Origin of the sequence: Streptomyces sp. NRRL F-2664 (assembly GCF_000719345.1) — a bacterium.
Lineage (GTDB): Bacteria > Actinomycetota > Actinomycetes > Streptomycetales > Streptomycetaceae > Streptomyces.
The window spans coordinates 1-55507 of record NZ_JOFX01000026.1 but is presented as its reverse complement, the minus strand read 5'-3'; the positions used below and the strand labels follow the sequence as shown (position 1 = coordinate 55507).

General features: G+C 72.5%; 54 protein-coding genes, 1 pseudogene and 1 riboswitch (1 of these 56 cut by a window edge). Of the genes and pseudogenes, 18 read left to right on the top strand and 37 right to left on the bottom strand.

The genetic code is table 11. The annotated features are described in order from the left end of the window. The 3 genes from IF89_RS0122615 to IF89_RS0122605 form a co-directional block, all read right to left on the bottom strand. Positions 1–1780, bottom strand: the 5' portion of a protein-coding gene (locus IF89_RS0122615; RefSeq protein ID WP_030771030.1) for a glycoside hydrolase family 3 C-terminal domain-containing protein. Its footprint begins 752 nt before the window's first position; the window shows 1780 of its 2532 coding nt (coding positions 1–1780); the start codon lies at positions 1778–1780; its stop codon lies beyond the left edge, outside the window. 115 nt (positions 1781–1895) lie between these two features. Beyond that, a complete protein-coding gene (locus tag IF89_RS0122610) occupies positions 1896–2096 on the bottom strand; it encodes a type II toxin-antitoxin system VapB family antitoxin (RefSeq protein ID WP_030771029.1) in 201 nt (66 codons plus the stop codon). A 156-nt stretch (positions 2097–2252) separates the two neighbouring features. Continuing rightward, positions 2253–2705, bottom strand: coding sequence for a DUF4442 domain-containing protein (locus IF89_RS0122605; protein WP_199820543.1), 453 nt, complete (start codon positions 2703–2705; stop codon positions 2253–2255). A gap of 96 nt (positions 2706–2801) precedes the next feature. On the opposite strand from IF89_RS0122605, the gene IF89_RS0122600 reads away from it, so the two are divergent. Further along, positions 2802–3809, top strand: coding sequence for a hypothetical protein (locus tag IF89_RS0122600; RefSeq protein ID WP_030771025.1), 1008 nt, complete (start codon positions 2802–2804; stop codon positions 3807–3809). A 77-nt stretch (positions 3810–3886) separates the two neighbouring features. Beyond that, positions 3887–5242: an MFS transporter gene (locus tag IF89_RS0122595; RefSeq protein WP_030771022.1), complete on the top strand. Its 1356-nt coding sequence runs from the start codon at positions 3887–3889 to the stop codon at positions 5240–5242. On the opposite strand, the gene IF89_RS0122590 is transcribed toward IF89_RS0122595, so the two are convergent. The 3 genes from IF89_RS0122590 to tuf form a co-directional block, all read right to left on the bottom strand. Beyond that, on the bottom strand, positions 5229–6020 hold the full coding sequence (locus IF89_RS0122590; RefSeq protein ID WP_234327842.1) for a spermidine synthase: 792 nt from the start codon (positions 6018–6020) through the stop codon (positions 5229–5231). The genes IF89_RS0122595 and IF89_RS0122590 overlap by 14 nt on opposite strands. Before the next feature lie 118 nt (positions 6021–6138). After that, entirely contained in the window at positions 6139–6996 is an 858-nt protein-coding gene (locus IF89_RS0122585) for a patatin-like phospholipase family protein (protein WP_030771019.1), read from the bottom strand. A gap of 88 nt (positions 6997–7084) precedes the next feature. Then, on the bottom strand, positions 7085–8266 hold the full coding sequence (gene tuf, locus IF89_RS0122580; RefSeq protein ID WP_030771016.1) for an elongation factor Tu: 1182 nt from the start codon (positions 8264–8266) through the stop codon (positions 7085–7087). A 556-nt stretch (positions 8267–8822) separates the two neighbouring features. Here tuf and IF89_RS0122575 point away from each other — a divergent pair. The 5 genes from IF89_RS0122575 (at position 8823) to lnt (ending at position 13029) form a co-directional block, all read left to right on the top strand. After that, complete coding sequence (locus IF89_RS0122575) at positions 8823–9551, top strand: TVP38/TMEM64 family protein (protein ID WP_030771014.1); 729 nt, start codon at positions 8823–8825, stop codon at positions 9549–9551. Between the two features lie 48 nt (positions 9552–9599). Then, positions 9600–10478, top strand: coding sequence for an undecaprenyl-diphosphate phosphatase (locus tag IF89_RS0122570; protein ID WP_030771009.1), 879 nt, complete (start codon positions 9600–9602; stop codon positions 10476–10478). A gap of 113 nt (positions 10479–10591) precedes the next feature. Further along, positions 10592–10768, top strand: coding sequence for a hypothetical protein (locus IF89_RS44685; RefSeq protein ID WP_106967693.1), 177 nt, complete (start codon positions 10592–10594; stop codon positions 10766–10768). Positions 10769–10837: 69 nt separating this feature from the next. Next, positions 10838–11317, top strand: coding sequence for a nuclear transport factor 2 family protein (locus IF89_RS0122560; RefSeq protein WP_043194278.1), 480 nt, complete (start codon positions 10838–10840; stop codon positions 11315–11317). A 125-nt stretch (positions 11318–11442) separates the two neighbouring features. Continuing rightward, positions 11443–13029, top strand: coding sequence for an apolipoprotein N-acyltransferase (gene lnt / locus IF89_RS0122555; protein ID WP_107047337.1), 1587 nt, complete (start codon positions 11443–11445; stop codon positions 13027–13029). On the opposite strand, the gene IF89_RS0122550 is transcribed toward lnt, so the two are convergent. Continuing rightward, the gene (locus IF89_RS0122550; RefSeq protein ID WP_030770999.1) at positions 12953–13858 is read right to left on the bottom strand and encodes a Gfo/Idh/MocA family protein; all 906 of its coding nucleotides are present in this window, start codon (positions 13856–13858) and stop codon (positions 12953–12955) included. The genes lnt and IF89_RS0122550 overlap by 77 nt on opposite strands. An 82-nt stretch (positions 13859–13940) precedes the next feature. On the opposite strand from IF89_RS0122550, the gene IF89_RS0122545 reads away from it, so the two are divergent. Both IF89_RS0122545 and IF89_RS0122540 read left to right on the top strand, forming a co-directional pair. After that, on the top strand, positions 13941–14465 hold the full coding sequence (locus tag IF89_RS0122545) for a DinB family protein (protein ID WP_030770996.1): 525 nt from the start codon (positions 13941–13943) through the stop codon (positions 14463–14465). Between the two features lie 120 nt (positions 14466–14585). Continuing rightward, positions 14586–15125 carry a hypothetical protein gene (locus IF89_RS0122540; RefSeq protein ID WP_043194277.1) on the top strand — a complete coding sequence of 180 codons (540 nt, stop codon included), beginning with the start codon at positions 14586–14588 and terminating at the stop codon, positions 15123–15125. A 95-nt stretch (positions 15126–15220) separates the two neighbouring features. On the opposite strand, the gene IF89_RS0122535 is transcribed toward IF89_RS0122540, so the two are convergent. The 9 genes from IF89_RS0122535 to IF89_RS0122495 form a co-directional block, all read right to left on the bottom strand. Beyond that, the gene (locus IF89_RS0122535; protein ID WP_051807459.1) at positions 15221–15802 is read right to left on the bottom strand and encodes a hypothetical protein; all 582 of its coding nucleotides are present in this window, start codon (positions 15800–15802) and stop codon (positions 15221–15223) included. 94 nt (positions 15803–15896) lie between these two features. Then, entirely contained in the window at positions 15897–16565 is a 669-nt protein-coding gene (locus tag IF89_RS0122530) for a uracil-DNA glycosylase (protein ID WP_030770987.1), read from the bottom strand. A gap of 111 nt (positions 16566–16676) precedes the next feature. Continuing rightward, positions 16677–18260: an ABC transporter substrate-binding protein gene (locus IF89_RS0122525; protein ID WP_030770985.1), complete on the bottom strand. Its 1584-nt coding sequence runs from the start codon at positions 18258–18260 to the stop codon at positions 16677–16679. 152 nt (positions 18261–18412) lie between these two features. Then, positions 18413–19174, bottom strand: a complete 762-nt coding sequence (locus tag IF89_RS0122520; RefSeq protein ID WP_030770982.1) for an SDR family oxidoreductase — start codon at positions 19172–19174, stop codon at positions 18413–18415. A gap of 28 nt (positions 19175–19202) precedes the next feature. After that, positions 19203–19964 carry a 3-oxoacyl-ACP reductase FabG gene (gene fabG, locus IF89_RS0122515; RefSeq protein WP_030770978.1) on the bottom strand — a complete coding sequence of 254 codons (762 nt, stop codon included), beginning with the start codon at positions 19962–19964 and terminating at the stop codon, positions 19203–19205. A 131-nt stretch (positions 19965–20095) separates the two neighbouring features. Next, positions 20096–20479 carry a DUF3037 domain-containing protein gene (locus tag IF89_RS0122510; RefSeq protein ID WP_030770975.1) on the bottom strand — a complete coding sequence of 128 codons (384 nt, stop codon included), beginning with the start codon at positions 20477–20479 and terminating at the stop codon, positions 20096–20098. Then, positions 20476–21324 carry a HipA family kinase gene (locus IF89_RS0122505; protein WP_030770973.1) on the bottom strand — a complete coding sequence of 283 codons (849 nt, stop codon included), beginning with the start codon at positions 21322–21324 and terminating at the stop codon, positions 20476–20478. The genes IF89_RS0122510 and IF89_RS0122505 overlap by 4 nt, the downstream gene beginning before the upstream one ends. A gap of 33 nt (positions 21325–21357) precedes the next feature. Further along, on the bottom strand, positions 21358–22977 hold the full coding sequence (locus IF89_RS0122500; protein ID WP_030770971.1) for an MFS transporter: 1620 nt from the start codon (positions 22975–22977) through the stop codon (positions 21358–21360). Between the two features lie 105 nt (positions 22978–23082). Then, the gene (locus IF89_RS0122495; protein ID WP_030770968.1) at positions 23083–24132 is read right to left on the bottom strand and encodes a hypothetical protein; all 1050 of its coding nucleotides are present in this window, start codon (positions 24130–24132) and stop codon (positions 23083–23085) included. A 494-nt stretch (positions 24133–24626) separates the two neighbouring features. Here IF89_RS0122495 and IF89_RS0122485 point away from each other — a divergent pair, with 494 nt between their 5' ends. After that, positions 24627–26057 (top strand): DUF2252 domain-containing protein, encoded by a 1431-nt coding sequence (locus IF89_RS0122485; RefSeq protein ID WP_030770966.1) that lies wholly within the window; start codon positions 24627–24629, stop codon positions 26055–26057. A gap of 56 nt (positions 26058–26113) precedes the next feature. Here the strand turns inward: IF89_RS0122485 and IF89_RS0122480 are convergent, their stop codons facing one another. Further along, entirely contained in the window at positions 26114–26542 is a 429-nt protein-coding gene (locus IF89_RS0122480) for a subtilase-type protease inhibitor (protein WP_030770964.1), read from the bottom strand. Positions 26543–26850: 308 nt separating this feature from the next. Further along, entirely contained in the window at positions 26851–27465 is a 615-nt protein-coding gene (locus IF89_RS0122475) for a cysteine hydrolase (protein ID WP_030770961.1), read from the bottom strand. A 76-nt stretch (positions 27466–27541) separates the two neighbouring features. On the opposite strand from IF89_RS0122475, the gene IF89_RS0122470 reads away from it, so the two are divergent. Beyond that, entirely contained in the window at positions 27542–28000 is a 459-nt protein-coding gene (locus tag IF89_RS0122470) for a pyridoxamine 5'-phosphate oxidase family protein (RefSeq protein WP_030770958.1), read from the top strand. A 43-nt stretch (positions 28001–28043) separates the two neighbouring features. Here the strand turns inward: IF89_RS0122470 and IF89_RS0122465 are convergent, their stop codons facing one another. Further along, on the bottom strand, positions 28044–28952 hold the full coding sequence (locus IF89_RS0122465; RefSeq protein ID WP_030770955.1) for a LysR family transcriptional regulator: 909 nt from the start codon (positions 28950–28952) through the stop codon (positions 28044–28046). Between the two features lie 74 nt (positions 28953–29026). On the opposite strand from IF89_RS0122465, the gene IF89_RS0122460 reads away from it, so the two are divergent. Then, the gene (locus IF89_RS0122460; RefSeq protein WP_199820541.1) at positions 29027–30028 is read left to right on the top strand and encodes a DMT family transporter; all 1002 of its coding nucleotides are present in this window, start codon (positions 29027–29029) and stop codon (positions 30026–30028) included. Positions 30029–30185: 157 nt separating this feature from the next. On the opposite strand, the gene IF89_RS0122455 is transcribed toward IF89_RS0122460, so the two are convergent. Then, entirely contained in the window at positions 30186–31520 is a 1335-nt protein-coding gene (locus tag IF89_RS0122455; protein ID WP_078628445.1) for an aminotransferase class I/II-fold pyridoxal phosphate-dependent enzyme, read from the bottom strand. Positions 31521–31557: 37 nt separating this feature from the next. Between IF89_RS0122455 and IF89_RS38195 the strand changes: the two are divergent. After that, positions 31558–32256: pseudogene (locus IF89_RS38195) on the top strand (pyridoxamine 5'-phosphate oxidase family protein). Here IF89_RS38195 and IF89_RS0122445 read toward each other — a convergent pair. Together IF89_RS0122445 and IF89_RS0122440 are read right to left on the bottom strand one after the other, a co-directional pair. Beyond that, positions 32238–33245 carry a DMT family transporter gene (locus IF89_RS0122445; protein WP_078628444.1) on the bottom strand — a complete coding sequence of 336 codons (1008 nt, stop codon included), beginning with the start codon at positions 33243–33245 and terminating at the stop codon, positions 32238–32240. The pseudogene IF89_RS38195 and the gene IF89_RS0122445 sit on opposite strands and share 19 nt — an antisense overlap. Positions 33246–33402: 157 nt before the next feature. After that, on the bottom strand, positions 33403–34359 hold the full coding sequence (locus IF89_RS0122440) for an EamA family transporter (protein ID WP_043194273.1): 957 nt from the start codon (positions 34357–34359) through the stop codon (positions 33403–33405). Between the two features lie 168 nt (positions 34360–34527). On the opposite strand from IF89_RS0122440, the gene IF89_RS0122435 reads away from it, so the two are divergent. Then, positions 34528–34956, top strand: coding sequence for an SRPBCC family protein (locus IF89_RS0122435; protein ID WP_030770940.1), 429 nt, complete (start codon positions 34528–34530; stop codon positions 34954–34956). A 107-nt stretch (positions 34957–35063) separates the two neighbouring features. On the opposite strand, the gene IF89_RS42285 is transcribed toward IF89_RS0122435, so the two are convergent. Further along, positions 35064–35687 carry a PadR family transcriptional regulator gene (locus IF89_RS42285; protein WP_078628443.1) on the bottom strand — a complete coding sequence of 208 codons (624 nt, stop codon included), beginning with the start codon at positions 35685–35687 and terminating at the stop codon, positions 35064–35066. 185 nt (positions 35688–35872) lie between these two features. Between IF89_RS42285 and IF89_RS0122425 the strand changes: the two genes are divergently transcribed. Then, positions 35873–36697 carry a PhzF family phenazine biosynthesis protein gene (locus IF89_RS0122425; protein ID WP_030770933.1) on the top strand — a complete coding sequence of 275 codons (825 nt, stop codon included), beginning with the start codon at positions 35873–35875 and terminating at the stop codon, positions 36695–36697. Positions 36698–36744: 47 nt separating this feature from the next. On the opposite strand, the gene IF89_RS0122420 is transcribed toward IF89_RS0122425, so the two are convergent. The 3 genes from IF89_RS0122420 to IF89_RS0122410 all read right to left on the bottom strand — a co-directional run bounded on the left by IF89_RS0122420 (position 36745) and on the right by IF89_RS0122410 (position 39966). After that, positions 36745–37461 carry a hypothetical protein gene (locus IF89_RS0122420; protein WP_158717909.1) on the bottom strand — a complete coding sequence of 239 codons (717 nt, stop codon included), beginning with the start codon at positions 37459–37461 and terminating at the stop codon, positions 36745–36747. 82 nt (positions 37462–37543) lie between these two features. Then, complete coding sequence (locus IF89_RS0122415) at positions 37544–38365, bottom strand: CPBP family intramembrane glutamic endopeptidase (RefSeq protein ID WP_420706955.1); 822 nt, start codon at positions 38363–38365, stop codon at positions 37544–37546. A 68-nt stretch (positions 38366–38433) separates the two neighbouring features. Beyond that, positions 38434–39966, bottom strand: a complete 1533-nt coding sequence (locus tag IF89_RS0122410) for a glutamate-cysteine ligase family protein (RefSeq protein WP_030770923.1) — start codon at positions 39964–39966, stop codon at positions 38434–38436. A gap of 491 nt (positions 39967–40457) precedes the next feature. Between IF89_RS0122410 and IF89_RS0122405 the strand changes: the two genes are divergently transcribed. After that, the gene (locus IF89_RS0122405) at positions 40458–41078 is read left to right on the top strand and encodes a hypothetical protein (RefSeq protein ID WP_030770918.1); all 621 of its coding nucleotides are present in this window, start codon (positions 40458–40460) and stop codon (positions 41076–41078) included. A gap of 261 nt (positions 41079–41339) precedes the next feature. Then, positions 41340–41528: a DUF5999 family protein gene (locus IF89_RS0122400; protein ID WP_030009772.1), complete on the top strand. Its 189-nt coding sequence runs from the start codon at positions 41340–41342 to the stop codon at positions 41526–41528. A gap of 96 nt (positions 41529–41624) precedes the next feature. On the opposite strand, the gene gcvP is transcribed toward IF89_RS0122400, so the two are convergent. Continuing rightward, positions 41625–44510, bottom strand: a complete 2886-nt coding sequence (gene gcvP / locus IF89_RS0122395; protein ID WP_030770915.1) for an aminomethyl-transferring glycine dehydrogenase — start codon at positions 44508–44510, stop codon at positions 41625–41627. A gap of 195 nt (positions 44511–44705) precedes the next feature. Beyond that, positions 44706–44804, bottom strand: a riboswitch (glycine riboswitch). A 112-nt stretch (positions 44805–44916) separates the two neighbouring features. Here gcvP and IF89_RS0122390 point away from each other — a divergent pair. Next, a complete protein-coding gene (locus tag IF89_RS0122390; protein ID WP_030770911.1) occupies positions 44917–45282 on the top strand; it encodes a PRC-barrel domain-containing protein in 366 nt (121 codons plus the stop codon). A gap of 18 nt (positions 45283–45300) precedes the next feature. Here IF89_RS0122390 and IF89_RS0122385 read toward each other — a convergent pair whose 3' ends face one another. The 10 genes from IF89_RS0122385 to IF89_RS0122340 all read right to left on the bottom strand — a co-directional run bounded on the left by IF89_RS0122385 (position 45301) and on the right by IF89_RS0122340 (position 55325). Then, positions 45301–46734 carry a DNA polymerase IV gene (locus IF89_RS0122385; protein WP_078628441.1) on the bottom strand — a complete coding sequence of 478 codons (1434 nt, stop codon included), beginning with the start codon at positions 46732–46734 and terminating at the stop codon, positions 45301–45303. 52 nt (positions 46735–46786) lie between these two features. Then, the gene (locus IF89_RS0122380) at positions 46787–47428 is read right to left on the bottom strand and encodes a MerR family transcriptional regulator (protein WP_030770899.1); all 642 of its coding nucleotides are present in this window, start codon (positions 47426–47428) and stop codon (positions 46787–46789) included. Between the two features lie 181 nt (positions 47429–47609). Then, a complete protein-coding gene (locus IF89_RS0122375) occupies positions 47610–48083 on the bottom strand; it encodes a bifunctional nuclease family protein (protein WP_030770895.1) in 474 nt (157 codons plus the stop codon). 63 nt (positions 48084–48146) lie between these two features. Then, complete coding sequence (locus IF89_RS0122370; protein WP_030770891.1) at positions 48147–48911, bottom strand: MerR family transcriptional regulator; 765 nt, start codon at positions 48909–48911, stop codon at positions 48147–48149. Between the two features lie 43 nt (positions 48912–48954). Next, on the bottom strand, positions 48955–49893 hold the full coding sequence (locus tag IF89_RS47790) for an FHA domain-containing protein (RefSeq protein WP_234327841.1): 939 nt from the start codon (positions 49891–49893) through the stop codon (positions 48955–48957). Positions 49894–49975: 82 nt separating this feature from the next. Further along, complete coding sequence (locus IF89_RS0122360; RefSeq protein WP_030770889.1) at positions 49976–50785, bottom strand: DUF881 domain-containing protein; 810 nt, start codon at positions 50783–50785, stop codon at positions 49976–49978. 5 nt (positions 50786–50790) lie between these two features. Beyond that, the gene (locus IF89_RS0122355) at positions 50791–51123 is read right to left on the bottom strand and encodes a small basic family protein (RefSeq protein WP_007262894.1); all 333 of its coding nucleotides are present in this window, start codon (positions 51121–51123) and stop codon (positions 50791–50793) included. Beyond that, complete coding sequence (locus tag IF89_RS0122350) at positions 51120–52028, bottom strand: DUF881 domain-containing protein (protein WP_078628440.1); 909 nt, start codon at positions 52026–52028, stop codon at positions 51120–51122. Before IF89_RS0122350 ends, IF89_RS0122355 begins: the two co-directional genes overlap by 4 nt. 109 nt (positions 52029–52137) lie before the next feature. Next, on the bottom strand, positions 52138–54633 hold the full coding sequence (locus IF89_RS0122345; RefSeq protein ID WP_030770885.1) for a mannose-1-phosphate guanyltransferase: 2496 nt from the start codon (positions 54631–54633) through the stop codon (positions 52138–52140). A gap of 80 nt (positions 54634–54713) precedes the next feature. Then, positions 54714–55325, bottom strand: coding sequence for a CDP-alcohol phosphatidyltransferase family protein (locus tag IF89_RS0122340; RefSeq protein ID WP_030770883.1), 612 nt, complete (start codon positions 55323–55325; stop codon positions 54714–54716). Positions 55326–55507 lie beyond the last annotated feature (182 nt).

Genomic DNA, 55507 nt, shown 5'->3' with positions numbered 1-55507 from the left:
CGCCCTCCGTGGCGTCCTCGTAGGCGAACAGGACCACGCTGTGGGCCCCCTTCGCTGTCCGGACCGCCTCGGCGAGGTCAGCGGCCCGGATCGCCCCCGTGATGTGGCGCAGGCGGATCCGCTGGCCCCTGTCTCCGCCGGCTGCGGTCACGGCGAGCCGGTGGGTGCCGGCCTTGAGCGGGAGGGTCCGGCGGCGCACGGCCATGCCGTCGGGCGCGGTGCCGAGGAGGCCGCCCGCGTAGTGCTCTGCAACGCCCTGCCGGACGGGGAAGAGCTCCTCCCCGTCGAGGCGTACGCCGGGCCGCTTCCCGGTGTAGTGGACCAGCAGGGTCCATTCGTCGTCCGCCGCCAGGTGGAAGGCGCCCTCGTGGGTCCAGACGCGTCCGGGGCCGACCTCGCGGTGCTCCAGGTCGGCGGCCGGAGTGAGCAGCTTCGCCGGGAGCGGCCGTCCGAAGAGGTCCTCGCCGAGGGCGTGGCGCACGGTCGATCCGCTCCCGGCGCGCCGCCTGATGGCGGTGAGCGGCGCGTCCGCGCCGTCGGGCACTACGTGCGAGCTGCCCCCGCCGCCGGTGAACGGCACCCGGGCGGTCGGGCCGATCACCGCGATCGAGCGTGCCGCGGCCCCGGTCAGCGGCAGGGTCTCGTGCTCGTTGCGCAGCAGCACCGCTCCGGCGGCGGCCACCTTGCGGGCGACCCGGGCCCCCGCCGCCGCGTCGTGCGCGGGCCGGGCGGGGCGGCGCGCGGCCAGCAGGCCGAAGCGGTCCATGGTGGCCAGGATCCGGTGCACGGCCTGGTCGACGGCGGCCTCCGGAACGGAGCCGCCGCGTACAGCCTCCCGCAGCGGTCCGCCGAAGTGGGTGCCGCCGGGCATCTCCATGTCCAGGCCGGCCCGGACGGCGGCGACGGTGCTGTGGGCGGCGCCCCAGTCGGAGACCACCCAGCCGTCGAACCCCCAGCGCTGGCGCAGCAGTTCGTCGAGCAGCGGCCTGCTCTCACAGGCGTGGACCCCGTTGACCTTGTTGTAGGCACCCATCACGGCGCCGACGCCGGCCGCCACGGCCGCCTCGAAGCCCCGCAGCTCGGTCTCGTGCAGGGTCTGCTCGCCGACGGACACGTCGACGGTGTCGCGGCCCTGCTCCTGGTTGTTGAGGGCGAAGTGCTTGACGGTGGCGATGAGTCCCTCCTCCTGGATGCCGCGGACCAGCTCGCCGACCAGGTCGGCGGTGAGCTGCGGGTCCTCGGAGAGGGTCTCGAAGTTCCGTCCGGCATACGGGGTGCGGATGAGGTTGGCCATGGGGGCCAGGACGACGTCCTGGCCGAGGGCCCGGCCTTCGCGGCCGATGACGCGTCCGTACTCGCGGGCCAGCGCCGGGTCGAAGGCGGAGGCGAGCAGCACCGGCGCGGGCAGTGCGGTGGCGGGCCGGGAGACCCGTACTCCGGCGGGCCCGTCGGCGAGCCGCAGGGCCGGGATGCCGAGCCGCGGTACGCCGGGCAGGTAGCCGGCCTGGCCCTCGGGGGCGGGGTCGGGGGCGCCGTGCAGCAGGGCGGTCTTCTCGTCGAGGGTGAGTTGCTCCACCAGCGCGTCGATACGGGCGGCACCTCCCGTCCCGGTCCCGCTGCCGGCTGCGGGGGCGGCCTCGGCGCCGGTCCCGGAGCCGGTGGGACGGGCGTCGGGCGGTGGCAGGGTGGCGGTGCAGCCGCCGGTGGAGAGCGTCGCGCCCGCCGCGCCGGCCGCCGCGAGCAGCCGCATCGCCGAACGTCTGGACACGTCCTCGCTCATGGTGCTCCCTGCGGCGCCTGTGGGCGGGAGCGGCCCTCGCCGGACCGCCCCCCGGGCCACTGTGCGCCGTACGGGCACGCACGGGACCGGGACGCGCCACCGCGGGCGCGCAGGTTCAGCCCTCCGGCCGGGGCGGCAGGCCGTCGGCGACGCGCCGGGGCTCATCCTGGCTCTGGATGCGCGCCTCGGTGCGGTGTCCGCGGGCGATGTAGTCCCGGACGACGGCCTCGACCGCGTCCTGCGGTGAGCCGACCCCGGCGAGCACCATCACCTCCACCACCAGTTCGGCGTCGAGGCTGATATTGACCTTGGCCACGCGTGCCCCCTCCATCGTCGTGCGAGGACTCTAGACCGTCCGGTGGGGCCCCGCCCGTACGACGGCACGGCCGGTGCACCCGGTTGCGCCCCGGCGTGCCGGAAAGCAGTACGCGCCCGCTGCTCGCAGGAGCGGCGGGCACGTACGCGACCGGTGTCAGGCGTTGGGGCGCAGGGTCCAGACGACCGTCATCTCGCCCGTCACGGCCTCGTCCTCGCGCTGGATGGCGACGGTGACCGGGAACTCGGGGCGGCCGCCGGCGTCGAGTTCGGCGACGACCTCCGCGGCCGGGCGGCCGAGGGTGGCGGTGGCGGTGACGACGCCCTTGGCGAGCTTCTTGTAGCCGATCTCGGCCTTGACGGCGAGGGGCACGGCCCGGGAGAGCTGCTCACCGAAGGCGGCCAGGACGATGGCGCCGCTCGCGGACTCGGCGAGGGTGAACATGGCGCCGGCGTGCGGGCCGCCGACGTGGTTGTGGAAGTCGGGCTGGTCCGGGAGCCGGACGACGGCGCGCTCGGGGGTGGTCTCCAGGAACTCGAGGTTCAGGGTTCGGGCCATCGGCACGGTGGCGGCGAGCAGTTCGCCCACGTTCATCTGGTCTGCGCTCATGGGACGCGATGTTACCCGCGAGTAGACAGGATTGACCAGAGGTCACCGGGGGGCGGCCGTGGCTCCCACCGACCGCTCCCACTATCGTTACCGGCCATGTGGCCAGGACAGCAGCAGCCGCCCGGGGGCGAGCAGAACCCCCAGGACGCGCATCAGAACCCGTACGCGCAGCCGCCGGGACAGCCGGCGCAGCCGAACCCGTACCAGCAGCAGCCCGGTTACGGATACCCGCAGCAGCCCGGCTACCAGCAGCCGTCGGGCCAGCACTGGGGCCAGCCCCAGCCGCCCCAGCAGCCGCAGGCCTCCGGCGGGAGCCCCTACTCGACGAAGACCGTGGCCATCGTCGCGGCCTCCGCGGTCGTCGTGGCCGCCGCCGCGACCGGCGCGTACGTCCTGACCCGGGACGACAAGACCACCGAGGCCAACGACAAGCCGCCCGCCGCGAGCGCCCCCGTCGAGGCGCCGGCCCCGGCCGGCAGCAGCCCCAACCCGCGGGCCGGCGGCGCCATGCAGCCCGTCGTCCCGGGCTGGAAGGTCGTCACCAACACGAAGTACAACGTCGCCTACGACGTCCCGCAGGAGTGGAACGTCAACGACCCCGGCGTCTCGCTCTTCTACGACGACGAGGTCAAGAACGACGGCAAGCCCGTCATCACGATGTCCGGTACCGCCACCCTCAAGCGCGAGTGGTGCACGGTCGACAAGGACGCCGACGGCAACCTGGAGAAGTTCTCGATCGCCGACAGCGGCGTCAAGGGAGCCCAGGGCGCCAAGGACACCGCCCAGGCGGCCACGGACAACACCGGCACCTGGGTGTGGGCGGGCTTCGCGCAGAAGGAGCCCAAGGGGACGGTCAAGGTGACCGAGCCCAAGGAGTTCACGACCTCCTCCGGCATCAAGGGCCACATGGTGGTCGCGACCGCGCCGAACGTGAAGAAGGAGCACAAGTGCTCCACCGACGGCAAGGCGGTCGGCTTCGCCTTCAAGAACGCCGCGGGCGACTTCGCCAGCTTCGCTCTGGTCACCGCGGCCGGCGTGAAGGAAGAGGTCCCCACGGAGATCTCCGACAAGATCCTCAGCTCCATCCGGCTCACCACGGGATGATCTCCGGCTGAGCCCGTCCCCGCCCCGGCGCCCGGAGTCCGTTTGGATTCCGGGCCCGGGGCGGCGATAGTCCGGGGGTGAGTTCTCCCCCCGCCGCACCGCACCGTACGCCCGCGCCCCGCCCCCGCCGCAGCCGCCCGGAGTGGGCCGGCCGCAACTACACCCTGCTCACGGGCGCCGCGGTGGTCACCAACCTCGGCAGTCACGGAGCGCTCATCGCCTCCGCCTTCGCCGTCCTGGAAGCCGGCGGATCGAGCGGCGACGTGGGCCTCGTCGCGGCCGCCCGCACACTCCCGCTCGTCCTCTTCCTGCTCGTCGGCGGCGCCGTGGCCGACCGGCTGCCGCGCCACCGGGTGATGGTCGCGGCCAATGCCCTCAACTGCCTCTCCCAGGCCGTCTTCGCGCTGCTCGTCCTCACCGGCGACCCGCAGCTGTGGCAGATGATGCTGCTGACCGCCCTGTGCGGCACCGGTACGGCCTTCTTCAACCCGGCGGCCGAGGGCATGCTGCTGTCCACGGTCTCCGGTGAACACGCCAACCGCGCCTTCGCCCTCTTCCGCATGGCCATGAACGGCGCGGGCATCGGCGGAGCGGCCCTCGGCGGAGCCATGATCGCCGCGATGGGCCCGGGCTGGGTGCTCGCCGTGGACGCGGCGGCGTTCGCGGTCGCCGGGGCGATGCGCGCCTTCCTCGACGTCAGCGGTACGCCCGACCGGGCCGCCGGCGGCGGGCTGCTGGCCGATCTGCGGGAGGGCTGGGTGGAGTTCCACACCCGGCCCTGGCTGTGGAGCATCGTCCTGCAGTTCTCCGTCGTCGTGGCCGTCGTCGGCGCCGCGGAGGCGGTCTACGGTCCGCTGGTCGCCCGGGACCGGCTGGGCGGGTCGGCGCCCTGGGGGCTGGCCCTGGCCCTGTTCGGGGTCGGCACCATCGCCGGGGCCGTCCTGATGATGGTGTGGAAGCCCCGGCGGCTGCTGCTGGTCGGCACGCTGTGCGTGTTCCCGCTGGCGCTGCCGTCCGCGGGCCTGGCCGTACCGCTGCCGGTGTGGGGGCTGTGCGCGGTGATGTTCGTCAGCGGAGCCGCGATCGAGGTCTTCGGCGTGAACTGGATGACGACGATGCACCAGGAGATCCCCGAGGAGAAGTTCTCCCGGGTCTCCGCCTACGACTGGTTCGGGTCGGTCTCGATGCTCCCGCTGGCCACGGCCCTGGCGGGCCCGGTCGAATCGGCCTTCGGGCGGACCGAGGCCCTGTGGGGCTGCGCCGGCCTGGTCGTCCTCGTCACGGCCCTGGTCCTGCTCGTCCCGGACGTGCGCCGCATGACGCGCAGGCCGTCCGGCCGCACGAGCGTCGGTCCCGTCGCGGCCGACGCCGCACCCGGGTCCGCGGCCGCGTCCGCCTCCGCGTCGCCCTCGTCCCGTCTCACCCCAGGCTGAAGGCGCCCTCCGGCGGCGCGGGCGAGGGGCCGGCGTCGGCGTCGGCGACGGGGGCCGCGCCCCGGAGGAAGCGGGCGAGGCCGTCGCCGTACTCGACCCGGGCGGGGAAGGCGTCGGACGCGCACCGGCGGGCCAGCGCCGCCACGTCCAGCGGGGTGTCGCAGGCCAGCAGCACGGCGTTCCCGAAGCGCCGGCCCCTGAGCACGGACGGCTCGGCGAGGAGGGCGAGCTCCGCGAAGGCGGTCGCGAAGTTGGCCAGCTGGCTCCGCAGGAAGTCGAAGGGCGCCCCGTCCGCCAGGTTCGCCGCGTACAGCCCGCCGGGCCGCAGTACGCGGGCGGCTTCCCGCGCGTACTCCAGGGAGGTCAGCTGCGCCGGCACCCGCGAGCCGCCGAACACGTCGGCCACCACCATGTCCGCGCTCCGCGCGGGCGCGCCCCCCAGCCAGGCCCGGGCGTCCGCGGTGTGCACCGTGATCCCGGAATCCGCCGGCAGCGGCAGGTGCTCGGTGACCAGCTCGACCAGGCCCGCGTCCAACTCCACCACCTCCTGCCGGGAGCCGGGCCGGGTGGCGGCGGCGTAGCGGGGCAGGGTGAGCGCACCGCCGCCCAGGTGCAGTAGGTCCAGCGGGCGTCCCGGCTCCGCCGCGCAGTCGAGGACGTGCGCGAGGCGGCGTACGTACTCGAATTCCAGGTGCAGCGGATCGTCCAGGTCCACATAGGACTGCGGGGCCCCGTCGACGGTCAGCAGCCAGGCCCGTTCCCCGTCGACGTCCGGCATCAGCTTGGCGGTGCCCTGGCCCACGTCCCGTACCACCGGGATCCGTTCGTCGCTCACCGCTCCATTGTCCGGCACCCCTCCACGGCCCCGGACGGCGGACCGCGGGCGGCGCCGGGCGTCAGGCCGCCGGGTCCGACCAGACGGCGGCCGCCTCCGCGACATACTCCGCGGCCTGCACCAGGCCGGCTCGGGCGGCCGGATCGCGACGGCCGGGGTCGAGTACGTTGCGCCCGAAGGCCTTGCGGGCCGCGGCCGACGGGGTGATGAGCAGGACCCGGGCCCCCGCAGCCCGCAGCCGGGCCGCCTGTACAGCCGGTGCGGGGACGAGCCCGGAGCCGAGGGCGATCGGAGCGATGATCACCACGCGTGCCGAGCCGGCGGCGAGGTCGGCGTTGGTGGCGGAGCGGATGCCTCCGTCGATGAAGCGGCGCCCGCCGACCGTGACCGGCGGCCACACGCCGGGCACGGCGCAGCTCGCGGCGACCGCGTCGACGAGCCCGCTGCCGCTGTCCCGGTCGAAGGCCTTCAGGTCGCCGGTGAGCGCGTCGACGGCGGTGATCACGAGCCGCCGCTCGGGCCACTCGTGGGAGACCAGCCGGGCGGCCAGCACCTTGCGGCGTTCGGCCTCGGGGCCGGTGTCCGCGGCCAGGGCCATGGCTCCGACCCGTCGGCGGTAGCCGGCCGCATCCCCGCGTGAACGGGCCATCGCCAGCGCGTACCGGGCGATGACGCCCGCGCCCAGCTTCGCGACGGTCTCCCCGGAGGCGTCGCCCAGCTGGCGTTCGTACAGCTCCTGCGGGTCCAGCCGGCCGGCGGTGAGCTGGGCGCCGACCACCGAGCCGGCGGACGTGCCGACGACCAGGTCGGCGGTGGTGAGGTCCACTCCCGCGCGGGCGAGCCCGTAGAGGATCCCGCACTCCCAGCCGATGCCGGTCAGTCCGCCACCGCCGAGCACCAGTGCCGTGCCGCCGCCCATCTCCGCCCGCCCTCCGTGCATGCCTGTGGTGACGGCAGTCTGGCGCAGCCGTCCTGCCGTCACCACGGGGGGGTCCCTCTCGGGCGGGTCAGCCCAGGACGGCCGTCACCGTCCCCGCACCGACGGTCCGTCCGCCCTCGCGGATCGCGAACCCGAGGCCCGCCTCCAGCGGGACGTCCCGTCCGAGCTCGACGGTCATCGTGACCGTCTCGCCGGGCCGGGCGACGCCCGCGGTCCCCAGGTCCACGTCCCCCACCACGTCGGCGGTGCGGATGTAGAACTGCGGCCGGTAGCCGCTGGCGACCGGGGTGGTCCGGCCGCCCTCGCGCCCGGACAGCACGTAGACCTGCGCGCTGAAGCGGCGCTGCGGCGTCACGCTGCCGGGCGCGGCCACCACGTGCCCGCGGCGCACGCCGTCGCGGGGCACGCCGCGCAGCAGCAGGGCCACGTTGTCCCCGGCCTCGGCGGACTCCATGGGCCTGCCGAAGGTCTCCAGGCCGGTGACGACCGTCTCGACCGGCTCGCCGTCACCGCCCAGGACGGCGACGGGGTCGCCGAGGCGCACGCTGCCGCGCTCGACCGCGCCGGTGACGACCGTGCCGCGGCCGGTGATGGTGAGCACGTTCTCCACCGGGAGCAGGAAGGGCGCCTGCGTGTACCGCACCGGCGTCGGCACGTAGGTGTCGACGGCGTCCAGCAGGGCCTCGATCGCCCCGGTCCACCGTGGCTCGCCCTCCAGCGCCCGGAGCCCGGAGACCCGGACGACGGGCGCGCCGTCGCCGCCGTACCCGTGCGCGGTGAGCAGCTCGCGCACCTCCAGCTCGACCAGGTCGGTCAGCTCGGGGTCCCCGGCGTCGGCCTTGTTGAGCGCGACCACGATGTGGTCGACGCCGACCTGGCGGGCGAGGAGCACGTGCTCGGCGGTCTGCGGCATGACCCCGTCGAGCGCGGAGACGACGAGGATCGCGCCGTCGAGCTGCGCGGCCCCGGTCACCATGTTCTTGATGTAGTCCGCGTGGCCGGGCATGTCGACGTGGGCGTAGTGGCGGGTGTCGGTCTCGTACTCGACGTGCGTGAGGTTGATGGTGATGCCCCTGCGGGCCTCCTCGGGGGCCCGGTCGATGCGGTCGAAGGGCACGAAGGAGGCGCCCCCGCGCTCGGCGAGGACCTTGGTGATGGCGGCGGTGAGGGTGGTCTTGCCGTGGTCGACGTGACCCATGGTGCCGATGTTGAGGTGCGGCTTGGTCCGCACGAAGGCCGTCTTGGCCATGTCTCTTTCCCGTTGTTCGAAGCGTGGACGGGACCCCTGAGCCGGGCCGACCCTCCCCCTGCGGGGTCCGCCGGACGATCCGGGAAGGGTCAGCTTCGTGCGCCGTCGCATGCGGCGAGGGCGGGTGCGCCCGCGAACGCGGCAGCCTTCGGCGCATCCGCGACTGCGGACGGCGCTGCGGGGAAGGCGTACCGGGACATGTCCCCGATCCTGCCGGACCGCGCCGCGTCCGTCGAACGGTTTACCGGTGGACCGGCGGGTGAACGGGGGTCCGGGCAGGTGTCCTTGAGGGCCTCGCGCGCGGGCGGCGGCCGGCGGGAGGCGCGTCAGGGAAGCCGCCGGCGGGTCCGGCGCGACCGCCGTGCAGTCGGTCTGCGCGGGCGGCGGAGCGTGTTCTTGGTCACTGCCCTCGACGGGGTGCGGCGCAGCGGTGCGGGGAAGCCGGGGAAGGCCGCGGGGTGGTGGCTGGGAGGGAGCCCCGGAAGGCCGTCCGGCGTTCGACCGCATGAGGCCCGCATTACGGCGCGATGCCGCATCCCTCGGCTACCCTCCCGGGATGCCCCTCCTCCTCACGCCCCGGACCCGGCTGGCGCTGCTCGTCGTGCTGCTCGCGGCGGCCGGCGGGTGCGTGCTGGTCTACGAGCCCCAGCGGATCCTGTCCGAGGGCTGGCCCCCCGGTCTTCCGGTGGGCGCGGCCGTCCTGTCGTTCGCAGCCGTGTACGGGGTGTGCTCCGCGGCCTTCGTGCCGCGTCCCCTGCTCAACCTGGCCGCGGGGGCGGTCTTCGGCACGCAGTTCGGCCTCGTCGCCGCGGTCGGGGGCACCGTGCTGGGCGCCGGCATCGCCTTCGGGCTCGGGCGGATGATGGGGCAGGAGGCTTTGCGTCCGTTCCTGCGCGGGCGCCTGCTCGAAGCGGCCGACGGCCAGCTCAGCCGGCACGGCTTCCGCTCGATGCTGGCGGTGCGGCTCTTCCCCGGGGTGCCCTTCGTGGTGGCCAACTACGCCGCTGCGGTGTCCCGCTGCGGCTGGACGCCCTTCCTGCTCGCGACGGCGCTCGGCGTCGTCCCGAACACGACGGCGTACGTGATCGCGGGGGCGAGCGCCTCCTCCCCCGGATCCCCGGCGTTCCTGGTCTCGTTCGGTTTCATCGTGGTCTCCGTGGTGGCCGCGGGAGTCGTCGGCTGGCGCAAGAGGCACCGTCTGGCACCCCCTCGGACCGGGGGTGCGGCGTACGAACTGACGCCCCAGCACCCCCCTGTGGTCAGCGGCGCTTCGCACGGGCCCTAGCATCGGGGGCGAACTGCCCGACGATCACAAGGACGAGCGCACCCCGACATGAGCTGGTTCGAATCCCTAATCCTCGGTCTCGTCCAGGGGCTTACGGAGTTCCTCCCGATCTCCTCCAGCGCCCACCTGCGGCTGACCGCGGCATTCGCCGGCTGGCACGACCCAGGTGCGGCCTTCACGGCCATCACGCAGATCGGCACCGAGGCGGCCGTTCTGATCTACTTCCGCAAGGACATCGCGCGGATCGTCTCCACCTGGTTCCGTTCCCTCTACACGAAGGCCCTGCGGTCCGAACAGGACGCGAAGATGGGGTGGCTGGTGATCGTCGGCTCGCTGCCGATCGGTGTCCTCGGCCTCGTCTTCAAGGACGCGATCGTGGGTCCGGCACGCGACCTGCGGCTGACGGCCACCACCCTCATCGTGATGGGCATCGTGCTGGGCGTCGCCGACCGGCTCGCCGCCCGCGACGAGGAGGGCGGCCGGCACCGGGCGATCCGCGAGCGCAAGACGCTCCAGCAGCTGGGCGTCAAGGACGGCCTGATCTTCGGCTTCTGCCAGGCGATGGCCCTGATCCCGGGCGTATCGCGCTCCGGTGCGACGATCTCCGGCGGCCTGCTCCTGGGCTTCACGCGCGAGGCGGCTGCCCGGTACTCCTTCCTCCTGGCCATCCCGGCCGTGCTGGCCTCCGGCGCCTTCGAGATCAAGGACGTGGTCGAGGAGCCGGGCCACATCTCGTGGGGCCCGACGGTCTTCGCCACGGTCATCGCCTTCTTCGTCGGCTACGCCGTGATCGCGTGGTTCATGAAGTTCATCACCACCAAGAGCTTCATGCCGTTCGTGATCTACCGGATCGTCCTCGGCATCGTGCTGTTCGTGCTGATCGGCACGGATGTGCTGAGCCCGCACGCCGGCGAGTCCGGCTCGTAGCGGCGGGGAATCCACCACTTCGCGTGAATCGGAGGCCGCCCGGGAACGTTCCCGGGCGGCCTCCGCGTCGTTGTCCAGAAGAAGGCACTGGTGCAAGCAGCAGGGGGTGTCCCATGGGTCGAGTGGTGCTGGAGCGTTTTCCGGCCGGAAGTCCGAGGGGGAGCTGGCCCGCCGAGGAGTATGCGGCGCAGCGGATGCGGGAGGGCGTGCCGGCCGAGGTGGTCATGGATCTGGCCAGTGACGCGTTCCTCGTCGTGGTCCGGCAGCGGGAGGCTCGTTCCGGTCACTGACGCGCCGCGGCGGGGTCCGGTGGGCGCACGCCTCTTGGCCTGACGCCCGCGCAGCCCCACACTGTCCCGATGACTCAGCGTGTGGATCTCGCGACGGTGATGGACCGGCTGGCGATAGACGACGTGGTCACGGGCTACGCGGTGGCCGTCGACGACGGCGACTGGACCGCCTACCGGGCCCTCTTCGCCACCGGCGGGCGGGCCGACTACCGCTCGGCCGGCGGGATCGAGGGGCCGGTGGCGCAGGTCGCGCAGTGGCTCGCGCAGACCATGGAGCTCTTTCCCGTGCGCCAGCACCTGATCGTCAACCGGCTGATCCGGCTGGAGGACGTGGGCGGCTCCCCCGGTGACAGCGCCGAGGTCCGGGCGGACTTCCTCAATCCGATGCGGCTGGCAGGACCCGAGGGCGAAGGCCCGGTCGTCACCTCCCCGAACTTCGTGGCCGCCGGGCGCTACACCTTCGCGCTGGCCCGCACCCCGGACGGCTGGCGGTTCACCCGTGTGACCGTGCACGAGACATGGCGTCACACGGCCGTCCCGGCCCGCTGAGCCCGCTGCTCCCCTCCGTGGTCCCGGCGGGGCACCACTGCGCCCGAGCGACGCGAAAGGGCCCGCGCCCGCCCTTCCGGAGGGCGGGCGCACCCGGCACTGCCCACACTGGAAGCGGAGGCGCCATGGTCCCGATGCACAGCGGGGGGTTGCGCCGGTGGCGTGCGCCCGCGGCGCTGGCGGCCGGCGCCCTGCCCGCGCTGTCCCTGCCCGCGCCGGCCCTGTGGTGGTTCGCCTACGTCGCCCTCGTGCCCTGGATGCTGCTGCTGAGGACGGCTCGGACCGGTCGGCGGGCGGCCCTGGAGGGCTGGCTCGGCGGCGCCGGCTACATCCTGGCCGTGCACCACTGGCTCCTGCCGAGCCTGCACGTCTTCCTGCTGCCGGTGGCGGCGCTGGTGGGGCTGCTGTGGATCCCCTGGGCCCTGCTGGTGCGGCGGCTGCTCGGCGGGCGGCCCTCCGCGGGCCGGGCCGCCTGCGCACTGGCGGTCGTACCGGCGGGGTGGCTGCTGTCCGAGGTGGTCCGGTCGTGGCAGGGGCTGGGCGGGCCGTGGGGGCTGCTGGGGGCCGGCCAGTGGCAGGTGCCGGCGGCGCTGCGACTGGCGTCGGTGGGCGGGGTGTGGCTGGTCAGTCTGCTGCTGGTGGCGGTCAACTGCGCCCTGGTGCTGCTGCTCGCGGTGCCGTCGGCGCGGGTCCCGGCGGTGGCCGGGCTCACGGGCTGCGCGGTGCTGACGGGCGCGGTGTGGGCGTGGGCGGCCCGGCCCGCGGAGTCGGGCGGGCTGCGCGTGGCCGTCGTACAGCCGGGGCCGGTGCCGGACGGCCCGGACAGCGCGGAGCGGCGGTTCGCGGCCGGGGAGCGGCTGACGCGGCCGCTGGCCGGGCAGGGCGTGGACCTCGTGGTGTGGGGCGAGAGCAGCGTCGGCGAGGACCTGTCGGCCAGGCCGGAACTGGCCCGCCGGCTGGCGGCGCTGTCCGCTGAGGTCGGAGCGCCGCTGCTGGTGAACGTGGACGCGCGGCGGGCCGACCGCCCGGGCATCTACAAGAGCGCGGTCCTGGTCGGTCCCGCGGGCCCCACGGGTGACCGGTACGACAAGATGCGGCTGGTGCCGTTCGGCGAGTACGTCCCGGCGCGGTCGCTGTTCGGCTGGGCCACCTCGGTCGGCCGGGCGGCCGGCGAGGACCGTATGCGCGGCGAGGCCCCCGTGGTCATGGACCTGCCCGCGCGGCCCGACGGGCGCGCCGGTGTCCGGGTGGGGCCGCTGGTCTGCTTCGAGTCGGCCTTCCCCGACATGAGCCGGCGCCTCACCCTCGACGGGGCCTCGCTGCTCGTCGCCCAGTCGGCGACCTCCACCTTCCAGGACAGCTGGGCCCCCGACCAGCACGCGTCCCTGGCGGCGCTGCGGGCCGCCGAGAACGGCCGCCCGATGGTGCACGCCACCCTCACCGGGGTCAGTGTGGTGCACGGTCCGTCGGGCGAGCGGATCGGCCCGGCCCTGCCCACGTCGGCGCGGACCGCCGAGGTGTACGAGGTGCCGCTGGCCGGGGGCTCGACCCTCTTCGTGCGCTTCGGCGCCTGGCCGGTGTCCGCGGCACTCGCCGTCCTGGCCGGCTACTGCGCGGCGGTGGGTGCGCGGGCGCTCAGAAGGCCTGATCCAGAGCCGACTTCACCACCGTCTCGCACAGCTCGTGGGTTTGGAGCGCGTCGCGGGCGCTGAGGGTCCGGCCCGCGGCGACCGCCTCCAGGAAGTGGTCCACGACCTGCTCGATGCCGCGCTGGCGGGCGACGGACACCCAGTCGCCGCGGCGGCGCACCGTGGGCTGGCCCTTGTGGTCGATGACCTCGGCGAGGTTCACGACCTGCCGCTTGGTGTCGGAGCCGGAGACCTCGAGGACCTCCTCGTTGGAGCCGGACAGGCGGTTCATGATGCCGAGCGCGCTGAATCCGCGGCCGGAGAGGTGCAGTACCACCTGGTGCATCAGTCCGTCGCGCACGACCGCGCGGACGTCGGTGTGCTCGGCCTCGCCGGGCAGCAGGAAGCGCAGGGTGTCGACGACGTGGATGAAGTCGTCGAGCACCATGGTGCGCGGGTCCTCGGGCAGCCCGACCCGGTTCTTCTGCAGGACGACCAGGTCGCGCGGGTGGTCGGCGCACTGCGCGTACCCGGGCGCGAAGCGGCGGTTGAAGCCGACGGCGAGGGCGACCCCGCGCTCCTCGGCCAGCTCCACCAGGCGCCGTGACGCGGCCAGCTCGTAGGCGAGGGGCTTGTCCACGTACGTCGGCACACCGGCCTCCAGCAGCCGGGTGACGATCTCCGGGTGGGCGCCGGTCGGTGCGTGCACGAAGGCCGCGTCGAGGCCTTGCGCGAGCAGGGCGTCGAGATCCGTGTGCCGGTGCGCCGCCGGGACGCGGTGGACCCCGCCGATCCGTTCGAGGGTCCCGGGCGTCCGGGTCTGCAGGTGCAGTTCGATGTCCGCGCGGGTGGTGAGGACGGGCAGGTACGCCTTCTGCGCGATGTCGCCGAGTCCGATGCAGCCGACCTTCACCGGGGCCTCCATATTCGGTCCTTGTGGGCTCCTGGCAGCTTAATCCCTGGTGGTGGGGGCTCTGTTCGCCCAGGATGGGCCCATGACCACCAGTTCAGGATCACACCGTGCCGAACCCTCCACCACCGCCGACGAGCGGGAGATGCTCGACGGGTGGCTCGACTACCACCGCGCCACCCTCCTGTGGAAGTGCGAGGGGCTGCCGGACGAGCAGCTGCGCAGGACCCCGCTCGCGCCCTCGGAGTTGAGCCTCCTCGGGCTCGTACGGCACATGGCGGAGGTGGAACGGTACTGGTTCCGCGAGATCATGCTCGGCGAGGACCTCCCCGATCTGTATGTCACCGACGAGGACCGGGACGGCGACTTCCACTTCACCGAGGCGGCCACCTGGGCCGAGACCGAGCCGGTGTGGCGGGCGGAGGTCGAACGGGCACGGCAGGCCGCGGCGGGCCGGTCGCTGGACGCGGTGTCGGAGGCCGGGAGCCACCACCGCGGCGAGGTGTTCAGCCTGCGCTGGGTCTACACCCACATGATCGAGGAGTACGCGCGCCACAACGGCCACGCGGACCTGCTGCGCGAGCAGATAGACGGCGCCACCGGCGAATGAGCCGGCGGACGGCCCGGTGGGGCCGGCGATCCCCCGGTCACCCGTCGTCCGTCACCCGTGCGGGGTGAATACGGGCTCCCGGTTTTCGCAACGGGGTCCGCAGGCAGCAGAGTTGCTCGGGTGCATCCAACGCGAACCACGACAAAGCTGCTGCTCGGAGTCGCCTGCGCCGTTTCGGCGGTCTCCGGCTGCGTCCAAGTGAGCCCCGGACCCGTGCAGCCCGCGGCGAACCCCGCCGCGGGTGTCCCGCCCCGGCACGAGCCGCGCGGCGGGCCGGGCACCGACCCCGTGGCCGTCCGGGCCCCCGCCCTGGAGGCGCTGGAGGCCGTGGAGGGGGCACCGGAGCGGCCCGGGCGGCCCGCGTCCGGTGCGCCCGGCGCAGGGGCTTTGCAGCGCCCCGCACAGGGCGCCTCGGGAGGGGCCGTGCGGGACGCCCCGCCGGTGCCCGACGTTCCGGAGCCCGGGCGGGCGGCCGAGCCCGCCGCGGGGCGTCCTGACGGCCCCCGGCGCCCGGCCCGGCCCGGCACCGAGGCCGAGCGCGAGCTGATGCGGAAGCTGCCGGTGCGGCCCGCCGACGTCTGCGCCCTCGGCCGTCGGCACGGCCGCTGGCACCCCGACAGCCCGGAGGCCCGGATCTGCGGGGGCGTCCACGGCGGCTAGGGCGTGTCCTTTGGATCAGGCCGGGCGCCGCGAGCCCGGCATGATCCGAAAGACGCGCCCTGGGCGGTGCCGTGCCCGAGCGCCCGGTGGGCCCTCTATGCCTGTTCGGGAAAGGGCCGGGGGCCGGGGCCCGGCTCCTCGGCGAGGCGGCGCTCCAGCCGTGCGAGGGCGGCCCGTACGCCGTTGCCGTAGCCGTCGTCGGCCAGGGCCCCGGCGGCTGCTCGGGCCCGCGCCAGGTGGACCCGGGCGGCATCCGGCCGCTGGAGCTTCAGGTAGTCGGCGGCCAGGCTGAGGTGCAGTGAGGGGTAGAAGACGCGCATCGCGAGACGCGGTTCCCGCTGCACGGGACGCCCGTCCCCACGGCCGCTCCCGCCGGCCGGCCTCTCGCCCGGCCCGTCCGGGTCGGCCGGCCCCTCCCCCGGCCCGTCCCGCACCGCGTCGGCGGCGGTCAGGGCCCGCAGGTCCCAGGCCAGCTCGTCGGCCGGGTCGTCCTGGGCGTCGGCCATGTAGTGGGCGAGGGTGCAGCGGTGCAGGCAGTCGCCCTCCTCCCCGATCTCCTGCCAGATCTCACCGAGCCGGTTGCGGGCCTCCTCGCGGTCGCCGGCGTGCAGCAGGATGACCGCCTGGCCGATCCTGGTCATGACGGCGTCCTCCGACGCCTCCTGCTGCTCGGTCACGGCGCCTCCGGCTCGCTCTGCCGGACCTGCTCCGGTCCGGTCGTCACGAAGCTAGCCGGAGGTGCCCGCGATGGCGCCGAGGCGCGGTGGGACGTCAGCCGAGGTCCGGGATCCGCCAGTCGATCGGCTCATGCCCCTGCGCGGCAACGGCCTCGTTGATCTGCGTGAAGGGCCGGGACCCGAAGAACTTCTTGGCCGACAGCGGCGAGGGGTGGGCGCCCTTGACGATCACGTGCCGCTCCGCGTCGATGAGCGGGATCTTCTTCTGGGCGTAGGCGCCCCACAGGACGAACACGGCCGGGTCGGGCCGCTCGGACACCGCCCGGATCACGGCGTCGGTGAACTTCTCCCAGCCCTTGCCCTTGTGCGAGTTCGGCTCGGCCTCGCGGACGGTGAGCACCGCGTTGAGCAGCAGGACGCCCTGCTCGGCCCACGGCATCAGGTACCCGTTGTCCGGGACCTCCAGGCCGAGCTCCTCCTTCATCTCCTTGTAGATGTTGCGCAGCGAGGGCGGGGTCTTGACCCCGGGCCGCACGGAGAAGCACAGGCCGTGGCCCTGGCCGGCGCCGTGGTAGGGGTCCTGGCCGAGGACGAGCACCTTCACCCGGTCGAAGGGGGTGGCGTCCAGTGCCGCGAACACCTGCTCGCGGGGCGGGTAGACCGGCCCGTTCGCCCGCTCCTTCTCGACGAACTCGATGAGCTCTTTGAAGTAGGGCTGGTCCAGCTCCCCGCCGAGGACGGGGAGCCAGGACTCGGGCAGCATCTGGGTCACGGCGACAACCTCCGGTACAAGTTCGTGCAACTGCTCAGAACCTACCGGGGGCCACTGACAACGCGTCGGCCGCCCGTGGCGATCGCCCGGGCGGCACCGCCGCTACCAGCTGGTCTTGCGGTACAGCTCCCACATCTGCATGGCGGTCTGCGGGTCGAGGGCGCGCTCGGCGCCCGCGATGTCCTCCCGTGCGGCGACGTACAGCTTGCCCTGCCACAGCGGCAGCAGCCGGACGTCCTCGGCGAAGATCTGCTGGGCCTTCTCGAACTGCTGGACACCGGAGGAGCGGTCGCCGTCGCGGCGGGACTTGGGCAGCAGGTCGGTCAGGATCTCGTTCTGCTCGTACGGGGTGCCGACCGCGTTCTCCTTGCCGACGAACGGCGCGATGAAGTTGTCGGGGTCCGGGAAGTCGGGGAACCAGCCGCGGCCGAAGACCGGGTACTCCTGGCTCTTGTAGCCCTCCTGGAAGGTCTTCCAGGGCTGGCTGCGCAGGGTGATCCGGAACAGGCCGCTCTCGTCCAGCTGGCGCTTGAGCTCGGTGAACTCCTCCGCCGTCGAGGAGCCGTAGCGGTCGGTGGTGTACCAGAAGGTGAGGTCGACGGGCTGGTTGATCCCGGCGTCCTTGAGGATCTTCTTGGCCTTGCCCACGTCCGCGGCGCCGTACTTGTCGTAGAACGGCGTCTTGTGGCCGACCACGCCCTTGGGGACCATCGAGTACAGCGGCTCGGCGGTGCCCTGGTAGACCTTGGAGACGAGGGTGCCGCGGTCGATGATCTGGGCGATGGCCTGGCGGACCGCGGGCTTGTTGACCGCCGGGTCCTTCGGGTTGAAGACCAGGTAGCGGATCTCGGCGCCGACGTTCTCCACGACCTGGACGCCCAGGTTGTGCGCGTCGGGGCTCTGGAGCTCGGTGATCTGGGGGGCGGAGAGGCCTCGGTAGGTGGCGTCCAGCTCCTTGGCCTTGAGGTCCGCGACCATCTTCTGGGAGTCCGCGTAGTAGCGGATGGTCACGCCCTTGTTCTGGCGGTTCGCGAAGCCGGAGTAGCCCTTGTTCTCGGAGAGGACGGCTTCGCCGCCCTCCTTGTACGAGTCCAGCAGGTAGGGGCCCGAGCCGGTGATCCTGCCGTCCTCGCGGACCTTGTCGGCGGGGTAGTCCTTGGGCGCGACCAGCGACGCCGCGGGCGAGCCGAGGACGTACGGGAAGGTGGCGTCCGAGGTCTTCAGGTGGAAGACCACGGTCAGCGCGTCCGGGGTCTCGATCTTGTCGAGGCTGCCGAAGAGGTCCTTCGGGCCGACCTTGGAGCCGATCGTGCGGATCCGGTCGAGGGAGTGCTTGACGGCCTTGGCGTCGAGGGGTTCCCCGTTGGAGAACTTCAGGCCCTTGCGCAGGGTGCACCGGTAGGCCTGGCTCGCGCCGTCGGTGAACTCGCAGTTCTGCGCGGCGTCCGGCTGGGGCTTGGTGGAGCCCGTCGGGAAGGCCAGCAGGGTCTGGTAGACGTTCCGGTAGAGCTCCCAGGAGCCGTCCCACGCCGCGGCGGGGTCGAGGGTGCTCGGCGCGCTCGTGGTCCCGACGACGATCCGCTTCGCTTCCTCGCCGTCGTCATCCGACAGCAGGCCGCATCCGGCGAGCAGGGATATGGACGCAAGGGCCGCAGTGATCTGCAGGCATCTGGTCCGGTTGAACACGTGCACGCTCCTCGATCAGCCAGGGGTGCGGCAGACCCTACCGCAGTGCCTCACGAATCCAATGGGTTGGTTTCGTGAGGCACTTGACCGGTTCCGTGCCTATTCGGTACGCATTTTCCTCCCTTTCGGAGGCAAATTCGTCCGATTATCGGTCAGTGCACCCCGGCATTGAGGAACATCCCACCGTCGACGACCAGAGTTTGCCCCGTGATCCATTCCGCTTGTGCAGATGTAAGAAACGCCGCGGCCCCGCCGATGTCCTCCGGAAGCCCGAGCCGGCCGAGCGGGTAGGCCGCCGCGGCCTCCTGCTCCCGGCCCTCGTAGAGCGCCTGGGCGAACTTCGTCTTGACCACCGCCGGGGCGATCGCGTTGACCCGGACGCCGGGCGCCATCTCGTGGGCGAGCTGGAGGGTGAGGTTGACCATGGCGGCCTTGCTCATCCCGTACGCGCCGATGAAGGGCGAGGCGGAGACCCCGGCGATCGAGGCGATGTTCACGATCGCCCCGCCGTTCTCCTTCTGCCAGGCGTGCCAGGTCCGCTGGGCGAAGCCCAGCGCCGAGATCACATTGGTCTCGAAGACCTTGCGCGCGACCCCGAGGTCCAGGTCCGCGATCGGTCCGAAGACCGGATTGGTGCCCGCGTTGTTCACGAGGAAGTCGACCCGGCCGAAGGCCTCCATCGTGCGCTCGACGGCGTGGGCCTGGTGGGCCTCGTCGTGCGCCTTCCCCGCCACCCCGATCACCCGGTCCGCCCCGAGGCGCTCCACGGCCTCCTTGAGGGCCTCCTCGTTGCGCCCGGTGATGCAGAGCCGGTCGCCCCGGGCGACCAGCGTCTCGGCGATGCCGTAGCCGATGCCCCGGCTCGCTCCGGTGATCAGCGCGACCCTGCCGCTGTCGGTACCGCTGTATGTCATGGCGTACGCCTGCCTCTCGTCGGTCGCGTCAGTTGAGGGGGCCGCCGGCCACGTACATGACCTGGCCGGAGACGAAGCCGGCGGCCTCACCGGTGAAGAAGGCGATGGCGTTGGCGATGTCGTCCGGACGGCCGACGCGCTGCACCGGGATCTGGGTGGCCGCGGCCGCCTGGAAGTCCTCGAAGCCCATGCCGACGCGGGCGGCCGTCTGGGCGGTCATCTCGGTGACGATGAAGCCGGGCGCGACCGCGTTGGCGGTGACGCCGAACTTGCCGAGCTCGATGGCGAGGGTCTTGGTGAAGCCCTGCAGACCGGCCTTGGCCGCGGAGTAGTTGACCTGGCCGCGGTTGCCGAGGGCCGAGCTGCTGGAGAGGTTCACGATGCGGCCGAACTTCGCCTCCACCATGTACTTCTGACACGCCTTCGACATCAGGAAGGCACCGCGCAGGTGCACGTTCATGACGGTGTCCCAGTCGGACTCGCTCATCTTGAAGAGCAGATTGTCGCGCAGCACACCGGCGTTGTTGACCAGGATGGTGGGAGCGCCGAGTTCGGCGGCGACGCGCTCGACGGCCGCCTCCACCTGGGCGCCGTCCGAGACGTCGCAGCCGACCGCCAGCGCCCGGCCGCCGGCCGCCGTGATGGCCTCGACGGTGTCCTTGCAGGCCGCCTCGTCGAGGTCGAGTACGGCGACGGCGCGGCCCTCGGCGGCCAGGCGCACGGCGGTGGCCGCGCCGATGCCCCGGGCCGCCCCGGTCACGATCGCGACGCGCTGCTCGGTGGTGGACATGCTGGTTCTCCTCGCCCTAGAGACACGGCCGCCCAGAGGTGAGCAACCGCTTAGTAGCTTCAGCTGAGGAGACGCTAGGAGCCCTGGCACCCCGTGTCAACGGCGACCGGCCCGTGCGCTGCGGCGGGCGGTCAGCGCACCAGGAGGTCCAGCAGCCGCTCCACCTCCGCCGCGGGGTCGGCCGTCAGGCCGGTGTGCACCGGCCCGGGCTGGACCACGGTGCTGCGCGGGGCGATCAGCCAGCGGAACCGGCGCCCCGCGTCGTCCCCCGCCGCCTGTCCCGCCGCTTCCCCGCCGCCGCACACGCCTTCCACCCCGCGCAGGGCGGCCCGTACGCCGGCCACGTCGGCCGCCGGGTCCAGCGCGAGGAGCTTCGCCTCGTCGAGGTGGGTGCGCGCGGCGACGTAGGAGTGCGCCCGGCAGTAGACGATCACGCCGGCGTTGAAACACTCGCCGCGTTCCATCCGGGGCACCACGCGCACCAGTGCGTACTCGAACACGTCCCGCTCGGTCACTCGTCGCCGCTCTTCTTCTTGTCGGTCTTGTGGGGCCATTCCGGCAGGTGGTCGGTGAGCCAGCCGGGAGGTCCGGCCGACGCCTTCACCTCGGCCTCCAGCGAGATCCTCTCGTGGATCGTGGCCGCGCGCGGCAGCAGCGCCTCCACGTAGGCGCGGCGCAGCGCGTCGGTGGAGTCGAAGCCCGGCTCGTCGACCAGCCACTCGTCCGGGACCTCGGCGGTGACCTCGGTGAGCAGTTCCTCGGTGACCAGCGGGGCGAGTGCGGCGGCCGCCGCCTCGATGTCCGGGCCCACGGGGGCCAGCACGTGGTCGGAGGCGTTGTAGGGCTTGGCGGCGGCGGCCTGTGCCGTGGGCCAGTTGTGGTGCCAGATCATGGTGGCGCCGTGGTCGATGAGCCAGAGGTCACCGTGCCAGACCAGCATGTTCGGGTTGCGCCAGGACCGGTCGACGTTGTTGATCAGGGCGTCGAACCAGACCACGCGCCCGGCCTCGGCCGGGTCCACCCGGTACGCGAGCGGGTCGAAGCCGAGGGAACCGGGCAGGTAGTCCATGCCGAGGTTGAGGCCGCCGCTGGCCTTGAGCAGTTCCTGGACCTCCTGGTCGGGCTCGGCGAGCCCGATCACGGGGTCGAGCTGCATCCGCACCAGGGTGGGGACCCTCAGCCCCAGCCGCTGGGCCAGGCGGCCGCAGACGACCTCGGCGACCAGGGTCTTGCGGCCCTGGCCGGCACCGGTGAACTTCATGACGTAGGTGCCGAGGTCGTCGGCCTCGACGATCCCGGGGAGCGAGCCGCCCTCGCGCAGGGGCGTCACATAGCGGGTCGCGATCACTTCTGTGAGCATTTTCCCAGGCTATCGGGCGGGCGACGGGCACGATCAAAGGGTTTTCCCGGACGGCTGGGCCGTCGGGATGCGCTGGGTGAAGAACAGCGCGACGAGCGCGGCGAAGGCCAGGACGGACAGGGCCGCGCGCAGGCCGTCGACCCGGGCCTCCTCATTGGCGGCGAGGGTGGCGTCGGCCAGCTCCGGGCTGACACCGGCCTCGGCGAGGGCGCTCTCCAGCTGGGCGTCGGACAGGAAGGGCGCGCCGGCGGCCAGTTGTACGGTCGCCCGGCTCTTGACCGCGGCGGGGACGGCCGGGTTCTCCTGGACGGCGGCCAGGAAGGAGGTCGTGAGCGTCGCGATCATGATGGACCCGGCGAGTGCCGTGCCGATGGACGAACCCAGGTTGGTGACCGCGTTCTGGACGCCTCCCACCTCTGCGGACTGCGCCTGCGGCACCGCGGAGACGGTGACCGCGCCCAGTTGGGAGGCGAGGGCGCCCATGCCGAACCCGATGAGCAGCAGGGGTACGGTGACCACCTCCGCTCCGGCGTCCACGTCGAGCGCGCCCAGCAGAAAGAGCGCACCCGTCAGCAGGGACAGGGTCCCGAGCCTGACCACGCGGCGCGGGGAGACGTCCGGGAGGAACCGCGGGATCAGGACCGCGGCCGCCAGCAGCGTCACCGACAGCGGCAGGAGCCGGGCGCCGGTCGACAGCGCGGACAGGCCCAGGGCGACCGACAGGTAGAGCGGGACGACGAAGAAGACGCCCATCATCACCAGGTACTGGAAGAAGAACATCGTCAGCCCGCCGGCGAGCTGCTTGTTCTGCAGCATGGCCGGGTCGACGAGCGGCTCCCGCCGCCGTTCCACCTGGCGTCCCTCCCAGCGGAGGAAGAGCCAGACAAGGAAGAGGCCCAGCAGCATCAGCCACAGGGTGAGGGAGACCCCGAACCACGCGGGTCCGTCCGGCTTCGGCCTGAACCAGCCCCACTCGTCGGAGCGGAGGACTCCGTAGACGAAGGTCCCCAGCCCGAGCGCCGACAGGACCACGCCGACGAGGTCGATGCGGGGGCGGTCGCCGCTCACGGCGTCCGCGATGGGGCGGGCGAGCACGAGGATGCCGGCCACCATCAGCACTTCGCCGGCGAAGACCCACCGCCAGGAGAAGTAGGTGGTGGCGATCCCGCCGATGAGGGGCCCGAGCGCGATGGCGATGGCACCGGCCGCCGCGACGAGTCCGTAGGCGGCGGGGCGGCGTTCGACGGGGAAGTTGCCGGCGACGAGCGCGACGATCGCGGGCAGGATGAGCGACGCCCCCACCCCCTCCAGGAAGGACCAGCCGATCAGCAGCACCGTGAGGTTGGGGGCGAGGGCGGTGACGAGGGAGCCGCAACCGTAGATGACGCAGCCGATGAGGAAGGCGCGCTTGCGGCCGATGAGCACGCCGACCTTGCCGCCGGGGATCATGAGCATTGCCATCACGAGGGTGTAGGCCGTGATGGCGCCCTGGATCCCGGTCACGGTCGTGCCGGTGTCCTCTGCCACCGTCGCGATGGAGACGTTCATGACGGAGCTGTCGAGCGCCATCAGGAACTGGCCCGCCGCGAGCGTCAGCAGGACCAGTCGCGCCTTCGGTGGGTTTCCGGTCGCCGTCCCTGCCGTGGATGCCATGGGGGCATGCTTCCAGCCGCCCCGTGGGGCGGCTGGACGACCCGCCCGGGAGTCAGCCGGTCGGACGGGCCGCCGGAGGGCAGGGCCGCCGGCGGGGCCGGGCCGTCAGGGGGGCGGGCAGGCGGCGGCCGGGTCGTCGTGGACGAGGGCGCAGACCATCTGTGCCCCGCGCCGCATGTCCGGGTACGTGGCGCGCAGTTCGGCCTCGAAGGCCTTCCACTGGCGGCTGATCTCGGCGCTCGCTGCCGCGGTGGCCCGGCGGAAGTTGTCACCGGTCTTCGAGCGGACGGACGCCGGCGTGTCCTTGTTGAGGTCGCGGTTGTGGGCGACGCGGCCGGCGCAGTCGGCGGGCCTGACCCCGGTGGAGTCGAGGTCCGGGTAGCAGCCGGTCGCAAGGTCCTCGGGGACGAGGGCGCGCACCTCCCGTGCCCAGTCGGCGTCCTTCATCCCGCTGTAGCGGCGGATGTCGAAGAAGGGGGCGACGTCGGTACGGCCCAGCCCCGGCGGGTTGGCGGTCCCGATGGGTCCGGGGGCGGCCCGGTCGGTCCAGTTGGAGTGCGCGTAGAAGTCCTCCAGCGGGTGCCAGCCGCGGCCGAGCTGTTCGAGGACGGCGCACTTGGCCGGTGCGGGCCGCTCGTCCCAGATGCAGCGTGCGGACAGGTCGGTCTGGTCCGTGCGGACCCGGCCGTCGGCGTCGACGAGGCCGTCGGCCGCCCGTAGGGCGTTGCGGAAGCGGGCGACGGACGTGCCGACGCAGGCGACGAGCTCGGTGGTGGCCCGGTCCCGCGTGCGGGGGTAGTCGGGCGCGTGGCGCGGCGCCAGGTAGTCGGCGTTGTCGCAGTGGAGGGGGCCGAGGTCGAAGTACGGGCGCTTGTCGTCGGCGTTGACCGCACCGTCGCGGGCGTCGGCCATCTCGGCGAGCGTGGCCGGCTGCCAGGGCAGGGCGCGCCGGGTGATGTCCTCGTGGTGCTCGCCCGTGAAGGCGCGGGCCGGTCCGCCGGGCAGGGCCACCAGGGCGGCGACGACGAGGACGGCGAAAGCGGCCGTCGGAGGTCCCGCCCGCCGGCGTACAGCACCCGGCGGGCGGGCTGCCGGCGGCCGGAGCCGGGCCGCCCAGGCGGTGCGGGCCGCAGGTTCGGGGATCGTTGTCTTCACGGCAGGCTCCCGGCGCGGGTTCCGGCGTGGGTGCTGCACCCTGCTGCGCAGGTGCTTCCATGCTGCGCACCGGCGGTCGTCCCCGCATCCGCGGCCCGTGGCGGGCTCTTCGCCGGCACTGCGTACGACACCCGTCCCGCACGGCGACGCCGCGGGTCCAGGACGTCCGCAAGCGCCCTCGCGCGCCCGGCGGGCGGCAGACCTAGAGTTGAGGACGAGGTGGCGTGCCGGGATCGGGGCGGCCGTCCCTCGGCACGGTCAGTCGCCGCGCCAGGGCGCGACACCAGCTCAGGAGGGCATGCACACGTCCACTGCACCGCTCGGCGTGGTGATCGCCGTCGCCGAGGCGGAGGCCCGGGCCGAGAGGGACGCCGTGGGCTGACGCGGCACGACAGCCGGAACGGCCCGGTCGGCCCGCCGGCCGACGCCGGGTCCGGGGCCACCCCGGTCGGGCGGCCACGTAGGCAAGCAGGCAGTGAGTCAGGAGGGCCTCCATGTCCCGGAGTGCGATCACCGCGATGCGCGCGGTGCCCGAGGCCACGCCCGAGGAGCGTGCGGCCATCGGCAAGGAGGCCCGGCGCCGGTGTCCCCGGTCGGCGCACGCCGTGTACCAACCGTCCCCGAACCGGCCGGACCCGCTGGCGATCCTGGAGGCGCAGTCCGCGACGCGGGTGCCCGAGCTGGTCCCCATCCGCTACGCGCGGATGACGGAGTCCCCGTTCCGCTTCTACCGGGGAGCCGCCGCGATCATGGCGTCCGACCTGGCCGGCAGTGCGGACTCGGGGATCGCGGTCCAGCTGTGCGGTGACGCGCACCTGCTGAACTTCCGCCTGCTGGCCTCGCCCGAGCGGCGGCTCATGTTCGACATCAACGACTTCGACGAGACGCTGCCCGGCCCCTGGGAGTGGGACGTCAAGCGGCTGTCCGCGAGCCTGGTCATCGCCGCCCGGGCGAACGGCTTCGACGAGGCCGAGCGCGCCCGTATCGTGAACTCCGCGGTGCGCTCCTACCGCGAGGCGATGACGCGGTTCGCCGGGATGGGCAATCTCGACGTCTGGTACGCGAAGATCGACGCGGAGGGGTTGGAGGCGCTCGTCACCGAGCAGCTCGACAAGCGCGGCCGCAGGAAGCTGGCCACGGCGATGGCGAAGGCCCGCTCGCGCGACAGCCTGCAGGTCTTCGACAAGCTCACCGAGGTGGTCGACGGCAGCCCGCGGATCGCGGCGGACCCGCCGCTGCTGGTGCCGCTCGCCGACCTGCTTCCGGACGATGAGCGCGGCGCGCTCGTCGACCGGCTGGGCGGCCTGGTCGGTCATTACGGGCGCACGCTGGAGAGCAACCGGCGGGCGCTGCTGGAGGACTACCGCCTGGTGGACGTCGCCCGCAAGGTGGTCGGTGTCGGCAGCGTCGGCACCCGCTGCTGGATCCTGCTCCTGCTCGGCAGGGACGACCGCGACCCGCTCTTCCTCCAGGCGAAGGAGGCGGACACCTCCGTGCTCGCCGACCACGTGGGCGCGAGCCAGTACGACAACCAGGGCGAACGCGTCGTGTCGGGACAGCGGTTGATGCAGGCGGCGAGCGACATCTTCCTGGGCTGGGAGCGGGTGGACGGCATCGACGGCAGGAAGCGGGACTTCTACATCCGCCAGCTGCGCGACTGGAAGGGCATCGCCATGCCGGAGACGATGTCGCCCGCGCAGCTGGAGACCTTCGGCAACGCCTGCGGGATGACCCTGGCCCGCGCGCACGCGCGTTCCGGGGACCGGGTGGCGATCGCCGCGTACCTCGGCCGCGGCGACGTCTTCGACCGGGCGCTCGCCGAGTTCGCCGAGGCGTACGCCGACCAGAACGAACGCGATCACCAGGCTCTGGTCGACGCGGTGCGGGCGGGCCGCCTGCCCGTACGGGAACTCCCGTCGGCCTGACCGCGGACCGGACGGCGCCATCCCCTCCGTCGGCGCCGTCCGGGCGGGCCGGCCGGTCAGAACGCGAAGACAGCGTTGCCGTTCAGGGTCGCGCCCATGATGCAGGAGTTGGAGAAGGTGTGGTGCCAGGCGACGCGGCGGCCCTCCCACACGCCGACCGCGGACACGGTGACGGGGTCGTAGTGCATGGGGCACGCCCGGTCCGGGTTCGGCTCGGACAGCAGCCGGTCGAACGTGCCGCCGGCGGACTTCAGTGCCGCACAGGCGGCCTCGGGGTCGGGGTGCGTCCCCCGGGCGCCGGGGGCGCAGCTGACGGTGGTGGCGCGCACGACGGTGGGGGCCGCCGCGTCGTCCCCCTGGGCGACGCTGAAGACCATGGCCGACGGGGCGTAGAGGCTCTCGGGCTGAGCCTGCGCGATGCCGGCGGCACCGGCCAGGGTGAGGAGCGCGGCGGCGGAGACGGCGATGGAACGACGGTGACGCACGGGAAGACTCTCTTTCGATTCGATGGCTCAACGCGATGATTACTTTCGGAATCGCGTTCCGTTGCTTCAAATCGTGGACGAGCCGAAGGGTCATTGCACATCGACGACCGATTTACGGACACCTCGTCCGTATAGCGGTTCCCGAATGGTCGTTCGAGCAGCTCAGACAGGGTGCGACCGGACGATTACCCTTCGCGATCACCGCAGAGCGCCTCCGGCGACGTGCGGCGTTGCGGACGCCGCACCGGCCGCAGGCGCCGACGGTTCACCCGACGGCCACTCAGCTTGTCCGGATGTATGCGCTCCGCTCAGCTCGCGCGGGCCCACGCGCCGAGCAGCGCCTCGGTCGTGGTGACCGTCGCCACCAGGGCGAGGGAGTTGCGGATCACCTCGGCGGTGCAGGCGGCGGGCACCCCGGCGATGGCGTCGGCGGGGACGACGACCCGGTAGCCGAGGTTCACGGCGTCGAAGACGGTGTTCGGAATCGCGATGTTGGAGGAGACCCCGGTGACGACGAGGGTGCGGATCCCCAGATTGCGCAGCAGCGCGTCCAGGTCGGTGCCCGCCATGGGCGAGAGTCCGTGCAGCCGGCGGACGACGAGGTCGCACTCGGCCACGGTGATGGGCGCGGCCACCTCCACCGCGCTCGTGCCGGTCAGCTGCCGTACGGGCAGCTTGTCGGCGGCCCGGAAGAGCCGGGCGTTGCTGTTGGCCCCCAGCCCGTCGGGCCGCCGCTCGGCGACGGCGTGCAGCACCTGCAGACCGGCCCAGCGCGCGGCGTCGACCAGCCGGGCCACGCGGTCCAGCATCCCGGACTCCCGGGCCTGCCGGGCCAGTTCCGGCAGGGCGGACTCCTCGCCCACGACGCCGTTCTGGCACTCCACGGTGAGCAGCGCGGTGCTGGCGGGATCGAGATCCGGCATGACTCCCCCTGGCGTGGCGTCGGAAGAGCCCTCATGCTTCCTGACACACAGTCAGATGTGAAGGGGTGCGGGACCGATGGACGACACGCAGCGGCGGGGCCGCCGCATCATGATGAGCGGGGCGGAAGTGGACGCCTTCCTGCGGGAGCAGCGCACCTGCCGGGTGGCGACGGTCTCGCCCGACGGGCGCCCGCACGTGGGGGCCCTGTGGTTCGCCTGGGACGGCAGCTCCCTGTGGCTGTATTCGCTCACCCGCAGCCGGCGCTGGGCGGACCTGCGCAAGGACCCGCGGATCTCGGTGGTCGTCGACGCGGGCGAGTCGTACGACGAGCTGCGCGGCGTGGAGCTGTCCGGCAGCGCGGTCTTCGTGGGCGAGGCCCCGCGGACGGGCGGGCCCTGCCCCGAGCTGGCGGAGGTCGAGCGGATCTTCCCGGTGAAGAACTTCGGGATCCGCGAGATGCCGTACGACGGACGGCACGCCTGGATCCGCCTCACCCCCGACTCGGTGGTCTCCTGGGACTTCCGCAAGATCTGACGGCCGGAGCGTGTCTCCGGATCAGGCCGAGCCCGGCCATCCCCTAGGCCTGCCGGACCCCGGCCGCCGCCGTCCGCAGGGCGTCGGCGGCGGCCCGGACGGACGGCCTGCGGTCGGCGTCCGCCCGCCACACGGCGTAGACGTGCCGGCGTACGGCGTCGCAGACCGGCAGCAGCCGCACCCCCGACGGCACGGGGCCGCGCCCCAGCCTCGGCGCGACGCACACGCCGAGACCGGCCTCCACGAAGGCGAGCTGGGTGTGGTGCTCCTCGGCGATGTGCGCGATGCGCGGCTCCATGCCCGTACCGCGCAGGGTGAACACGAGCCACTCGTGGCAGAACTGGCCCTCGTTCCAGGAGATCCATTCGTCGTCGGCGAACTCCGCGAGGGAGATGGCGGCCCGGTCCGCAAGGCGGTGGCCGGCCGGGACCGCGATGTCGACCGAGTCGTCCAGCAGGTGTGTCCGGGTGAGCTCGGCGGGCACCGGCATCCGCTTGTTGTACCAGTCGATCGCCAGCGCCATGTCGAGGTCGCCGCGCACGACGGCCGCCATGCTCTCCTCGGGTTCCTGCTCGCGCACCCGCACCCGCAGGTCGGGGTGCCCGGTGCGGAGCGCCGACAGGGCCCGGGGCAGCAGTCCGCGCATGGCGGTCGGAAAGGCGCCGATGCGCAGCTCGCCCACCGCGCAGCCCCGCTGGGCCTCGACGTCGGCCTGGGCCCGCTCGACCTGGCTGATGATCCGGGCCGCATGGTCGGCGAGCAGCCGCCCGGCGTCGGTGAGGCGGACCCCGCGGCCGTTCCTGGCCAGCAGCGGTTGGCCGACCTCCCGTTCCAGCTTGGCCATCTGCTGGGACACCGCGGAGGTGGTGACGTGGAGGCCGTCGGCCGCACCGCTGACCGAGCCGTGCCGGGCGAGGGCGTCGAGGGTGCGCAGGCGCTCCAGGTTCAACATGTAAGCAATGCTACGTCGTCCATCCCAGAAGATCTCGCTTGTCCTACGAAGTTGACGCGAGCACAGTAAGGGGCATGAGCGCACCCCCCGCCCCGCGGCCGGACGTCCCGGCCTCCCCCCAGCCGTCGACCGCCGTGCCGGTCACGCCCGCCGCGACGGCGCCCTGCGCGGCACCGGCCGGCCGGCGGCGCGGCCTCCTCGACTGGCGCGTGCGCTTCGCGATCCTCTCGGTGATCTGGGGTTTCAGCTTCCTGCTGATCAAAGTGGGCACCGAGGCCTTCGCGCCCTTCCAAGTGGCCCTCGGCCGGGTCCTGTTCGGTGCGCTCGCCCTCCTCGCCGTACTCCTGGTCCGCCGCGAACCGCTCCCCCGGGGCCTGCGCACCTGGGGTCACCTCACGGTGGCCGCGCTGCTCCTCAACACCGCCCCGTTCTCCCTCTTCGCGTACGCGGAGCTGAGCATCCCGTCCAGCCTGGCCGGCATCTGCAACGCCACGTCCCCCCTCTGGGGCATGGCGCTGTCCCTGGTCGCCCTCTCCGAGGACCGCCCGACCCGCCGCCGCTTCGCCGGCCTGGGTCTCGGCTTCCTCGGCGTGCTGACCGTGCTCGGCGCCTGGCAGGGCTTCTCGGGCGTGGACGCCAAGGGCACCGCCTTCGCCCTGCTGGCCTCCCTCTGCTACCCCGTCGGCTGGATCTACGTGCGCCGCACGCTGGCCGGGACTCCCGGTTCCCCGGTGGCCCTGACCGGTGCCCAGCTGATGGTCTCCACCGTCCAGCTCGCGCTGGTGAGCGCCCTGTTCACGTCGGCGCCGGACGCGTTCCCGCTCTGGCCGACCCTGTCGGTGGTGGCGCTGGGCGCCCTCGGGACGGGCATGGCCCTGCAGATGCAGTACGGCCTGGTGACGGAGGTCGGTCCGACCACCGCCCAGATGGTCACCTACTTCATCCCCGTCATCGCCACCACCGCGGGCGTGCTGGTCCTCGGCGAGCAGCTGCACTGGAACACCCCGGTCGGCGCCGCGATCGTCCTGGCGGGGGCCGCCCTCACCCAGACCCGCGCCGCCCGCACCCCGGACTGACGGCGCACGGGCCCGGCCGTACCGGGGTGGCCGCGGGGTCCCGCCCGGCCGGTGGTCCTGTCGGCAGGACCACCGGCCGGGCGCGCCCGGGCGAGGCCCGTCCTGGCACTCCCCCGTACCGGCCGGTCCGGCCCCTCCCGCTGCCCGGGCGCGGCGGTCAGTCGCCGCGCCCGCCGGCACGCCCGGTACGGACCGCCGCGGCGACAGCGTCGGCCAGGGCGGGCACCTCGGCGGCCTCCAGCTGGGACACCGTGAGCCGCACACCCGGTCCCGTCTCGACCCGGAAGACGGCCCCGGCGGCGACGGCCCACCCCGCGGCGAGCAGCCGCGTGACCGCCACCGTCTCGTCGGCCACGGGCACCCAGACGTTCAGGCCGCTCCGCCCGTGGGCCGGCACCCCCCGCTCCCGCAGGGCCTCGACCAGCGCGTCCCGCCGCTCCGCGTAGGCGCGTGCGACCGCGGCCCGGTCCACGGCATGCGAGGACCACAGCTCGACCACCGCGTGCTGCAGGAGCCGGCTCACCCAGCCGGGACCCAGCCGCTGGCGTCCCCGCACCCGGTCCAGGGTCACCTCGTCACCCGTCAGGACGGCGAGCCGCAGGTCCGGCCCGTACGCCTTGGCCGTCGACCGGATCAGCACCCAGTGCCGGGTGGCCCCGGCCAGCGGGTGCAGGGGCAGGTCGACGATCCCGTGCCCGTGGTCGTCCTCGACCAGCAGGACGCCGGGGTGCCGCGCGAGCAGCTCCCGCAGGACTACCGCCCGCCGGGCGCCCACCGCGGCCCCGGTCGGGTTCTGCGCCCGCGAGGTCACCACCAGCGCCCGCGCGCCGGCCTCCAGGGCCCGGGCCACCGCGTCGGGCCGGGGGCCGTCGTCGTCCACCGCCACCGGCAGCATCCGCAGGCCGAGTGCCGGAACGAGGTCCAGCGCGCCGCCCCAGCCCGGGTCCTCGACCGCCACCGCGTCCCCGGGCCGCAGGTGGGCGGCCAGGACCCGTTCGATCGCGTCCAGCGCGCCCGACGTCACCGCGACCGGCCCGGGCGGCACCCCGTCCTCGTCGAAGCCGGCCCGGGCCATGCCCGCCAGGTCCGGCGCGACCGGGTCCGCCCCGTAGAGGGCAGGCTCGCGTTCGTGGCGCCGGGCGGCCGCCGCGAGCGCTCCGCCCAGCGCGGGCAGCAGCCGCACGTCGGGATTCCCCTGCGCGACGTCCCGCACCCCGGCGGGCACGGCCATCCGCAGCGCCTCCCGGGGAGTGCTCGCCGGGCGGGAACGCACCCGACTCCCGCGCCGCCCGTCCGTTTCGATGACCCCGCGCTCGCGCAAGGTCCTGTAGGCGGACGCGACGGTGTTGGGGTTCACGCCCAGCACGCCCGCAAGCTCCCGCATCGGCGGCAGCAGCGATCCGGGCGGGAGCGCACCCGATGCCACTCCCGCTTCGACACTGGCCGCGATTTCGGATGTGCGGCGCCCTGTGATCCGATACTCTCCTAGCACAAACCACATTATGCACTAGTGCAATGGAGTCCGCATCATGACCGCGACGCCCGCCACGGAGACGACGCAGAGCACCGGGACGACCGGTGCGTACGAGCCCACCGACCGCACGGTCCCCAGCCGCTCCCGCGACCGGGCGCGCTACGACCGCGAGACGGTCCACTCGATACTCGACGAGGCCTACGTCTGCCACCTGGGCTTCGTCCGGGACGGTGCGCCGGTGGTCCTGCCCACGCTGTTCGCACGGGTTGGGTAAGCGCTCTACATGCACGGCTCCACCGGCTCGCGCCCGCTCCTCGCGGCCGGCCGCACCGACCCGGGCCTGCCCGTCTGCGTCACCGTCACCCATGTCGACGGCCTGGTGCTGGCCCGCTCCGCCTTCCACCACTCGCTCAACTACCGCTCGGTGGTCGTCCACGGCACCGCCCGCCAGGTGACCGACGAGGAGGAGTGCCGGACGGCGCTGGACGCGATGATCGACGCCGTCGCCCCGGGCCGCTCCGGCGACGTACGGCCGGCGAACGCCAAGGAGCTCGCTGCCACCGCGGTGATCCGGGTGGACCTGGACGAGGTGTCCGCGAAGCTCCGTACGGGACCGTCGAACGACGACGCCGAGGACCTCGGCCTGCCGCACTGGGCCGGCGTGGTCCCGGTCGGCACGGTGTACGGAACCCCCGTGCCGGCCGCGGACCTGGACCCCGGCATCGCCGTCCCGGCCTACCTCACGGCGCTCTGAGGAGACCGCCGTCCCGCGGCGGGTCCGGTCGCCCCGGCGCGTCCGGCGGGCTCGGCAGGCCCGCCCGCCGAACGGCGGGATTCCGCGACGATCAGCGCGCCGACCGCCGCCAGCAGCAGTACGGTGCCGAGCACCACGGCTCCGGTCAGCCGCTCGCCGAGCACGAGGACGGCGATCACCGCCGCACTCACCGGCTCGATCAGCATGATCACCGACACGGTCGCGGCGCGCACGGCCGCGGCGCCCGTGAAGTAGAGGGCGTACGCCAGGGCCGTCGGCACGGTGGCGACGTACACCAGCAGCCACAGCACCCGGACCGGCTCCCCGGTGTGCGGCAGCAGGCCCTCCGCCCCCGCGAGCGGCAGCAGGCACACCGCGCCCACCGCGACCGACCAGGCGGTGGTCACCAGCGGGTCCCCGCCCGCCCCGCGCCGCCCGAGGCGGCGGGCCCGCAGGGTCATGCTGGCGTAACCGGCCGCCGAGAGCAGCGCCCAGCCGACGCCGAGCGGGCGCACCTCGGTGCCGCCGCCGCCCAGGACGAGGACGACGAGGCCGGCGAGGGCTCCCAGGACGGCGACCGTGCCGCCGCGGCCCAGTCGCTCACCCATCCAGCGACGCGCTCCGAGCGCGATCAGCACGGGCCCGGCGCCGAGGGTGACCACGGTGCCGACGGCCAGGCCGGTCTCGCGCACGGCGGCGAAGTAGGCGGCCTGGAAGAGGGTGAACAGCAGCCCGGTCACCACGAGGGAGGCCACGGAGGGCGTGACCGCGGGCCGTGCCCTGCGCAGCCCGGGGCAGGCCCGCCGGACGGCGAGCACCCCGAGCAGCACCAGGAGCCCGCCCGCGCACCGCCAGAAGGACAGGGCGAGCGGGCCGAGGTCACTGGCCAGGAAGAGGAGCGAAGCGGCCGCCCCGGCGGTGCCCCAGGCGGCGCCGGCGATGACGAGGTACAGCAGACTGCGCCCGGCAGCGGGCGAGAGGTTCGACACGTGTGTTCTCCGTGCGTGCGTGAAGGATGAGGGATCGGTCATCGCTTCGCGGGCAGCACCGGCGCGCCCGGGGGCTCCCCGGGCGGGGCCGTCGTCGGGGGGCGCCGCCCGCTAGGACGCGGGCGGGGAGAGCACGGTCGTATACATGCCCGTCACCCTAGGCCCTCGTGGGTTCGCGGTCCACCGGGACCGGCTCCGCCGCGGGCCCGGGCGCCGGGCGGGAGGACTGGGCGATGAAGGCACCGCCGAGGACCAGGGCGCCTCCGGCGATCTGCCAGGTCGAGAGGTGCTCGCCGAGCAGGATCCAGGCCAGCACGGTGGCCACGACGGCTTCGAGGAAGGCCACCACGCCCGCGACCTGCGGTGAGAGCCGACGCACCGAGACCACGCCGGTCACGTAGGCGAAGACCGTCGCGACGAGCACGACCCAGCCGAGCAGCAGCGGCGCGGCCACCATGGTTCCGCCCACCGAGGCCTCTCCGCCCAGAACCTGCCAGTCGATCTCCCACGGCCGGGCGATCACCGTCATCACCAGGGCGCCGATCAACATGCCGTAGGCGATCACACCGAGCGGGTCGGGGGCGTCCGCGCCGTCGGCGCCCTGGTCGGCGAAGACGAAGTAGAAGGCCTGGCAGCAGGCCGCGGCGAGGCCGAAGAGCACACCGAGCAGGTCCAGGCTCAGCCCGGCCCAGATCTCGACCACGCAGGCCAGGCCCACGACGGCGACGGCCGCGCCCGCGGCGGCCCCGCGCGTCACGGGCTTGCGCTGCACGAAGCGGATGTAGCCGAGGAGCAGAGCCGGGCCCAGGTACTCCAGCAGCAGGGCCACGCCGACGGGGATGCGGGAGAGGGAGGCGAAGTAGAAGGCCTGCACACCCGCGACGGCGACCAGGCCGAAACCGGCGAGCAGTGCGGGCCTGCGCAGGAGGAGATCGCGGTGGCGCCAGGCCAGCGGCGACAGCACGAGCGCCGCGCCGGCCACCCTGAGCCAGACCATGTGGAGGGGGTCCAGACCCGCCTCGATCAGCGGCTTCGCAGCCACTCCGGAACCACCGAACGCGAACGCCGAGACGAGCGCGAGGCTCAGTCCGGCGTTTTTCCCTGACGCTTGCATCCGGCCATCATGACAGGGCAAGTCAGGAGCGTCACTGCTGTGACACCTGTTGAGACAGACCTGAGATCACGTCCGCGAGCCGACGGGATCTGACAGGTCGTCAGTATTGAATGTTCCGGTCGCCAGGACTACCTTCCGCGCACGTGTCCGACGAGAAGGGGTGGTCGCATGGCAGAAGTCACCGCGGAATCACGCATCGAGGCGCCCGCCGCGAAGCTCTGGTCCCAGCTGACGGACTGGGACGCGTACGGGCAGTGGAGCACGACCCACACGAACTTCCCGCAGGGCGGCCCCCGGGCCCTGGCCGTCGGAACGACCTTCGCCGAGAACATGAAGATGATGGGCTTCCCGGCCGAGGTCGTATGGACCGTCTCCGAGCTGGAGGACGAACGCCTCTTCGCCATCACCGGCAAGGGCCCGATGGGCGTCGCCGTCCTGACCCGCTACACGCTCACACCGGACGGCGGCGCCACCACCGTCCGCATCGACGGCGAGTTCACCGGCGCCGCCGTCTCGCTGATGGCCGGCAAGCTGAAGGACTCGGCCACCGCGGCGCTGAACGAGTCGCTGCGCAAGCTGGCCGGCCTGGTTGCCTGACCCCGCCCGAGACCACCGCACACGAAGAGCGGCGCGCCCGCGACCGGGAGGTCGCGGGTGCGCCGCTCGCCGCGCGGATGCGTGCGGGCTCGTGGCCCCGTCCGGGCTCAGTGCTCGTCGGCCAGGATCAGGTACAGCTTCCTGCGGGCGTCGTTGAGGACCGCCAGCGCCTTCTCACGCTGTTCGGGCGACCCGGTCCGGAAGACTTGCCCGAAGGCCTCCATCAGGCCGGCCCCGGCCTGCCGGACCTCGTGCATCGCCTCGGGGTCGAAGCCCCGCCCGGCATCCGCCCAGGGTGCGTCCGGTCCGGCCTCGGCCTCCGCCCGGCCGGCGTGGGTGAGCGTGAACAGCTTCTTGCCCCCCTCGCTCTGGCTGCTGATGAGCCCTTCGTCCTCCAGCAGGCTCAGCGTCGGATAGACCGAGCCCGGGCTGGGTTTCCACGCCCCGCCGCTGCGCTCGCCGATCTCTTGGATCATCTCGTAGCCGTGCATCGGCCGATCGACGAGCAGCGCCAGGATCGAGGCGCGTACGTCGCCCCGCCGGGCCCTGCTCCGCGGCCCCCCGCGGCCGCCGCGCCCGCCGAAGGGCCCTGCCCCGAACGGCGGGCCGAACGGGCCGAAGGCCGCGCGGAACCCCTGGCGCCCCCCGCGGAGTTCGGGCCCGCAGTGGCCGTGACCCCGTCCGCGCTCGTGACCATGGCCGCGCTGTCCGTGCTGTCCGTGTGAACGCATGTCTGCGCCCCTTTCGTCCCATCGTGTCGGTCATCGTCGGCACTCCGACGACACCTCCACTGTCGCTGACCGATCGCGATGTGTCAACGATATATCGGTAAGCCCTCTCCGAACATGCTCGAACAAGACCAGTCACCCGGGATTGGCCTTTGTCGATGATCAAGAAACGGTCCTACCGTCGGTCCATGCGCATCCGAATCGTCGACGCCTTCACCGACCGCCCCTTCCGCGGCAACCCCGCCGGAGTCCTGCTCCTCGGCGAGGGCGGCTTCCCGCCGGACGCCTGGCTCCAGCAGGTGGCGTCCGAGGTGAACCTCTCCGAGACCGCCTTCGCCCACCCCCTGCCGCCCGGCGGGCCCGCCGACTGGGCGCTGCGCTGGTTCACCCCGGCGGCAGAGGTCGACATGTGCGGCCACGCCACGCTCGCCACGGCGCACGTGCTGGCCACCGCCGGTCTGGCCGACGGACTGATCCGCTTCACCGCCCGCTGCGGAGTCCTCACGGCCGAGACCGCCGAGGACGGCACGATCACGATGGACTTCCCGACGTCCTCGCTGACCCCGGTCCCGGCACCGCCCGCCGTGCACCACGCGCTCGGCGGAGCGCCGATCCTCTCCGTCCACGACACCGCCGCGCACATCGGCGACCTCCTCATCGAACTCGCCGACGAGAAGACCGTCCGCGAGCTGGAGCCGGACCACGGCGCCCTGCGCGCCTTCGCCCGGCGCGGAGTCATCGTCACCGCCGCCGCCGAGGACCCCTCCCGCGGCTACGACTTCGTCTCCCGAGGCTTCTTCCCGGCCTTCGGGATCGACGAGGACCCGGTCACCGGCAGTGCCCACACCGCGCTCGCGCCGTTCTGGGCGCAGCGTCTGGGCCGCGCGCGCCTGACCGGCCTGCAGGGCGGCGCCCGGCAGGGGCTGGTACGGGTGACCCTGGCGGGCGACCGGACGCTGTTGACCGGCCACGCCGTCACCGTGCTCGACGGCGAGCTGCTCACCGCCCCGTGACCGGGACGCGGGGTGGAACAGTGATGCCGAGGCGCCGTCGGGGCCGGTCAGGCCGCGGGCCCGCCCCGCTTCCGGCGGTCCGTCCTCGACCGCGCTCTCGCGTCGGCCTTCGCACGGGCCGCCTCGCGCCGCTTCCGCTCGTTCTCGGTCCAGGCGTCGGAGTCGATGCGCTTGTGGTAGATCTGTTCCGGCTCCGCGGCGCCGAGGTGGACCGTCCACAGCCACAGGACGGCCGAGATCACGAAGAAGGTGACCGCCAGGCCCAGGTAGGAGCCGATCTCCTCCGACTCCGGGACGCCCTCCTCGTGCAGGAATCCCGGCACACCGGAGACGAGGGCGTTCACCCACCAGGCAAGGGCCCCGTTGAACAGCACGAGGGCGATCCAGTAGGCGACCCGCATGCTCCTCGCGGGGCCCGTCAGCTCGCCGAGCAGCAGCAGGCGCCGTAGCGAGACGGGTCCCGTCCGGTGCTGTTCACCCGCGTCCGCCTTGGCCCGGCGCACCGAGGCGTAGAGGTCGTCCAGCCAGCGGCCCGGCTCCGGCCGGGGGGCCGGGCCGTCGGTCGGGGCCAGCTCCTTCGCCTGGATCCAGCCGGTGATGAACTGGATCTCCATGTGGGCCTTCTCCAGCCGCCGGCGGTAGTTGTGGTCGGCGCTGCGTGCCTCACGGCGGTCCCGGATGAGGAGGCTCGCTCCGCCCACGAGGCCGCTGATGACGGGCACGAAGAACGGGGCGAACGACACCAGGGAGTCCATGACAGCCACCGCGCGCCTCCTCACTCCCCCAGCGTCGCACCGCTGCGGCCGGCGGCCCCGCCCTGAGGGGCCGATCGGGTGCGCCGCCGCGTCAGGGCGTGGGCAGCCAGCCCACCTTGCCCGCGAGCAGGGCGTACCCGCCGAAGGCCACGATGTCGAGCAGCGCGTGCGCGGCGACGAGCGGCCCCACCCGTCCCCAGCGGCGGTAGGCCAGGACGAAGACGACGCCCATCACGACGTTGCCGATGAAACCGCCGATGCCCTGGTAGAGGTGGTAGGAGCCGCGCAGCAGCGAACTGGCGGCGAGCGCCGCCAGGGGCGACCAGCCGAGCTGGTCGAGTCGGCGCAGGAGGTAGGCCAGCACGATGACCTCCTCCACGACCGCGTTCTGGATCGCGGAGAGGATCAGGACGGGGAACTTCCACCACACGTCGGGGAGGGCCTCCGGCACCACCGTGAGGTTGAAGCCGGCGGCCCGCGCCCCCAGGTAGAAGGCCAGGCCCGCGCTGCCGATCCCCGCCGCGACGAGGGCACCGCGGCCCAGGTCCCACAGCGGCCGGGTCCGGTCGAAGCCCAGTACGCGCAGCCCCGGGGCCCCCTCGCGGGTCAGCAGGTGCGCCACCAGCAGGACGGGCACCAGGGCGCTCGCGATACCGAACAACTGCCAGGCCAGGTCCAACCAGGGCCGGCCCGGGGCGTAGGAGCCGTTGAGGGTGGCGGCCTGGTCCTTCAGACCGCCCGGCTTGGTCAGGGAACCGATGAAGCTGATCAGGGCCGAGACCCCGCTCGCCCCCAGCGACAGGGCCAGGACGAGCAGGGTCTCGGTGCGCAGGAGGTCACGCCGCCCGTCCTCACCCAGCTTCCCGAACACCGGCTCCGGCTCAGCCCGCACGCCCGACTCCCGTCCTGCCATCCCGTTGCGACGACCCCATACTGCCTCGTCGGCCGGGCGAGCGGATCACCGAAGGGGGTGACGGGGGCTCAGCGCACGACGGGCACCGCCGCGCTCACCTCCTCCGCCAGCCCCACGGGCCAGGTGTGCACGGGGTCGCCCCGGTGCATGAGCTGGCTGTAGCGGCGGGTGGTCGCGGCCAGGGCCTCGTCCCGCTCCAGACCCGCGGCGAGCGCCCGGTGGTAGGTGTCGACCTGCCACGTCGCGCCGTTCACCCGCCGGCGGCAGCGCTCCTCGATGATGCCGAGGTAGTGGTCGCGGTCGGCGGGTTCGATGCCCCAGGCGTCCAGGCCCGCTGCCGCCATCGGCAGCAGTTCGTCCAGGACGAGCCGGACCGCCGGAACGCTGACCAGGCCGCCGGCCCGGCCCCGGCGCGGCCACCGCAGCCGCGCGTCGATCCCGTACCGGCAGGCGGCGTCGAAATTGGCCTCCGCCTCGGCGAAGGGGAGCCGCGTCCACACGGGGCGGGGTTCGTCGGCGAGGGTGCGGACGAGCCCGTAGTAGAAGGCGGCGTTCGCGACGACGTCGGTCACCGTGGGTCCGGCCGGCAGCACCCGGTTCTCCACACGCAGGTGCGGCACCCCGTCCGCGACGCCGTAGACGGGCCGGTTCCAGCGGTAGACGGTGCCGTTGTGCAGCACCAGCTCCTGCAGGCTCGGCACCCCGCCGCCGTCCAGCACGCGCAGCGGCTCCTCCTCGTCGCAGATCGGCAGCAGGGAGGGGAAGTAGCGGACGTTCTCCGCGAACAGCTCGTACGCCGAGTCCACCCACCGCTCCCCGAACCAGGTGCGCGGCCGCACGCCCTGGGCCTGGAGCTCCGGCGGCCGGGTGTCGGTGGCCTGCGTGAACAGCGGCGGCCGCGACTCCCGCCACAGCTCCCGCCCGAAGAGGAAGGGCGAGTTGGCGCCGACGGCTATCTGCGCGGCGGTCACGGCCTGTGCCGCGTTCCACACCGCCGAGAAGCGGGCCGGCGTGACCTGGAGGTGCAGTTGTACGGAGGTGCAGGCGGCCTCGGGCACGATCGACCCGGAGGTCCAGATCAGCCGCTCGACGCCGTCGATGTCGAGGGTGAAGTCCTCCCCGCGCATCATCAGGATCTGCTCGTTCAGCAGGGAGTAGCGGTCCACCGCGGAGAGGTTCGCGGCGACCAGGTCCGCACGGGAGATGGTCGGCAGGATCCCGATCATCACCACTCCGGCGTCGATCTCCGCGGCCTGCCGATGGGCGTAGCCGAGGCCCGTGCTGAGTTCTTCGGCGAGCTGGTCGAATACCCGGCCGCCGAGCCGGTGCGGCAGAACGTTCACCTCCAGGTTGAACATTCCCAGTTCGGTCTGGAAATCGGGGCTTGCAATCCGCTCCAGCACCTGCGCATTCAGCATGCGCGGCATCCCGTCCGTTCCCGCGAGATTCAGCTCGATCTCCAGCCCCATCATGTTCTTCGGGCGATCGAACCTCTTCTCCGCCAGAAGTCGCTCCAGTCCCTCCAGACACTCGTGGAGTTTCCTTCGATACCGCTGCCGATCGGACAGGTCGAATCCGCCCGCCACGACCTTCTCCCCCATCGAAGCGTCCCTCCTCGAGTGGCCCGGGGCACCCAGGCGCGCGTTACGGTCGATGATGCCCCGGCAAGGTGATCCATAACGCAGCGGGGCGGTGCGTGGCGAGGAGCGCGCGCCGGGTTGGCCGAGGGGCGCTCGGGCACATTCACCTGGCAAGGCGCTCCACGCAAATTCCGCGTGGAATGTGACCGCCTCGGAAAACGGGTGCTTTCCAGCCGAGCCCCCTTCCGGTAACCTCCGAGGTCAGCGCGGCCCGTTCGCGCACATCCGGCATGAATGCCATGTCAGCGGGACCGGTAAGCGCCTTGTCGGCAATAGTCGGGACAGCTAGCCGAAACACTGCGTGAACACATGTCGTATAAACTCCGCAAACGAGGCAGAGAGTTGGCGCGCGGCCATTGCCCCTCGGCCCCCCTCTGGCCCCAGAATGCGACAGCGCCGTCCCCGCACCTGCCCCCCTTTCCACAGGTCTCCCAAGTGAGAGGCGACCCACCATGCCGCTGCATGTCCCCCCGGCTCCCGCACCCGCCCTGCGCAGCGTCCTCGCGGCACTCGGTTCCCCCACCGCCGTCCACGAGGCGCACACTCCGTCCCTGCGCGCGCTCCAGGGGCCGCTGACCGCCGAGCTGCCCCTGCCGGTCCACGTCCTGGACCGGCTGAACCTCACCGACCTCGCGTCCTGCGGGCGGCCGCCCCGTACGCGCCTCGTCGGATGGCGGTTCCTGATCCGCAGCGGGGACCGCCACGTCGCGGCCGCGGACACCCGGCTGACGCCCGACGGCTGGGCCTTCTCGCACTTCTTCGAGGGCCCCTACGTCGCCGCCACCGAGCGCGCGCTGCGCCAGGCCGAGCTGCTCGCCACCGGCTACCAGCCCCGGCTGCTGTCCGTTCCGGAGCTGTACATGCTGACGCTGTGGCTGCACGGGGCCGTGGGCGCGGACCCGGCTGCCGGACTGCCCGCCGGGGAGGACCTGCTGGTGCCGCTGGCCCCGGCCCCGCCCGGCATCGCCGCGTACCGGCCGCATCCGGTCTCCGAGCTCCTGCCCGTGCTCACTCATCGGCTCACCCCCGCGACGGCGCCGCTGCCTCCGTCGCTGGCCGCGCCCGCAGCCTGACCCGATTGACCCATTCGGCCTAGCCCGCCCGGGTCACCTGCGAACCATCCGAAATGACAGGGCAGTTGGCCTGAACCGCCCGCACGAGTGATGCGTCATCAATCCATGAGGACAGCTGCCGGGAAATCCCTGCGAAGCAGCTGTCGTGGGGGAACACTGATGGCAAGCGCCCCGCGGCTGCGGGGATGACCCAGGGGGACGGCCATGAGCCAGGTATCGAGCCGTAGCACTCAGACCACACCGCAGCGAAAGAACGCATCCATGTGCCAGCACCAGCCCGCCTGCCCGTCTGCCGAATCCGCCGACCGGGAGGCCGCACGCCCCGTGGCCAACCACCCGGAACAGGGCTGGAGCCTGCTGTGCAACGGTGTCCTGCTCTTCGAGGACACTGGTGAGCTGCTGCCCGACGGGCAGATCATCGCCCCGCACCGCCCGCTCGCGGCGGCGTAGGCGACGGGTCGGACGACGAAAGGGGCCGGACCGGGAGGGTCTCCCGGTCCGGCCCCCTTTCGTCATGTCACCCGACGGACGTCACGGGCGGGCGCCTCAGTTGTCGTACTCGTCCAGCGGCGGGCAGGAGCACACCAGGTTGCGGTCGCCGAACGCACCGTCGATGCGGCGCACCGGCGGCCAGTACTTCTCGGCGGCCGTGACGCCGCCCGGGAAGACGGCCTCGTCCCGGGTGTACGGGTGGTTCCACTCGCCGCCCAGCGCCGCGGCCGTGTGCGGGGCGTTGGCGAGCGGGTTGTCGTCGGCCGGCCATTCGCCCCCCGCCACCCGCTCGATCTCGGCGCGGATGGCGATCATCGCGTCGCAGAAGCGGTCGATCTCGGCGAGGTCCTCGGACTCCGTCGGCTCGATCATGAGCGTGCCGGCGACGGGGAAGGACATCGTCGGCGCGTGGAAGCCGTAGTCGATCAGGCGCTTGGCGATGTCGTCCACGCTGACGCCGGTGGCCTTCGACAGCGGGCGCAGGTCGATGATGCACTCGTGCGCGACCAGGTTGCCCGGGCCGGTGTAGAGCACCGGGTAGTGCGGCTCCAGGCGCTTGGCGATGTAGTTGGCGCCGAGCACCGCCACCTGGGTGGCGCGCTTGAGGCCCTCGCCGCCCATGAGGCGCACGTACGACCAGGAGATCGGCAGGATGCCGGCGGAGCCCCACGGCGCGGCCGAGATCGGGCCGACGCCCGTCTCCGGGCCGGCCGTCGGCTGGAGCGGGTGGTTCGGCAGGTACGGGGCCAGGTGGGCCCGGACACCGACCGGGCCGACGCCCGGACCGCCGCCGCCGTGCGGGATGCAGAAGGTCTTGTGCAGGTTCAGGTGCGAGACGTCGCCACCGAAGTGACCCGGCTTGGCCAGGCCCACCAGGGCGTTCAGGTTGGCGCCGTCGACGTACACCTGGCCGCCGGCCTCGTGGACCTGGGCGCAGATGTCGGCGACGTGCTCCTCGAACACGCCGTGCGTGGAGGGGTAGGTGATCATCAGCACGGCGAGTTCGTCGCGGTGCTGCTCGATCTTGGCGCGCAGGTCGTCCGCGTCGACCTCCCCGTCGTCGGCGGTCTTGACGACGACGACCTTCATGCCGGCCATGACGGCGCTGGCGGCGTTGGTGCCGTGCGCGGAGGACGGGATGAGGCAGACGGTGCGCTGCTCGTCGCCGTTCGCACGGTGGTAGGCGCGCACGGCCAGCAGGCCGGCGAGCTCACCCTGCGAGCCGGCGTTCGGCTGGATGGAGACCTTGTCGTAGCCGGTGACCTCGCAGAGTCGTTCCTCCAGCTCGTTGATGAGCGTGAGGTAGCCCTCGGCCTGCTCCACCGGGGCGAAGGGGTGCAGCTGGCCGAACTCGGGCCAGGTCACCGGCTCCATCTCGGTGGTCGCGTTGAGCTTCATGGTGCAGGAGCCCAGCGGGATCATGCCGCGGTCCAGCGCGTAGTCCTTGTCCGAGAGCTTGCGCAGGTAGCGCAGCATCGCGGTCTCGGAGCGGTGCTGGTGGAAGACGGGGTGCGTCAGGTACGCGTCCGAGCGGAGCAGGCCCTCGGGGAGGGTGTCCGCGACGGTCTCGTCGAGGGCCTCGATGTCGGCGGTGACGCCGAAGGCGGCCCAGACGGCCTCGATGTCGGCGCGCAGCGTGGTCTCGTCGCAGCTGATGGAGACGAGGTCGGCATCGACGCGGTGGAGGTTGACCCCGCCCTCGCGGGCGGCGGCGACGACCTCGGCCGCGCGGCCCGGGACACGGACGGTGATCGTGTCGAAGTAGGAGCCGTGCACGGTCTCCACACCGCCGGCCGTCAGACCGGCGGCGAGCAGCGTGGCGTAGCGGTGGGTGCGGCCGGCGATCGTGCGCAGCCCGTCCGGGCCGTGGTAAACGGCGTACATGCCGGCCATGACGGCCAGCAGGACCTGCGCGGTGCAGATGTTGCTGGTGGCCTTCTCACGGCGGATGTGCTGCTCGCGGGTCTGCAGGGCCAGGCGGTAGGCCTTGTTGCCGTCGGCGTCCACGGAGACGCCGACGAGGCGGCCGGGCAGCGAGCGGGCGTGCTTGTCCTGGACGGCCATGTAGCCGGCGTGCGGTCCGCCGAAGCCCATCGGGACGCCGAAGCGCTGGGTGGTGCCGACCGCGATGTCCGCGCCGAGGGCGCCGGGGGACTTCAGCAGGGTCAGGGCGAGCAGGTCGGCGGAGACGGTGACGATGGCACCGAGCTCGTGCGCCTGGTCGATGACCGGCTTGATGTCGCGGACGGCGCCGGAGGCACCCGGGTACTGGATCAGGACGCCGTAGACGCCGCGCTCGGCGATCTCGGCGGGGATGCCGTCGGAGAGGTCCGCGACGACGACCTCGATGCCGATCGGCTCGGCGCGGGTCTCGATCACGGCGACGGTCTGCGGCAGGGCGTCGGCGTCGACGAGGAAGACGTTGCCCTTGACCTTGCCCACGCGGCGGGCCAGCGTCATGGCCTCGGCGGCCGCGGTGCCCTCGTCGAGCAGCGAGGCGCCCGACGTCGGCAGGCCGGTGAGGTCGGCGACGACGGTCTGGAAGTTCAGGAGGGCCTCCAGGCGGCCCTGCGAGATCTCCGGCTGGTAGGGGGTGTACGCCGTGTACCAGGCCGGGTTCTCCATGACGTTGCGGAGGATCACCGGCGGGGTGAAGGTCCCGTAGTAGCCGAGGCCGATCATGGGGGTGAGGACCTGGTTGCGGTCGGCGAGCGAGCGCAGCTCGGCCAGCACCTCGGCCTCGGTCCGCGCGCCGGGCAGGTCGAGCGCGTCAGCGGTCTTGATCACATCCGGGACCGCGGCGGCGGTCAGGTCGTCCAGGGAGCCGTAGCCCACCTGGGCGAGCATCTTCGCCTGCGCCTCGGCATCCGGGCCGATGTGGCGCTGTTCGAAGGGGATGCCTCGCTCCAGCTGGGAGAGCGGAATGCGGTTGGCGGTCATGTACGGAGGCCTCCTGGTCGTATGACCTGCGAGGGGCACCACGGCGCGGGCACCCGGACGGCCTCCCCCTCTGTCATCTGCACCTGAGAGTTTCACCGGATTCACGGGGGTCTCCCGAGAGATCCGGCTTTCACCGTCGGTGAGGAGGGGGACCGGCACTGCGCGCCCGGCACCCGCCCTGCTTTCCAGAGTGGCCTCGTCCGTGCGGTACGTATGCCTGAGAGATTCCGGGGAGGATTTGCTCCTTCGGCGCCTCCGTCTTGCTCGTTCGGAGGACTCTCCCGCACAGGGTCGACAGCCTTCACCCAGACTACCAGCGGGGTTCAAGGGGTTCCCCGAGTGGCCTCCGCTGCGGAAATGCACTTCTGTAGTCATTACGGAGCAGTTGCGACCATTTGGAGGGACCGTGCAGACCGACATCGATCCGCGCAGCCTGATCGGCCGCAAGGCGTTCGACCGCAACGGTGCCAAGATCGGCACCATCGACGAGGTCTACCTCGACGACGCCACCGGTGTCCCGGAATGGGCCGCCGTCCGCACCGGCCTGTTCGGCCGGGACGCCTTCGTCCCGCTGGAGCCGAGCGAACTGGTCGGCGAGACCCTGCGGGTCCCGTTCGAGCGCTCCCTCATCAAGGACGCACCCGATTTCGGCGTCGGCCGCCACCTGTCTCCGGAGCAGGAACTCCAGCTCTACCACCACTACGGCCTGGACACGACCCTGCCGTCCGACTTCCACCGCGACTTCGGCCGGCTGGCCGGCGACGAGGGCTGAGCCCCTGTCGCGGGACCCTTACGCCACGTCCCCCACCAGCGGCAGCGGGTCGGACGGCTCCAGGTCGGGGTCGTCCACCCGGAAGGTCCGCACCCGCCCGGGCTCCGAGCCCGGCTGCTCGAACCGCACGGTCACCCGGCCGACCCCGCTGCCCTGGACCCACCCGGGCCCGTAGAGGGCGTGCCGTACGTCGCTGCCGGCCGCCCACCGGCGCTCCGCGGCCTCCTGCGGCGCACCGGGCGGCTCGGGCCCCTCCTGCGCCCCCGACACTCCGTCGGCGGCCTCCGGCCCGCCCTGCCCTCCGGCACCGCCCGTAACGGCAGCACCACCCGTACCGGCAGTACCGCCGGTGCCGGCGTCCCCGCCGCCCGACCCCGCGGCGGACGACTGCGCGAAGAGGTCCTCCTGCGTGTAGTCCGCGAGTCCCGTCACCCCCACGCCCAGCAGGCGCACTCCGCCCGTGGTGTCCACCGCTTCCAGCAGCCGAGCGGCGGCCTCCCGCACCACCGCCGGATCGTCCGTGGGCCCGCGCAGCGTCTCGGACCGGGTCAGCGTGGAGAAGTCGTAGCGCCGTACCTTGAGCACGATCGTGCGCCCGGAGTGCCCGGAGCCCCGCAGCCGCTGCACGCACCGGTCGGCCAGCCGCTGCACCTCGCCGCGGATCCGCACCCGGTCGTGCAGGTCCACGTCGAAGGTGTCCTCGACCGACACGGACTTCGCGTCCCGCTCCGCGACCACCGGCCGGTCGTCCAGTCCGAGCGCCATCCGGTACAGCCCCGTGCCGTGGGCGCGCCCGACCATCCTCACCAGCTCGTCCTCCCCGGCCTCCACCAGCTCCCCCACCGTGGTGATCCCGGCCCGGCGCAGGTGTTCCCCCGTGGCCGGCCCCACACCGGGCAGGGTGCGCACGGACATCGGCGCGAGCAGTTCCCGCTCGGTCCCCGGCTCGATCAGCAGCAGCCCGGCCGGCTTGGCCTCCTCCGAGGCCACTTTGGCAAGCATCTTCGACCCCGCCAGCCCCACGGACCCGCTGAGCCCGGTGGCGGCCCTGATGTCGGCCCGCAGCCGCTCCCCCGCGGCCCGCGCCGAGGCCGAATCGTGGGCGGCGCCGCCCGCCTCCAGGTCCACGAACGCCTCGTCCAGGCTGAGCGGCTCCACCAGCGGCGACAGCTCCCGCAGCATGGCCATGACGAGGTCGCTGACCTGCCGATAGAGCGTGAAGCGGGGGATCAGGTACGCCCCGTTCGGGCAGAGCCGGCGCGCCTGCCCCATGGGCATCGCCGAATGCACCCCGAACCGCCGGGCCTCGTACGAGGCCGTGGCGACGACCCCGCGCGGCCCCAGCCCACCGACGATGACGGCCTTGCCGCGCAGGCTCGGCTTCGACGCCTGCTCGACGGAGGCGTAGAAGGCGTCCATGTCCAGGTGGAGGATGGTCGGAGCGGATCTCACGGCACCGATGCTGCCCTACGCCACTGACATCGCGGCGGTCCGCTCCGGCCGGTCAGACGGCGCGGTTGCGGCGGGCCGCCAGCTCGTCCGTCGGATTGTGCCCGACCAGGGTCTCGCCGGTGTCCACCCGTTCGCCGTGCAACTGCGACAGCGCGTTGCGCACGTCGCGCCACACCACGCCGACGGCGATGCCGAAGACGCCCTGTCCACCCTGGAGCAGGCTCACGACCTGGTCCGGCGAGGTGCACTCGTACACGCTCGCGCCGTCGCTCATCAGCGTCATCCGCTCCAGGTCCGCGAGGTCGCGGTCGTGCAGGTGCTGCACCGCCGTGCGGATGTTCTGCAACGCCACACCGGTGTCCAGGAAACGTTTGACGATCTTGAGGACGACCACGTCGCGGAAGCTGTAGAGACGCTGCGTCCCCGACCCGTGCGCGGCCCGCACGCTGGGCTCCACCAGCCCGGTGCGCGCCCAGTAGTCGAGCTGCCGGTAGGTGATCCCGGCCGCGGCGCACGCCGTCGGTCCCCGGTAGCCGATCTGCTCGGGCGCCGGCTCCCCGCCCACCGGCTGGACCGGTGTCGTCTCCGGCTGGCGCCGCGCGGATCCGACCCCACCACCGTGCAGGGGGTACGGCCCGGTGCCGCCACTCCGTACGGGGGTGCCCCCGGTCGTACCGTCGCCCGTGATCCTCACGCCGACCCTCCGTCCTTGACCTGCCCACCTCGAAGGTAGGCAGTCACCAGGGGTGCGTCAACGATCGCCACACTCGGCACGCCGAGTGATAATCACCCTGAGAGTGGTTTCCCGTGTCCGTTCGCGGGGAAAGGCTACTCGAATGGGCGGGAGCCCGACCGGTGATCGTGAGGACGCGGCCTCACTGCGGTCCGGTGCCGAAGTCCTCGGGCGAGATCTGGTCGAGGAACTCGCGGAACTTCTCCACCTCGTCCTCCTGCTCGTCCGGGATGGCGATCCCCGCGTCGTCGAGGACGCCGTCGCTGCCGTAGATCGGCGTTCCCGTCCGCAGGGCGAGCGCTATGGCATCGGACGGCCGGGCGCTCACCTCGACCCCGCTGGCGAAGACGAGCTCCGCGTAGAAGACGCCCTCCCGCAGATCCGTGATCCGGACCTGGGTGAGCTCCTCGCCGACCGCCTCCAGCACGTCCTTGAACAGGTCGTGTGTCAGCGGCCGGGCCGGGGCCATTCCCTGCTGGGCGAAGGCAATGGCCGTGGCCTCCCCCGGACCGATCCAGATGGGGAGGTACCGATCGCCTCCCACTTCACGCAGGAGCACGATCGGTTGGTTGGAGGGCATTTCCACCCGGACACCCACAACGTCGAGCTCGTTCACACAGCAACCCTAGGACGTGCTCGGCAGGTTTGGGTAGTCGGGGCTCCACCTCGACCGGCGCGCTCAGCGCAACCGGACCCCGAGAGCGCTCTGCACCAGGGCTTCGTGAAGCCGCACGGAGAGCCCCGCAAGCTCCTTCATCGTGGCTTCGGCGTGGGCTCTGGTCTGCGGGTTGCGGTGTCGGCGCAGCGGTGCCACCACCTGCTCCACCAGGCCCGCCTCGCGGTCGGCGGCCGCCTTCATGGCCCGCAGGTGCCGCGGCTCGAGACCGAAACGCCCCAGGTCGGCGACGAGCCGGGCCACCGTGACCGCGTCGGCGTCGAAACCGCCGCCCGGTGCCTCGGCGAGCAGCCCGTACGACTCCCACTCCGCCAGCTGGCCCTCGTCCACCCCGAGGGCGGCGAGGAGCTCCGCCCGCCCCACCCGGGTCACGGGGGGACACTCCTGCCCCGTCCCGCCGTGGACGACGTCGGCGCAATCGGCCCGATCGGGGGCTTCGCCGTGCGCGGAGGGTGCCGGGATGCGGATCTGCTCACCGCGTGCGAGCGCGTCGAACTGCTCGCGGATGACCTTCAGCGGGAGGTAGTGGTCGCGCTGCAGCCGCAGGATGCGGGCGAGGCGCTCCACGTCGTCCTCACTGAACTTGCGGTATCCCGACGGCGTGCGCCGGGGCTCGACCAGCCCCTCCGCCTCCAGGAAACGGATCTTCGAGATCGTCACTTCGGGGAACTCGTCACGCAGCGTGGTGAGCACCGTGCCGATGCTCACCAGCCGCCCGGCGGTGCCGGCGGTGCCGTTGCCGGCACCGCCTGTCGGATTGCGCAGCATGGGACCTTCCCTCGGGTACCCCCGGACCCGGTCCGGGGGAGGGTCAGACGCCCCGCAGGCTCGCGTAGAAGACCAGCCGGTACTTGCCGATCTGCACCTCGTCGCCGTTGTGCAGGGCGACGGAGTCGATCGGTTCACGGTTGACGTACGTGCCGTTGAGGCTGCCGACATCGGCCACGGTGAAGCCACCGTCCTGGCTCCTGCGGAACTCGACATGACGCCGGGAGACGGTCACGTCGTCCAGGAAGATGTCGCTCTGCGGGTGCCGACCGGCCGTGGTCAGCTCGCCGTCCAGCAGGAAGCGGCTGCCGGAGTTGGGCCCGCGCCGCACGATGAGCAGGGCGGAACCGGGCGGGAGCGCCTCCACCGCGGCCTGGGCCTCGGGGGACAGCGAGGACGACGCGTGCGTCTGCCCCGACACCTCGGCCTCGTAGGCCTCCAGGCCCGAGATCGAGATGGTGGACGTGGTCTCCGAGGCACGCTCCGGCGTCAGGCCCGCCCGCAGCGGCGCTCCGCAGTTGGAGCAGAACCGGCTCGCCGCATCGCTGCGGTGCCCGCACCTGCTGCAAACCTGCTCGGCCGACATGGACGGCTCCTCGCGCCGCGGCTGCCCCGCGGAGGCATTGGTGGCATACGGGTCGGGGGCAAACCCTCCACCCGCAGTCGAGGTTGATGGTTCACCGAAACCTATGCGGCCGGTACCGGCGGGGTCAACGGACGACGCGCCGGGGACACCCGGAACCTCGCCCGTACCAGCCACCTCGTCGCGGAACAGCGGCCTCTCGGCCTGCGCTTCCGCGTCGCCGGCACGGTGCCTCGCCGCGCCGCTCTCCTCGCGGTTCTTCTTGCCGAACAACTTCTCAAACAACTTCACGGGCGATTCCCCTTGACTGAAACAGACCCGCCCGTGGGGCAGGACGAACTCCGAACGCAGACACCTGCCGACCCGGACATTCTCACAACGTCCGTAACCATCAGACAGTTTCCACCACGCACCGCGACTTCGGTGCGGCGACCCCCCGCGGGCATCAGACCGCGTGAGCCGCTCCACCCTCCACTCCGCCTCATCCCGATGACGACCGAGCGTAGTCAGGCTGCTTCGCAGCCCGCAAGGCATCCACAACGATCTTCGCCGACCGTGTGACGGCCACCGTGGCCTGCTCCTTCTCCAGCGTCTGGACGACACCGCCGGGAATGTTGAGCGCCGGCTCCAGATCCTGCGGCTTCCCGATCACCTTGAACTCGTAGGGTTGTGTGATCTTCTTGCCGTCGATGCCCACTCCACCGTTCTCGTCCGAGAAGTACGAGCCCGCCACGATCCGCACCCCGTTGATCTGGATCGCCTCGGCACCGGCGGCCCGCAGCTCCTGGAGCGTGTCCAGCAGCTGGTCGGACTGCACCTGCCCGGTGGGGTCGGTGATCCTGAGCGTGATCCCCGGCCCCTGTGCTGCCACGGTACCGGCCAGGATGCCCAGTTGACGCTCCTTCTCCACGGTCTGCCGGCGCGCCTCCTCGGCCTGGTTGGAGCTGCTCTCCAGCTCCCGCCGCTGGTCCTCCAGCCTCTGCTTCTCGTCCTCCAGCCGCTTGGTCCGCCCGTCGAGCTCGTCGAGGATCCGTACGAGGTCCTCCTGCCGGGCCCCGCGCAGCGCGCTGGAGTCGCTGTTCGAGCGGACCTGGATGGCCAGTCCCAGCCCGAGGACGAACAGCAGCAGCGCGACGATCAGTTGGGCCCTGCTGACCCGCGGCGGCCACAGACCGGCGGCGAGCCGCTGCCGGCCGGTCTCCTCCGCGACCGGCCCGGCCTGTGCCTTTCCCTCTACAAGAGGCTGTTCCGGGACGTTCGGTTCCTCGGGCGGGGTGTCGTTCGCGCTCATGCCCATCACGCCCGGAACACGTGCCGGCGGATGGCCGCGGCGTTGGAGAAGATGCGGATGCCGAGGACGACGACCACACCGGTGGACAGCTGCGAGCCGACGCCCAGCTTGTCGCCGAGGAAGACGATCAGCGCGGCCACGACCACGTTCGACAGGAACGACACCACGAACACCTTGTCGACGAAGATGCCGTCCAGCATGGCGCGCAGACCTCCGAACACCGCGTCCAGCGCCGCCACCACGGCGATGGGCAGATAAGGCTCCACCACGGCCGGTACCTCGGGCCGGACCAGAAGTCCGACCACCACTCCGGCCAAGAGGCCCAGTACCGCGATCACGATGCACCCTTCTGCTGCTCTGCTGCTGTGGCTGTACGTACGATCAGGCTCGATGCGGCCGGCAACCTGAGCTCGTCGGCCGGGGACAGGGTGGAGCGGATCCCGTAGCTCTCCTGCAGCACATGCAGGTACTGGCCGTCCGCCGACTCCTGGAAGGCCGGCCCGAGCTTCTTCTTGTCCCCCACCGCCAGCACCTCGTACGGCGGCACCAGCGGCCGGTTGTCGACCAGTATCGCGTCACCCGCGGCCCTGATCGCCGACAGCTCCGTCAGCCGCTGCCCGTTGATCGAGATCGCTTCGGCACCGGACTGCCACAGCCCGTTGACGATCTTCTGCATGTCCCGGTCCCGGAGCCGCCCCGTGTCGGAGAAACCACTGTTCTCGCGCGGTTTGCCGCCCTCGCCCGCGGTCGACCCCTTGGCGTCGTCCACGACCAGCTTGATTCCCGGCCCGCGGACCTCGGTTGCCCCGGACAGCATCGCGACGAGCTCGCCCTGGCCGCCGCCGGGCTGCTTGAGGGCGGCACGCTGGCGGGCGGCCACATCGTTGCGCAGCCTGTCGATGTTCTGCTCCAGGCCGTCCGCGCGCTCGTCGGCGCGCTGCACCCGGTCGATCAGCTCCTGGCGCTCCTTGGCGAGGACCGGCGCGTCCACGCGCGCCTCGGCGGCGCCGAGCGTGACGACCATGGCCGTGACCACGAGTCCGGCGGCGAGCCCCAGCTTCGCCTTCAGTGTGCGGGGCAGACCGGCTGTTCCGTCCGCCTCGCGCCGCGCCGTCGCCTCCGCGTATCCCTCGTCGAGGCTGTGGTCCATCACGTGCGTCAGCAGCGACATGGAGGCGTCAGGGCGCGCCGGCACGGAAGAGGCCGGAGTCCGATGGGGGGGCGGCTGCGACATGCCGCACATCGTCGCATGTCGGCGCCGCACACACCGAATGCGTCCGTCCGGTGGGCCGGAAGGGGGACTGCCCTTCCCGGCCCACCGGACGCTTCCTACGTCACTGTCCGCCCGGCGGTCAGTGCCCGGCGCCGTCCACCACGGCGGCCCACTCGTCGAGCAGCGCCTGCGCGGAGGTGTCGTCGGGCCCCTCGGCCCACAGGTGCGTCACGGCCTCCGCGGGGTCCGGCAGGACCAGCGCCCACCGTCCGTCGGCCTCGACCACCCGCACCCCGTCGGTGGTGTCCACCTGCCGGTCTCCGGCCGCTTCGACGACCCGCCGCATGACGAGTCCCTTGACCGCCCACGGCGTCGGCACGTCCCGCTTGAGCACGTGCGCCCGCGGGATCCGCGCGTCGATCTGGCTCAGGGTGAGCTGGGTGCGCGCCACCAGGCCGAGCAGTTGTACGAAGGCCGCGCAGCCGTCGAAGACGCTGCTGAACTCCGGGACGATGAAACCGCCGCGGCCGTCGCCGCCGAAGATGGTGTTCTCGGCCCGCCCGACCCGGGTGAGGTCGTCCGGCGAGGTGGTCGTCCACTCCACCTGGGTGCCGTGGTACGCCGCGACCTGCTCGGCGACGCGGGTGGTGGTCACCGGCAGCGCGACCTTGCCGCTGCGCTTCTCCGCGGCCACCAGGTCCAGCATCACGAGCAGCGCCCGGTCGTCCTCGATGATCCGCCCGCGCTCGTCGACCAGGGAGATCCGCTCGCCCACCGGGTCGAACCGCACGCCGAAGGCCGCCCGTGCCGAGGCGACGATCTCGCCGAGCCGCACCAGGCCGGCCCGCCGGGACTCGGCGCTCTCCGTCGGGCGGGACTCGTCGAGTCCCGGGTTGATCGTCAGCGCGTCCACCCCGAGCCGGCCGAGGAGGCTGGGCATGACGAGCCCGGCACTGCCGTTGGTGGCGTCGACGACGACCTTGAGCCCGGCGTCATTGACCCCCGTGGTGTCCACGCGCCGCAGCAGGGAGCCGGTGTACGCGTCGAAGACGCTGCCCGGGAACTGCAGGTCGCCGATCTCGCCGGGGAAGGCCCGCCGGTACTCCTGTCGTGCGTAGACGCGGTCCAGCTTGCGCTGCTGCTGGAGCGAGAGGTCCGCTCCCCGCTCGTCGAGGAACATGATGTCGACGGAGTCGGGCACTCCGGGCGAGGTCCGCAGGACGATCCCGCCGTCGCTGCCTCTCGCGGTCTGCTGCCGTGCGACCGGCAGCGGGACGTTCTCCAGGTCGCGCACGTTGATCGCGCTGGCCTGGAGGGCGGAGATCACGGCCCGCTTGAGCGCTCGGGCACCGCGGGAGTGGTCGCGCGCCGTGGTGACGGTCGCGCCCTTCTTGAGGGTGGTGGCGTAGGCGCCGGCCAGCCGGACCACCAGCTCGGGCGTGATCTCGACGTTCAGGATGCCGGACACGCCGCGCGCACCGAAGAGGTGGGCCTGGCCGCGGGACTCCCAGATGACGGAGGTGTTGACGAAGGCGCCGGCCTCGATCGTCTTGAAGGGGTACACGCGTACGTTCCCCTGGACGATCGATTCCTCACCGACGAGGCACTCGTCACCGATGACGGCCCCGTCCTCGATCCGGGCCGCGCGCATGATGTCGGTGTTCTTGCCGATCACGCAGCCGCGAAGGTTGCTGTGGGGCCCGATGTACACGTTGTCGTGGACGACGGCCCGGTGGAGGAAGGCCCCGCTCTTGACGACGACGTTCGACCCGATGACGGTGTGCTCGCGGATCTCCACGCCCGCCTCGATCTTGGCGTAGTCCCCGATGTAGAGGGGCCCGCGCAGCACGGCGTCCGGACTGACCTCGGCTCCTTCGGCGACCCACACGCCGGGCGAGATCTCGAAGCCGTCCATCTCGACCTCGACCTTGCCTTCGAGCACGTCGGCCTGGGCCTTGACGTAGCTCTCGTGCGTGCCCACGTCCTCCCAGTAGCCCTCGGCCACGTAGCCGTAGATCGGCCGGCCTTCCTTCATCAGCTGGGGGAAGACGTCACTGGACCAGTCGACGGAGACGTCGGGGTCGACGTAGTCGAAGACCTCCGGCTCCATCACGTAGATGCCGGTGTTGACGGTGTCCGAGAACACCTGGCCCCAGGTCGGCTTCTCCAGGAACCGCTCGACCTTTCCTTCCTCGTCCACGATGGTGATCCCGAATTCCAGCGGGTTCGGTACCCGGGTCAGGCACACCGTGACGAGTGCGCCCTTCTCCTTGTGGAAGCGGATGAGGTCGGTGAGGTCGAAGTCGGTCAGCGCATCGCCGGAAATGACGACGAAGGCGTCATCCTTCAAGGCCTCCTCGGCATTCTTCACGCTGCCGGCGGTCCCGAGTGGCTTTTCCTCGTTGGCATAGGTGAGCTCCATACCGAGCTCTTCGCCGTCACCGAAGTAGTTCTTGACGAGCGACGCCAGGAACTGCACGGTGACCACGGTCTCGTTCAGCCCGTGCCGCTTGAGCAGCCTGAGTACGTGCTCCATGATCGGGCGGTTCGCCACCGGCAGGAGCGGCTTGGGCATGCTCGAGGTCATGGGACGAAGGCGCGTGCCCTCGCCACCGGCCATCACGACGGCCTTCATGTCGGAAGAGTCCTCCTTGAGAGATGACAGTCGTGCCGACTCTCACCCGCCTCGTTCGGTGACTTCGCGACACCTCCGGGTCATCCGGCGTCGGGCGGGTTTCGATCGGCTGTGGCGTCAGCCTTCACCAGTCGGCGGACTTGCACCACGTAAAGGATTCCTGCCCACCAATAGAGGGTTGTACCCCATCCGGCGAACGCCCATCCGAAAACTGACGCCAACCAGGCCAACGAGCCGCTTCCGTCACTGAGCAGGAGCAACGGGAAGGCATACATCAGGTTGAAGGTCGCGGCCTTGCCGAGGAAGTTGACCTGCGGCGGCGGATATCCGTGGCGGCGCAGGATCCACACCATGACCAGCAACATCAGCTCGCGTGCGAGGAGGGCTCCGGTCAGCCACAGCGGCAGGATCTCGCGATAGGTCAGACCGAACAGCGTCGACAGGATGTAGAGGCGGTCCGCGGCGGGATCGAGCAGCCGGCCGAGCTTGCTGATCTGATTCCAGCGGCGGGCGAGCTTCCCGTCGAGGTAGTCGCTGATCCCGCTGAGCATGAGGACGGCCAGCGCCCACCCGTCGTACTCGGCGAGGATCAGCCACAGGAACAGGGGCACGCCGGCCAGGCGAGCCATGCTCAGGATGTTCGGAATGGTGAAAATTCGGTCAGTCTGAACCCGAGTCTCCTGGACCTCCACCCGGGGCCTCCACTGTGACGGTAGAAAATGGTCGTTCGATGCCCCCTGACCCTACAGGAGTCCTCGCAGGTGCCCAGAACGCGGAAAAGCCCCGCACCAGAAGGTGCGGGGCTTTCCCACAATGATTGTTCGGCGGCGTCCTACTCTCCCACAGGGTCCCCCCTGCAGTACCATCGGCGCTG

Excerpts from the sequence above, each read along its gene's own strand:
- IF89_RS0122505 (WP_030770973.1), bottom strand. The coding sequence starts at position 21,324 with ATGCTCACAGAAGTGATCGCGACCCGCTATGTGACGCCCCTGCGCGAG.
- IF89_RS0122545 (WP_030770996.1), top strand. The coding sequence starts at position 13,941 with ATGACCACCAGTTCAGGATCACACCGTGCCGAACCCTCCACCACCGCC.
- IF89_RS0122605 (WP_199820543.1), bottom strand. The coding sequence starts at position 2,705 with ATGAGCGCAGACCAGATGAACGTGGGCGAACTGCTCGCCGCCACCGTG.
- IF89_RS0122350 (WP_078628440.1), bottom strand. The coding sequence starts at position 52,028 with ATGTGCGGCATGTCGCAGCCGCCCCCCCATCGGACTCCGGCCTCTTCC.
- IF89_RS0122575 (WP_030771014.1), top strand. The coding sequence starts at position 8,823 with ATGCCCCTCCTCCTCACGCCCCGGACCCGGCTGGCGCTGCTCGTCGTG.
- IF89_RS0122345 (WP_030770885.1), bottom strand. The coding sequence starts at position 54,633 with ATGAAGGCCGTCGTGATGGCCGGTGGCGAGGGCACGCGCCTTCGTCCC.
- IF89_RS0122485 (WP_030770966.1), top strand. The coding sequence starts at position 24,627 with ATGTCCCGGAGTGCGATCACCGCGATGCGCGCGGTGCCCGAGGCCACG.
- IF89_RS0122475 (WP_030770961.1), bottom strand. The coding sequence starts at position 27,465 with ATGCCGGATCTCGATCCCGCCAGCACCGCGCTGCTCACCGTGGAGTGC.
- IF89_RS0122570 (WP_030771009.1), top strand. The coding sequence starts at position 9,600 with ATGAGCTGGTTCGAATCCCTAATCCTCGGTCTCGTCCAGGGGCTTACG.
- IF89_RS0122360 (WP_030770889.1), bottom strand. The coding sequence starts at position 50,785 with ATGAGCGCGAACGACACCCCGCCCGAGGAACCGAACGTCCCGGAACAG.
- IF89_RS0122585 (WP_030771019.1), bottom strand. The coding sequence starts at position 6,996 with ATGGGCGGCGGCACGGCACTGGTGCTCGGCGGTGGCGGACTGACCGGC.
- IF89_RS0122530 (WP_030770987.1), bottom strand. The coding sequence starts at position 16,565 with ATGCTGCCCGAGTCCTGGCTCCCCGTCCTCGGCGGGGAGCTGGACCAG.
- IF89_RS0122520 (WP_030770982.1), bottom strand. The coding sequence starts at position 19,174 with ATGACATACAGCGGTACCGACAGCGGCAGGGTCGCGCTGATCACCGGA.
- lnt (WP_107047337.1), top strand. The coding sequence starts at position 11,443 with ATGGTCCCGATGCACAGCGGGGGGTTGCGCCGGTGGCGTGCGCCCGCG.
- IF89_RS0122415 (WP_420706955.1), bottom strand. The coding sequence starts at position 38,365 with ATGGCAGGACGGGAGTCGGGCGTGCGGGCTGAGCCGGAGCCGGTGTTC.
- IF89_RS0122410 (WP_030770923.1), bottom strand. The coding sequence starts at position 39,966 with ATGGGGGAGAAGGTCGTGGCGGGCGGATTCGACCTGTCCGATCGGCAG.
- IF89_RS0122425 (WP_030770933.1), top strand. The coding sequence starts at position 35,873 with ATGCGCATCCGAATCGTCGACGCCTTCACCGACCGCCCCTTCCGCGGC.
- IF89_RS0122600 (WP_030771025.1), top strand. The coding sequence starts at position 2,802 with ATGTGGCCAGGACAGCAGCAGCCGCCCGGGGGCGAGCAGAACCCCCAG.
- IF89_RS0122590 (WP_234327842.1), bottom strand. The coding sequence starts at position 6,020 with ATGCCGGACGTCGACGGGGAACGGGCCTGGCTGCTGACCGTCGACGGG.
- IF89_RS0122400 (WP_030009772.1), top strand. The coding sequence starts at position 41,340 with ATGTGCCAGCACCAGCCCGCCTGCCCGTCTGCCGAATCCGCCGACCGG.
- IF89_RS42285 (WP_078628443.1), bottom strand. The coding sequence starts at position 35,687 with ATGCGTTCACACGGACAGCACGGACAGCGCGGCCATGGTCACGAGCGC.
- IF89_RS0122465 (WP_030770955.1), bottom strand. The coding sequence starts at position 28,952 with ATGTTGAACCTGGAGCGCCTGCGCACCCTCGACGCCCTCGCCCGGCAC.
- IF89_RS0122405 (WP_030770918.1), top strand. The coding sequence starts at position 40,458 with ATGCCGCTGCATGTCCCCCCGGCTCCCGCACCCGCCCTGCGCAGCGTC.
- fabG (WP_030770978.1), bottom strand. The coding sequence starts at position 19,964 with ATGTCCACCACCGAGCAGCGCGTCGCGATCGTGACCGGGGCGGCCCGG.
- gcvP (WP_030770915.1), bottom strand. The coding sequence starts at position 44,510 with ATGACCGCCAACCGCATTCCGCTCTCCCAGCTGGAGCGAGGCATCCCC.
- IF89_RS0122440 (WP_043194273.1), bottom strand. The coding sequence starts at position 34,359 with ATGCAAGCGTCAGGGAAAAACGCCGGACTGAGCCTCGCGCTCGTCTCG.
- IF89_RS44685 (WP_106967693.1), top strand. The coding sequence starts at position 10,592 with ATGGGTCGAGTGGTGCTGGAGCGTTTTCCGGCCGGAAGTCCGAGGGGG.
- IF89_RS0122460 (WP_199820541.1), top strand. The coding sequence starts at position 29,027 with ATGAGCGCACCCCCCGCCCCGCGGCCGGACGTCCCGGCCTCCCCCCAG.
- IF89_RS0122560 (WP_043194278.1), top strand. The coding sequence starts at position 10,838 with ATGACTCAGCGTGTGGATCTCGCGACGGTGATGGACCGGCTGGCGATA.
- IF89_RS0122500 (WP_030770971.1), bottom strand. The coding sequence starts at position 22,977 with ATGGCATCCACGGCAGGGACGGCGACCGGAAACCCACCGAAGGCGCGA.
- tuf (WP_030771016.1), bottom strand. The coding sequence starts at position 8,266 with ATGGCCAAGACGGCCTTCGTGCGGACCAAGCCGCACCTCAACATCGGC.
- IF89_RS0122470 (WP_030770958.1), top strand. The coding sequence starts at position 27,542 with ATGGACGACACGCAGCGGCGGGGCCGCCGCATCATGATGAGCGGGGCG.
- IF89_RS0122370 (WP_030770891.1), bottom strand. The coding sequence starts at position 48,911 with ATGCTGCGCAATCCGACAGGCGGTGCCGGCAACGGCACCGCCGGCACC.
- IF89_RS0122435 (WP_030770940.1), top strand. The coding sequence starts at position 34,528 with ATGGCAGAAGTCACCGCGGAATCACGCATCGAGGCGCCCGCCGCGAAG.